66 protein-coding genes, 2 other RNA genes, 1 pseudogene and 2 riboswitches (2 of these 71 cut by a window edge) are annotated in these 57,270 nt (G+C 34.2%); of the genes and pseudogenes, 18 read left to right on the top strand and 51 right to left on the bottom strand.

Features of this window, described 5'->3' with window-relative positions:
• From CO726_RS08235 to CO726_RS08180, 12 genes are all read right to left on the bottom strand, one after another.
• Positions 1-419, bottom strand: the beginning of a protein-coding gene (locus tag CO726_RS08235; RefSeq protein ID WP_098760460.1) for a flagellar motor switch protein FliG. Its footprint begins 586 nt before the window's first position; the window shows 419 of its 1,005 coding nt (coding positions 1-419); the start codon lies at positions 417-419; its stop codon lies beyond the left edge, outside the window.
• Between the two features lie 13 nt (positions 420-432).
• Complete coding sequence (fliF, locus tag CO726_RS08230; RefSeq protein ID WP_099683919.1) at positions 433-1,998, bottom strand: flagellar basal-body MS-ring/collar protein FliF; 1,566 nt, start codon at positions 1,996-1,998, stop codon at positions 433-435.
• Between the two features lie 22 nt (positions 1,999-2,020).
• Positions 2,021-2,320, bottom strand: coding sequence for a flagellar hook-basal body complex protein FliE (fliE, locus tag CO726_RS08225; RefSeq protein WP_099683918.1), 300 nt, complete (start codon positions 2,318-2,320; stop codon positions 2,021-2,023).
• 17 nt (positions 2,321-2,337) lie between these two features.
• Positions 2,338-2,751, bottom strand: a complete 414-nt coding sequence (gene flgC, locus CO726_RS08220) for a flagellar basal body rod protein FlgC (protein WP_098760463.1) — start codon at positions 2,749-2,751, stop codon at positions 2,338-2,340.
• Between the two features lie 19 nt (positions 2,752-2,770).
• On the bottom strand, positions 2,771-3,178 hold the full coding sequence (gene flgB, locus CO726_RS08215; RefSeq protein ID WP_099683917.1) for a flagellar basal body rod protein FlgB: 408 nt from the start codon (positions 3,176-3,178) through the stop codon (positions 2,771-2,773).
• Positions 3,179-3,564: 386 nt separating this feature from the next.
• Positions 3,565-3,837 (bottom strand): flagellar biosynthesis protein FlgG, encoded by a 273-nt coding sequence (locus tag CO726_RS08210; RefSeq protein WP_098760465.1) that lies wholly within the window; start codon positions 3,835-3,837, stop codon positions 3,565-3,567.
• Complete coding sequence (locus tag CO726_RS08205) at positions 3,830-4,195, bottom strand: flagellar export chaperone FliS (RefSeq protein ID WP_099683916.1); 366 nt, start codon at positions 4,193-4,195, stop codon at positions 3,830-3,832. Before CO726_RS08205 ends, CO726_RS08210 begins: the two co-directional genes overlap by 8 nt.
• 22 nt (positions 4,196-4,217) lie before the next feature.
• Positions 4,218-5,567: a flagellar hook-associated protein 2 gene (locus CO726_RS08200; RefSeq protein WP_099683915.1), complete on the bottom strand. Its 1,350-nt coding sequence runs from the start codon at positions 5,565-5,567 to the stop codon at positions 4,218-4,220.
• Between the two features lie 22 nt (positions 5,568-5,589).
• Positions 5,590-6,453 carry a flagellar hook-associated protein 3 gene (locus CO726_RS08195; protein WP_099683914.1) on the bottom strand — a complete coding sequence of 288 codons (864 nt, stop codon included), beginning with the start codon at positions 6,451-6,453 and terminating at the stop codon, positions 5,590-5,592.
• Between the two features lie 35 nt (positions 6,454-6,488).
• On the bottom strand, positions 6,489-7,787 hold the full coding sequence (gene flgK / locus CO726_RS08190; RefSeq protein WP_099683913.1) for a flagellar hook-associated protein FlgK: 1,299 nt from the start codon (positions 7,785-7,787) through the stop codon (positions 6,489-6,491).
• Between the two features lie 17 nt (positions 7,788-7,804).
• Positions 7,805-8,257 carry a hypothetical protein gene (locus tag CO726_RS08185; protein ID WP_098760470.1) on the bottom strand — a complete coding sequence of 151 codons (453 nt, stop codon included), beginning with the start codon at positions 8,255-8,257 and terminating at the stop codon, positions 7,805-7,807.
• 16 nt (positions 8,258-8,273) lie between these two features.
• Positions 8,274-8,738 (bottom strand): YaaR family protein, encoded by a 465-nt coding sequence (locus CO726_RS08180; RefSeq protein WP_098760471.1) that lies wholly within the window; start codon positions 8,736-8,738, stop codon positions 8,274-8,276.
• Between the two features lie 145 nt (positions 8,739-8,883).
• On the opposite strand from CO726_RS08180, the gene CO726_RS08175 reads away from it, so the two are divergent.
• Positions 8,884-9,381 carry a flagellar motor switch protein FliG gene (locus CO726_RS08175; RefSeq protein WP_099683912.1) on the top strand — a complete coding sequence of 166 codons (498 nt, stop codon included), beginning with the start codon at positions 8,884-8,886 and terminating at the stop codon, positions 9,379-9,381.
• Positions 9,382-9,432: 51 nt separating this feature from the next.
• A complete protein-coding gene (locus tag CO726_RS08170; RefSeq protein ID WP_136699469.1) occupies positions 9,433-10,215 on the top strand; it encodes a CheR family methyltransferase in 783 nt (260 codons plus the stop codon).
• Between the two features lie 49 nt (positions 10,216-10,264).
• Here CO726_RS08170 and CO726_RS08165 read toward each other — a convergent pair whose 3' ends face one another.
• The 7 genes from CO726_RS08165 to CO726_RS08135 form a co-directional block, all read right to left on the bottom strand.
• Positions 10,265-10,984, bottom strand: a complete 720-nt coding sequence (locus tag CO726_RS08165; protein WP_099683911.1) for a hypothetical protein — start codon at positions 10,982-10,984, stop codon at positions 10,265-10,267.
• Between the two features lie 35 nt (positions 10,985-11,019).
• Positions 11,020-12,321 carry a transglycosylase gene (locus tag CO726_RS08160; RefSeq protein WP_099683910.1) on the bottom strand — a complete coding sequence of 434 codons (1,302 nt, stop codon included), beginning with the start codon at positions 12,319-12,321 and terminating at the stop codon, positions 11,020-11,022.
• Positions 12,322-12,350: 29 nt separating this feature from the next.
• A complete protein-coding gene (locus CO726_RS08155; RefSeq protein WP_098760476.1) occupies positions 12,351-13,979 on the bottom strand; it encodes a flagellar motor switch protein in 1,629 nt (542 codons plus the stop codon).
• A gap of 176 nt (positions 13,980-14,155) precedes the next feature.
• The gene (locus tag CO726_RS08150) at positions 14,156-16,132 is read right to left on the bottom strand and encodes a chemotaxis protein CheA (RefSeq protein ID WP_099683909.1); all 1,977 of its coding nucleotides are present in this window, start codon (positions 16,130-16,132) and stop codon (positions 14,156-14,158) included.
• Between the two features lie 132 nt (positions 16,133-16,264).
• Positions 16,265-16,633 (bottom strand): response regulator, encoded by a 369-nt coding sequence (locus tag CO726_RS08145; protein WP_098760478.1) that lies wholly within the window; start codon positions 16,631-16,633, stop codon positions 16,265-16,267.
• Between the two features lie 151 nt (positions 16,634-16,784).
• Positions 16,785-17,462, bottom strand: a complete 678-nt coding sequence (locus CO726_RS08140; RefSeq protein ID WP_099683908.1) for an OmpA family protein — start codon at positions 17,460-17,462, stop codon at positions 16,785-16,787.
• 22 nt (positions 17,463-17,484) lie between these two features.
• Positions 17,485-18,318 carry a flagellar motor protein MotP gene (locus tag CO726_RS08135; protein ID WP_098760480.1) on the bottom strand — a complete coding sequence of 278 codons (834 nt, stop codon included), beginning with the start codon at positions 18,316-18,318 and terminating at the stop codon, positions 17,485-17,487.
• 172 nt (positions 18,319-18,490) lie between these two features.
• Here CO726_RS08135 and CO726_RS08130 point away from each other — a divergent pair, with 172 nt between their 5' ends.
• A complete protein-coding gene (locus CO726_RS08130; RefSeq protein ID WP_099683907.1) occupies positions 18,491-19,096 on the top strand; it encodes an HD domain-containing protein in 606 nt (201 codons plus the stop codon).
• Positions 19,097-19,120: 24 nt separating this feature from the next.
• On the opposite strand, the gene hfq is transcribed toward CO726_RS08130, so the two are convergent.
• Both hfq and CO726_RS08120 read right to left on the bottom strand, forming a co-directional pair.
• Complete coding sequence (hfq, locus tag CO726_RS08125; RefSeq protein WP_098760482.1) at positions 19,121-19,309, bottom strand: RNA chaperone Hfq; 189 nt, start codon at positions 19,307-19,309, stop codon at positions 19,121-19,123.
• Positions 19,310-19,360: 51 nt separating this feature from the next.
• Positions 19,361-19,579 (bottom strand): aspartyl-phosphate phosphatase Spo0E family protein, encoded by a 219-nt coding sequence (locus CO726_RS08120; protein WP_098760483.1) that lies wholly within the window; start codon positions 19,577-19,579, stop codon positions 19,361-19,363.
• 239 nt (positions 19,580-19,818) lie between these two features.
• On the opposite strand from CO726_RS08120, the gene CO726_RS31435 reads away from it, so the two are divergent.
• The 5 genes and pseudogenes from CO726_RS31435 to CO726_RS08095 all read left to right on the top strand — a co-directional run bounded on the left by CO726_RS31435 (position 19,819) and on the right by CO726_RS08095 (position 23,612).
• A complete protein-coding gene (locus CO726_RS31435) occupies positions 19,819-19,938 on the top strand; it encodes a YjcZ family sporulation protein (RefSeq protein WP_000120179.1) in 120 nt (39 codons plus the stop codon).
• A 166-nt stretch (positions 19,939-20,104) separates the two neighbouring features.
• Positions 20,105-20,572 (top strand): VOC family protein, encoded by a 468-nt coding sequence (locus CO726_RS08110; protein WP_099683906.1) that lies wholly within the window; start codon positions 20,105-20,107, stop codon positions 20,570-20,572.
• Between the two features lie 7 nt (positions 20,573-20,579).
• The gene (locus tag CO726_RS08105) at positions 20,580-21,794 is read left to right on the top strand and encodes an MFS transporter (protein WP_099683905.1); all 1,215 of its coding nucleotides are present in this window, start codon (positions 20,580-20,582) and stop codon (positions 21,792-21,794) included.
• Between the two features lie 128 nt (positions 21,795-21,922).
• Positions 21,923-22,372 carry an ArsR/SmtB family transcription factor gene (locus CO726_RS08100; protein ID WP_071770099.1) on the top strand — a complete coding sequence of 150 codons (450 nt, stop codon included), beginning with the start codon at positions 21,923-21,925 and terminating at the stop codon, positions 22,370-22,372.
• 19 nt (positions 22,373-22,391) lie between these two features.
• Positions 22,392-23,612, top strand: a pseudogene (locus CO726_RS08095) (MFS transporter).
• 43 nt (positions 23,613-23,655) lie between these two features.
• Here CO726_RS08095 and CO726_RS08090 read toward each other — a convergent pair.
• The 4 genes from CO726_RS08090 to CO726_RS08075 form a co-directional block, all read right to left on the bottom strand.
• Positions 23,656-24,192 (bottom strand): DJ-1/PfpI family protein, encoded by a 537-nt coding sequence (locus CO726_RS08090; RefSeq protein WP_245916590.1) that lies wholly within the window; start codon positions 24,190-24,192, stop codon positions 23,656-23,658.
• 135 nt (positions 24,193-24,327) lie between these two features.
• Positions 24,328-25,062: an oxygen-insensitive NADPH nitroreductase gene (nfsA, locus tag CO726_RS08085; RefSeq protein WP_099683903.1), complete on the bottom strand. Its 735-nt coding sequence runs from the start codon at positions 25,060-25,062 to the stop codon at positions 24,328-24,330.
• 202 nt (positions 25,063-25,264) lie between these two features.
• On the bottom strand, positions 25,265-25,582 hold the full coding sequence (locus CO726_RS08080) for a magnetosome magnetite crystal formation protein family (RefSeq protein ID WP_099683902.1): 318 nt from the start codon (positions 25,580-25,582) through the stop codon (positions 25,265-25,267).
• Between the two features lie 145 nt (positions 25,583-25,727).
• Entirely contained in the window at positions 25,728-26,306 is a 579-nt protein-coding gene (locus CO726_RS08075; protein ID WP_099683901.1) for a YdcF family protein, read from the bottom strand.
• Positions 26,307-26,466: 160 nt separating this feature from the next.
• On the opposite strand from CO726_RS08075, the gene CO726_RS08070 reads away from it, so the two are divergent.
• Positions 26,467-27,132, top strand: coding sequence for a DUF421 domain-containing protein (locus CO726_RS08070; protein ID WP_098759448.1), 666 nt, complete (start codon positions 26,467-26,469; stop codon positions 27,130-27,132).
• Between the two features lie 35 nt (positions 27,133-27,167).
• Here the strand turns inward: CO726_RS08070 and CO726_RS08065 are convergent, their stop codons facing one another.
• The 3 genes from CO726_RS08065 to CO726_RS08055 all read right to left on the bottom strand — a co-directional run bounded on the left by CO726_RS08065 (position 27,168) and on the right by CO726_RS08055 (position 31,262).
• Positions 27,168-28,523 carry an MATE family efflux transporter gene (locus CO726_RS08065; protein ID WP_099683900.1) on the bottom strand — a complete coding sequence of 452 codons (1,356 nt, stop codon included), beginning with the start codon at positions 28,521-28,523 and terminating at the stop codon, positions 27,168-27,170.
• Positions 28,524-28,661: 138 nt separating this feature from the next.
• Positions 28,662-29,492 carry a MerR family transcriptional regulator gene (locus CO726_RS08060; protein WP_099683899.1) on the bottom strand — a complete coding sequence of 277 codons (831 nt, stop codon included), beginning with the start codon at positions 29,490-29,492 and terminating at the stop codon, positions 28,662-28,664.
• A gap of 96 nt (positions 29,493-29,588) precedes the next feature.
• A complete protein-coding gene (locus CO726_RS08055) occupies positions 29,589-31,262 on the bottom strand; it encodes a ribonuclease J (protein WP_099683898.1) in 1,674 nt (557 codons plus the stop codon).
• 322 nt (positions 31,263-31,584) lie between these two features.
• Here CO726_RS08055 and CO726_RS08050 point away from each other — a divergent pair, with 322 nt between their 5' ends.
• A complete protein-coding gene (locus CO726_RS08050; RefSeq protein WP_060630255.1) occupies positions 31,585-32,748 on the top strand; it encodes a cation:proton antiporter in 1,164 nt (387 codons plus the stop codon).
• A gap of 62 nt (positions 32,749-32,810) precedes the next feature.
• Here the strand turns inward: CO726_RS08050 and CO726_RS08045 are convergent, their stop codons facing one another.
• From CO726_RS08045 to CO726_RS08010, 8 genes are all read right to left on the bottom strand, one after another.
• Complete coding sequence (locus CO726_RS08045; protein ID WP_099683897.1) at positions 32,811-33,089, bottom strand: DUF3986 family protein; 279 nt, start codon at positions 33,087-33,089, stop codon at positions 32,811-32,813.
• 81 nt (positions 33,090-33,170) lie between these two features.
• The gene (locus tag CO726_RS08040; RefSeq protein ID WP_136699467.1) at positions 33,171-34,520 is read right to left on the bottom strand and encodes an aspartate aminotransferase family protein; all 1,350 of its coding nucleotides are present in this window, start codon (positions 34,518-34,520) and stop codon (positions 33,171-33,173) included.
• Positions 34,521-34,699: 179 nt separating this feature from the next.
• Complete coding sequence (locus CO726_RS08035; protein ID WP_220389084.1) at positions 34,700-36,250, bottom strand: solute symporter family protein; 1,551 nt, start codon at positions 36,248-36,250, stop codon at positions 34,700-34,702.
• Between the two features lie 2 nt (positions 36,251-36,252).
• A complete protein-coding gene (locus CO726_RS08030) occupies positions 36,253-36,594 on the bottom strand; it encodes a DUF485 domain-containing protein (RefSeq protein WP_099683895.1) in 342 nt (113 codons plus the stop codon).
• Positions 36,595-36,842: 248 nt separating this feature from the next.
• Positions 36,843-37,472: a sterol desaturase family protein gene (locus CO726_RS08025; RefSeq protein ID WP_098759454.1), complete on the bottom strand. Its 630-nt coding sequence runs from the start codon at positions 37,470-37,472 to the stop codon at positions 36,843-36,845.
• Between the two features lie 83 nt (positions 37,473-37,555).
• Entirely contained in the window at positions 37,556-37,849 is a 294-nt protein-coding gene (locus CO726_RS08020; protein WP_098759455.1) for a cytoplasmic protein, read from the bottom strand.
• Positions 37,850-37,868: 19 nt separating this feature from the next.
• Positions 37,869-38,501 (bottom strand): LysE family transporter, encoded by a 633-nt coding sequence (locus tag CO726_RS08015; protein ID WP_098759456.1) that lies wholly within the window; start codon positions 38,499-38,501, stop codon positions 37,869-37,871.
• A gap of 138 nt (positions 38,502-38,639) precedes the next feature.
• Positions 38,640-39,368, bottom strand: a complete 729-nt coding sequence (locus CO726_RS08010; protein ID WP_099683894.1) for a YqcI/YcgG family protein — start codon at positions 39,366-39,368, stop codon at positions 38,640-38,642.
• A 262-nt stretch (positions 39,369-39,630) separates the two neighbouring features.
• Here CO726_RS08010 and cspB point away from each other — a divergent pair, with 262 nt between their 5' ends.
• Together cspB and CO726_RS08000 are read left to right on the top strand one after the other, a co-directional pair.
• On the top strand, positions 39,631-39,828 hold the full coding sequence (gene cspB / locus CO726_RS08005) for a cold shock-like protein CspB (protein ID WP_001161731.1): 198 nt from the start codon (positions 39,631-39,633) through the stop codon (positions 39,826-39,828).
• Between the two features lie 119 nt (positions 39,829-39,947).
• Positions 39,948-40,196 carry a DUF2564 family protein gene (locus CO726_RS08000; RefSeq protein WP_098759458.1) on the top strand — a complete coding sequence of 83 codons (249 nt, stop codon included), beginning with the start codon at positions 39,948-39,950 and terminating at the stop codon, positions 40,194-40,196.
• 33 nt (positions 40,197-40,229) lie between these two features.
• Here the strand turns inward: CO726_RS08000 and CO726_RS07995 are convergent, their stop codons facing one another.
• The 3 genes from CO726_RS07995 to CO726_RS07985 form a co-directional block, all read right to left on the bottom strand.
• Positions 40,230-40,406: a zinc-finger domain-containing protein gene (locus CO726_RS07995; protein ID WP_099683893.1), complete on the bottom strand. Its 177-nt coding sequence runs from the start codon at positions 40,404-40,406 to the stop codon at positions 40,230-40,232.
• Between the two features lie 12 nt (positions 40,407-40,418).
• On the bottom strand, positions 40,419-41,078 hold the full coding sequence (locus tag CO726_RS07990; protein ID WP_099683892.1) for a ribonuclease H family protein: 660 nt from the start codon (positions 41,076-41,078) through the stop codon (positions 40,419-40,421).
• Positions 41,079-41,232: 154 nt separating this feature from the next.
• Complete coding sequence (locus tag CO726_RS07985; RefSeq protein WP_099683891.1) at positions 41,233-41,718, bottom strand: QueT transporter family protein; 486 nt, start codon at positions 41,716-41,718, stop codon at positions 41,233-41,235.
• A gap of 6 nt (positions 41,719-41,724) precedes the next feature.
• Positions 41,725-41,769, bottom strand: a riboswitch (PreQ1 riboswitch).
• A 132-nt stretch (positions 41,770-41,901) separates the two neighbouring features.
• Between CO726_RS07985 and CO726_RS07980 the strand changes: the two genes are divergently transcribed.
• From CO726_RS07980 to CO726_RS07970, 3 genes are all read left to right on the top strand, one after another.
• Positions 41,902-42,774: an aldose 1-epimerase family protein gene (locus CO726_RS07980; protein WP_099683890.1), complete on the top strand. Its 873-nt coding sequence runs from the start codon at positions 41,902-41,904 to the stop codon at positions 42,772-42,774.
• A 70-nt stretch (positions 42,775-42,844) separates the two neighbouring features.
• Positions 42,845-43,231 carry a reverse transcriptase-like protein gene (locus tag CO726_RS07975; RefSeq protein ID WP_000573873.1) on the top strand — a complete coding sequence of 129 codons (387 nt, stop codon included), beginning with the start codon at positions 42,845-42,847 and terminating at the stop codon, positions 43,229-43,231.
• A gap of 13 nt (positions 43,232-43,244) precedes the next feature.
• Positions 43,245-44,150 (top strand): DMT family transporter, encoded by a 906-nt coding sequence (locus CO726_RS07970; protein ID WP_016088572.1) that lies wholly within the window; start codon positions 43,245-43,247, stop codon positions 44,148-44,150.
• Positions 44,151-44,152: 2 nt separating this feature from the next.
• Here CO726_RS07970 and CO726_RS07965 read toward each other — a convergent pair whose 3' ends face one another.
• Positions 44,153-44,413 (bottom strand): DUF6123 family protein, encoded by a 261-nt coding sequence (locus CO726_RS07965; RefSeq protein ID WP_001195212.1) that lies wholly within the window; start codon positions 44,411-44,413, stop codon positions 44,153-44,155.
• A 182-nt stretch (positions 44,414-44,595) separates the two neighbouring features.
• Here CO726_RS07965 and CO726_RS07960 point away from each other — a divergent pair, with 182 nt between their 5' ends.
• Positions 44,596-45,156 (top strand): cysteine hydrolase family protein, encoded by a 561-nt coding sequence (locus CO726_RS07960; RefSeq protein WP_099683889.1) that lies wholly within the window; start codon positions 44,596-44,598, stop codon positions 45,154-45,156.
• A 34-nt stretch (positions 45,157-45,190) separates the two neighbouring features.
• Here CO726_RS07960 and CO726_RS07955 read toward each other — a convergent pair whose 3' ends face one another.
• The 9 genes from CO726_RS07955 to CO726_RS07915 form a co-directional block, all read right to left on the bottom strand.
• Complete coding sequence (locus CO726_RS07955; protein WP_099683888.1) at positions 45,191-46,039, bottom strand: GNAT family N-acetyltransferase; 849 nt, start codon at positions 46,037-46,039, stop codon at positions 45,191-45,193.
• Positions 46,040-46,124: 85 nt separating this feature from the next.
• Positions 46,125-46,265, bottom strand: coding sequence for an FbpB family small basic protein (locus tag CO726_RS07950; protein WP_098759467.1), 141 nt, complete (start codon positions 46,263-46,265; stop codon positions 46,125-46,127).
• 347 nt (positions 46,266-46,612) lie between these two features.
• Positions 46,613-47,479 (bottom strand): 5'-3' exonuclease, encoded by an 867-nt coding sequence (locus CO726_RS07945; protein ID WP_099683887.1) that lies wholly within the window; start codon positions 47,477-47,479, stop codon positions 46,613-46,615.
• 132 nt (positions 47,480-47,611) lie between these two features.
• Positions 47,612-48,337 (bottom strand): P-type ATPase actuator domain-containing protein, encoded by a 726-nt coding sequence (locus CO726_RS07940; RefSeq protein ID WP_099683886.1) that lies wholly within the window; start codon positions 48,335-48,337, stop codon positions 47,612-47,614.
• Between the two features lie 343 nt (positions 48,338-48,680).
• Positions 48,681-48,846: riboswitch (M-box (ykoK) riboswitch) on the bottom strand.
• Between the two features lie 299 nt (positions 48,847-49,145).
• Positions 49,146-49,329: non-coding RNA, 6S RNA (gene ssrS, locus CO726_RS07935), on the bottom strand.
• 20 nt (positions 49,330-49,349) lie between these two features.
• A non-coding RNA gene (ssrS, locus tag CO726_RS07930) (6S RNA) lies at positions 49,350-49,533 on the bottom strand.
• A 116-nt stretch (positions 49,534-49,649) separates the two neighbouring features.
• Complete coding sequence (locus CO726_RS07925; protein ID WP_099683885.1) at positions 49,650-50,483, bottom strand: sulfurtransferase; 834 nt, start codon at positions 50,481-50,483, stop codon at positions 49,650-49,652.
• Positions 50,484-50,486: 3 nt separating this feature from the next.
• Positions 50,487-50,759 carry a YpbS family protein gene (locus tag CO726_RS07920; protein ID WP_099683884.1) on the bottom strand — a complete coding sequence of 91 codons (273 nt, stop codon included), beginning with the start codon at positions 50,757-50,759 and terminating at the stop codon, positions 50,487-50,489.
• Positions 50,760-50,780: 21 nt separating this feature from the next.
• Positions 50,781-51,248 carry a GNAT family N-acetyltransferase gene (locus CO726_RS07915; protein WP_099683883.1) on the bottom strand — a complete coding sequence of 156 codons (468 nt, stop codon included), beginning with the start codon at positions 51,246-51,248 and terminating at the stop codon, positions 50,781-50,783.
• Positions 51,249-51,320: 72 nt separating this feature from the next.
• On the opposite strand from CO726_RS07915, the gene CO726_RS07910 reads away from it, so the two are divergent.
• Complete coding sequence (locus CO726_RS07910) at positions 51,321-51,575, top strand: DUF3931 domain-containing protein (RefSeq protein ID WP_000369740.1); 255 nt, start codon at positions 51,321-51,323, stop codon at positions 51,573-51,575.
• Positions 51,576-51,578: 3 nt separating this feature from the next.
• Here CO726_RS07910 and CO726_RS07905 read toward each other — a convergent pair whose 3' ends face one another.
• Positions 51,579-55,238 carry a dynamin family protein gene (locus CO726_RS07905; protein WP_099683882.1) on the bottom strand — a complete coding sequence of 1,220 codons (3,660 nt, stop codon included), beginning with the start codon at positions 55,236-55,238 and terminating at the stop codon, positions 51,579-51,581.
• Positions 55,239-55,787: 549 nt separating this feature from the next.
• On the opposite strand from CO726_RS07905, the gene CO726_RS07895 reads away from it, so the two are divergent.
• Positions 55,788-56,951: a DUF418 domain-containing protein gene (locus CO726_RS07895; RefSeq protein ID WP_099683880.1), complete on the top strand. Its 1,164-nt coding sequence runs from the start codon at positions 55,788-55,790 to the stop codon at positions 56,949-56,951.
• A 15-nt stretch (positions 56,952-56,966) separates the two neighbouring features.
• Here the strand turns inward: CO726_RS07895 and pbuX are convergent, their stop codons facing one another.
• On the bottom strand, positions 56,967-57,270 hold the end of the coding sequence (pbuX, locus tag CO726_RS07890) for a xanthine permease PbuX (RefSeq protein ID WP_058839595.1). It continues 1,019 nt past the right edge of the window; 304 of the gene's 1,323 nt are visible here — the last part of the coding sequence; its start codon lies off the right edge, out of view; it ends in the stop codon at positions 56,967-56,969.

Raw genomic sequence — 57,270 nt, 5'->3', positions numbered from 1 at the left:
TGTGGTTTAATATAAGATGCAATAATAGCGATTGTTTGTGGTGATTCATCATTTAATACCGTAAGAAGCGGTTCTAAATCGGTAAGTGAATTCAAGAACTCAAACGGATTATCTTTGTTATACCAAAGATCTTCTAATAGTTTTTCCAGCTCATCTTCCGGCATATTTTTAAATATACGTCGAATATATTCTTTATCTGGCGTCACTAAGTTAAGCTCTTTCACATTTAATTCATATAAAAATTCTCCTAATACATTCTCTAATGTTTCCGGTTTATAGACGCGAAACTTAGCAATCTCACGAAGCAATACTTCTTTTTCCTCAGCTGTCATAATTTCAATGACTTTCGTTGCCACTTCTTCTTCTAATGTACGAATAAGAATGGCAGCTTTTTCTTTGGAGGAGATTTCATCTAACATTGTTTTTCCTCCCTTACTGTCCATTTAACCATTTTTTAATAACTTTCGCAGTGCCTTCTACATGCTCTTTCGCAGCTTCTTGCACTTGGTCATCTAACGTTGGTTCTGTTGGTTCTGTTGGTTCTGGTTCTGGTTTTTCTTCTGGAATTTCCATAATAACTTCCTCAGTAGCAGCCACTTCTTCTTCCGCGAGTGAATCAAATTCTTCTAGTTCTTCTTCATTCTTTTTCTTACGTTTTGCTAAGAAGTACCATAATAGACCACCTAATGCGAGAAGCCCACCAGCAATCCCACCAATTAACCACCAGTTAAAACCACTTGCTTCTGGTTCTTTTTTTGTTTCTGATTTTGGTTGATCGAATTGAACGGTAACAACATTTACTTGACCGTTTGTAAATTGTCCATTTGGATCTATCTGTAAACCAGCAGCTGTTCCAATAGCTTCTTTGAAAGTTGTCATATCAATTTTTCGTTTTACTAATGTATCATTATCTACCCAAACAACAACATTTGTCTTTGTTAATTCAGGGTGTTTTTTTATTGTTTCAACCGTTTTATCAATTTCGTAATTCTCAATCTTATTCTCATTATTTTGATCGTAGACAACATTTCCATTTTGATTGTTATTCGTCCCATAATTTGGAACTTCACCATTCGCTGTTATCCCGGCAGCTTGTCTATTCTGAGCACCTTCTCGTGCAGTCGAACGTTCCTGCTGATCTTGTCGACTACGAAGCACACCTTTATCACCATATTTTTCTGATTGGCGTGTGATTTCATCATAATTGACGTTTACTTTTGTATTGACCTTAAACTCATTTTGTTTAAACATCGTCATTAATGTTGCGTCAATGTCTTGTTTTAACTTACCTTCAATTTGCTGCTGCATCTCTACTTCTTTCTCATATGAAGATGAGCTTGTACTATGAGATGCATCCGCTCCTTTTGAAATGATGCCTTTTTTACTATCAATAACGCTGACTTCTTCTGCCTTTACACCTGGAACTGCTGCGCTAATCATCTGCTGAATTCCTGCAACTTGATCCTCTGTCAACATTTGTCCACGTTTAACACCAATTGTAATAGCAGCCGTTCCTTTTGCTTTCTCTTCATCAAAAATTGTTTCTTTTTCAGGCAATGTAATTTGAACGTTTGCACTTTCAACTGTCGCAAAGTTTCTAACAATATCTTGCTCAAGTTGCTTCTTTGTACCGACAAGCTGTTTCATCTTCTTGTCTTGTTCGCTTGATCCAAGTGAGCTTTCTAATAAAATATCCTCTCCGCTTTTCGAGTTAAACGGTAAACCCATTCCATTCATTTCTTTTCGAATCCAAGGAGCATCTTTCTTTTGAACACGAATCGATCCATCGGTTGCTAGTTGATAATCGACACCTAGCTTTGATAATTCTGCTGTAATCTCTTGCTTATCTGTATCATTTAAATTTTGATATACAACAACGTATTTATCTGGCAAGGTGAAATATAAAAGTGCTCCTGTTGCAATCGCTAAAAGCGCGGCACCAATAACCAGCTTATGCCACGTTTTTAACGATTGGAAAACATTCTTTATCTTTTCCATTTAAACACACCCGTCCATTTTCCTAAATTTGCATATTGATTAACTGTTTGTAACTTTCAATGAGATTATCTCGTACAACAGCCGCTGTTTTCATTTGTGATTCTGCTTTCTTTTGTTGGATGAGCACGTCATGCGTCTCTCCGACACCTTTTGTAAGCAAATCATATACTGCTGTTTGCGCATTGTTTTGTGTTTGATTCATATCTTCTAATAAATCAATAAACTTTTTGCCTTCAACAGTAGCTGTTTGTGAAGTTTTCGACGCACCAATTGGTTGAATTGTTCCAAATACTTGTGTATTCATCATTGGTTCAATTTTCATACTTTCCCTCTTCTCTATTATCCTCGGCCAATTTCTAAATCTTTATCGAGCATTTTTTTATTTGCATTTAGTACACTTGTGTTCGCCTCATACATTTTTTGCGCAACCATTACATTCGTCATTTCAGCTGTCACATCAATATTCGGATAACGAACATACCCTTCTTCATTCGCATGCGGGTGCGACGGATCATAGACAAGATTTTCATTTGGATCCGATTCAATGCTTTTTATTTTAACCCCACTATTCGGAGTCCCTTCCAACATATTTGCAAAATTGTTATTTGACTCTAACACAACACTACGACGACGATATGGTTCTCCATCTGGCGCTCCTGTTGTATTAACGTTAACAATATTATCAGAAGTAACTTCCATCCACTTTCTTGCAGCTGTTAGTCCTGATCCACTTGAATTGATTGCTTGAAACATAGTTGTCTCTCCTTTATCCTTAACGTCCTCGTGCTGCTTGATTAATTGTATACTGCGTATTAATCGCATTAATTGAAATGCCATATAACTGATTTGTTTTCACTAAATCTAGCATTTCTGTTGTTACATCGACACTATTTCCATCTTTATTTGTTTGCATCGAATTCGTCTGAATCTTTGCGTATGTATTTTTCGCATTTGCTGTTGGCAAATGCATCTCATTTGTTTGATATAAGCTAGGATTTATCTGCAAATCAGCGGCATTTTTTTTGTACAACCCGTTACTCATATGCATTTGTTCTAAAAATGTAACATCCTGTGCTTTATAACCAGGTGTATTTGCATTTGCAATATTATTAGAAACTGTATTTCGTTTTGTTACTAAATAGTTCATATAGTGACCCACATCACTAACTAAATCTGGCATATTCCACACCCTTTCTTTCCCAACATTCTCTCGTATAAACGATCATCCACTGATAGAAGTTTCACTTCATGATTCATTTCCTTATATTCATTTATTTATTAAAATAAAAATTTATTTTGTACCCTTAAATATTTTATGTCATTTTTGCAATATTGTCTTTAGAAAAATAAAAAAATATAAAAAATAATACAAAAAACAAGATAAGAAAAAAGAGAAAATATACATTTTTTTAAACAAGCCATTCTACTTCTACCTATCCCCATAAAGTGAAACATCTATCATCGACATGTTGTACTTAATAATTCCAGCTTAAAAAGCTAGGGGATTCCCTTACGTTTAAATAAGTAAATCCCTACTCTCATAAGCCTACAATACATTTTAACGGATTAATATTTACCGTAGAATGAATTTGCTTTCATACGCCCCTCGTTTGACATAATCATTTCTTCTAATATTGTTTGCTTATCTCGAATATGCTGAGCAGCTTTTATAATGAATGGACTGACTTTTTCTGCAACTTTTGCACGTTCTTCATCATCTAATGTCATCATCCAGCGATTTAGCATTTCACTCTTTTCCGAAAATTCTTCCTCAGATACCTCAAGCTCACCTATTCCATTAAAACAACCAACAAATGCTTGATAAATATCATTATTCATTTTCTAACGCCCCGCGGTAACCATCTATTAAATCTTGTAGCACTTTTACAATCGTGTCAACCTCTGTTGCTGCACGTGTTATTTTCATTGATTGAATTTGCCCACTAATCCAATCATATAAACTAAATAGACTATCATATAAATCTTTTGTAATCTCGGGATTTAACTGTAACTTCAATTCTTCAAAAATACGATCTAGCTTTTCAAGAAGTGCCTCCCCTTCTTGCAACTGAAAAGTAGTAAGTAACTCTTCCAGTTTACGAAATTCAATGATACATCTTTCATAAACAAAGATTGTATTTTTAATCGGATTACTTGTCATAATGTCATTTTGCATATATCGTTGCCAAGCTTGCATGTTTTCACTTCCTTACCAATTATTAATCATCACTTTTTTGTTTTGTCATTGCTTTGATTGTTTTTAATTGATTATCGAGTAATGCTAGTGTACTTTCTAACTTAGCATACTTATCAATAATTGCTGTTTGTTTTGTTTTATTGATCGTATCAATGTTACTAATTTTTTCATCTAATTTTCCCACTTGTTCCTCAATACTTTTAGAACGTTTCCCAATAAAGCCTTGGTCACCAAATATTCCATCGAGCTTTTTCTCCATATCATGCCCTAAACCATTGAAACCGAAGAAAAAGTGTTTTGCTGTTTCTGGATTCTCTTTAAAAGCAGTTGCTAATTTCGCTTCATCAAGCGTCATAATTCCAGTTTTATCAACTTGAATACCAAAAGAGAACATGAATGTTTTATCTTGAGAATATGAAAAAATACTTGTCATAGCATTTTGAATAGAAAATGCTACACTACTTCCTTGCATAGCTCCATTCTTACCAGCAAACAAATCTAAACTTGAAACAGCTTTGTTATATTCATCTTTCATTTTTTTTATTAAATCGATAGACTCCTTCACATCAGAATCATTAATTGTTAAAGTAATTGGTTCCGTTGTTTCTTTTTCTAAATTAATGGTTACACCAGGAAGTGTAGTAACTTTATTAGATTTACTAGTTTCAGAAATTCCATTTATCGTGTATTTAGCATCAGATGCTTTCGTAACTTCATGAGCAATGGCCCCAGTATCATCTACTAAACCTATACTTTTTAAGAATCCATTACTTCCATCAGTTAATTTTATTGCACCCTCTTCTCCCTCTGTAGTCGATGCGAAAAACAGATGACCACCTAAAGAGTATACAGATACACCATAATTTCCATTATTAATTTTATTAACTACATCTTTATATGTCATATCCTTCGTAATCTCAACAGGCTTACCATTAATTTGAAATGAATCATCTTTTCCAAACTTATCATCTAAATTAATTTTTCCTGTAAGATCTGTTGGATCTTTTGGAGCAGTTGTAATTTGATGACGCTGCGCAATCTCCTCAACAGTAATCTTGTATGTACCTGCAATGGCTGAAGCATCCGCTTGAGCTGTAACAAATCCATCTTTTGACGTTGTTGTTTTCTTTTCATTCCCTTTAAATGCATTCAAATCTTTAAAAACTTGTACAAAGCTTCCAAATTCTTTTTTCATACTCGCATAAATCAGTTTTTCATTTGTTAACGTTTGTTTCTGATTGTTATAAGGTGTTTTTTTCATTTCTAACGCTTGTAGTTCTAGGCTTACTAAATTAGAAGTATCAATTATATTATTTCCTAGATTCCAAATTTGCTGTTTACCGCCTATATTAGTTATTGTAGTACCTGCCATTCTCTTTCACTCCCTATTCTATTTACATATAATCCAAAATACTAATTTTACTCATCGTACTTACTGATTTTAATGTTGCTTCATACGTTGCATTAATATAAGCTAAATCAGAAATTGCTACGGCTAAATCAACGTCTTCAATTTCTTTTCGATTTTCTTGAAGTGCTACGTTTTGCTCATTTAAAATCGTTTTAAATGAATCCAATGTATTCATTACTGATCCTAATTCTGTCGTTTGATTAAGCGTCTTATCTAAGTTTTGCTTATTTTCTTCTAATAATGGCTCTAGTGCTTTTTGATCACCTTTTTGCAATGCATCTCGCATTTTATTTAACGTTTGAATGGTTGAAGAGAATACATCATCCCCTTTGCGGAAAACCTTCACTTCATAACCATCATTCAATTTCCACTTAACGTCTTTATTTCCACCTTGGTATGTACCATCTTCTTTAAAAGGCGGTTGTTCCACACTTTCTCCCCCAAAAAGATAGCGCCCCTGTTCTTTCATATTCGCTAAATACACAACTTGTTTTAATAATTGATCAACTTCTGTACCAATCGTTTTTAATTCATTTGGACCATTTGGACCATTTAAAGCTTGAATTGTTAGTTCATTGACTCTTGATAATGCCTTAGTAACACCTTGTAATGTACTTTCTGTCTGTTTTAGTACATTCTGAGAATCTGCTACATCTTTTTTCATTTGTTCAATATTTGCTAATGAATGCTCAATTGCAAACGACTTGCTTGCTGCAAGAGGATCTTCGCTCATTAAAAGATTTTTCTTTCCTGAAGTAACTTGATTACGATGGTACTGCTGTTGAACATTTAAGCTCATCAATTGGTTTTTAGCCCAGTTTGCATTTTGAAATGTAGATACTCTCATAAAATCTCCCTCTTTACAAATTAATTAATTTCACTTTATCGAATAATTGAAAATAAACTGTCAAACACTTCATTCATCGTCGAAATTGCCTTTGAATTGGCCACGAAATATTTTTGAAAGGCCATTAAGTTGACCATTTCTTCTTCCATATTAACACCTTCTAAACTCATCTTTTCTTGTTGAATTCCATTTAGTAAATCTTCATGAATATTTTCAAATGCACCCGCTGCATTTTTATCGGATGCTATCCCAACAAGAAACTGATCTAGCGCTTGTTTATAAGTAAGACCTTCTTTATATGGTTCCTCTGATACTTTTGCCAGTTGATTTGCTGTATCAACAGACATTTTCATTTTTGTAAAGTCATCTGCAAAGTCTGGGTTGATCTGAATTTTATGTATATTTTCGCCCACAAAGAAGTCTTTTTTCATAATGTCATTTACTTGTTTTTTAATAGCACTCATTAATTCTTCTAAATCCTCTTGATAACCAGCAATTTTATCTTTTGTATGAATAGCAGCGGCAATGGAGCCACCGTTTAACGAAATATCTGATCCATAAATTTGTACAGAAATTGGTTCTTTTTTTTCTTGTAATTGAAGCGGATAGGTATCTTGTCCATTCACTGTTAACACGCCATTTATTCTAACACTTGCAATATTAGGATTCATTGATTCATATGAAACCTCGATATTAGCATATTGAGACATCTCTGTAATAATTCGCTCTCTTTCATCTAAGAGTTGATTCGGTACATGTGTGCCAGCTTCTCCTATTTTTTTATTTGCCTCTGCTAAACTATTTGCAAGGCGATTAAATTGATTAACCTGACCTTCAATATCTTGTTTTGTTTGATTGAAAGCTTCTGCAAAATTGTTCCCAAGTCGATTTAATTGATTAGTAAACTTATTTGTTTCAGCCATTAATGTATCATAATAATTTGCTTGCTCTGGATTTTTCGCCACTTCACGAAATGAATTAAAAAAACCATCCATTAAACTTGACAATGAACTTTTCCCAGTTGTTCCTATCATTGATTCTACTCGACCTAAAGTAGAATTCATGTAGCTATAATAAGAAAGCTGGGATAATTGTTCATTATATTGTTTCGTTTTCACTTCATCCGTAACACGATCTACACTTAATGTCTGGACACCGTAACCAATTTGTTGTTCTGGTCTATACCCATTACTTGGCCCAACAGACCCGTAATTTACCTTTTGACGCACATATCCTGGTGTATGAATGTTAGTAAGGTTTTGCTGGGTTGTTTGCATACCCACTTGTGCCGCTAACAAACCAGATAGCGGTGTATTATAATCAGATAGCCTCATTTTTTTTCACTTCTCCTTTACAATAACTCATTTATAAAGATTTGCGAATTATGATTCTTTTCCATATTGTATTCAGAAACAGAATCCACAATACTTTCTGTAGTTTTTAATAGTACGTTTAAATAATATTGATTTTTTAAAAGAAGCATTTTCACATTTTCTTCTAGTGTAGCTAATATGTTTTGTAGTTCTTCTATTTTTTCAATCTCTTCTTCTGAGAAATACGAAAATAGTGAACGCATACGAAATGGTTCGACCCCATTTTCTTTACAAAATTGCATAATCATTTCTTGAAAAGAAGTTGTCAGTTGTTTCACACCATCTACATAATGTAGTTGTTCTACCTGTAATTTTTGTACTTCATTCACATTTTTTTGTTTTAAATTCTCATAAATTTGTTCCCCAAGCACAATAATATTCTCATATGCTTTTTGTATGATAACAAGTTTTTCATATAATTGTATATACATAACTCTTCCTTCCTTTTTACAACACTAAGTTCACAATTAAACCGTGAATTTCTCCAATTTGATTTAACATTTCTAAATGACCTGTTTTTGTATTAATTAAATTCATAACATCCTCTAAATCATTTAAGCCCGTTTGAGCTTGTTTCACAATTGTCATTTTTTGCGAATATCCATATCTCGGATGGCGCGACATCACATCTTTGTACTGCAATACATTATCAACATAGAAATTCAAAAATGATTTCACTGTATTTTTGTATTCCATCACATTATCGAGCGTTAACTCTAATTCAATTTTCCCTTTAATCTCTCCAATATTATCGATAAGTGCTTCCATTTGTTCTAGCAATTTATCCTTTTTAGAATCTGCATGCAAATTATCCGAAAAAGCAAGACCTGCTCTTGTATTTGCTTCTTTCGGCATTTGGTTAGCAGGTGGAATATGCGTTAAAATTGGATTATGTGAAATAGAACGTAGCATATATATATCACCTATTTATTTTTTTATTTCTTTCTTAACTTAATCGTAAAATCTAGTTATTTATAATTATACTCTGAATAACGATATTTTGCAGTTATTTTTTGCAGAAGATATGTTACAATTTAGCATGAGGTGGCACAAATCTATGAATATTTTTCTTTGTGGTTCAAACCAATTAACAGCATTAGATCGAGAAGAAATAAAAAAATTTTTATCCGACTATGCTCACAAACATAAAATTTACATATTATGTTACAAATCTATCGAAAATGAAGTCCTTCGTTTCTTCGTTGAAAACGAAAGATTCTCACAAAATTTATGTCTGTATACACTGCAACCGTTGCATTTACTAACAGACGAATTCCAAGAGGTTGTCGATTATTTAAAAACATATGGGGCTCAACATATCGCTTTTGATCACTCATACGATTCAATTTATCGATCGGAATATGTGTTTTTTGTAAAACAAATTGTCGAAGATAGTAATTTAGTTTTCTGTTTTTATAATGGCGATAAGCATACATCGGTTATTCCTGTCGATGTTGCAAAAGATGCTGGAATTGATGCTGTTATTTACGATTTACCAGGTCTACATGAAAAACAAATGAATAAGAGCTTTGAACAAAAAATTCGTATAATGTAACACATCTAAAAAGGAGGAGGCACAATACACCATATTGTGCCTATTATAACTATGATAACTGAACAAAACTATAATTATTTTATAGCGAGTTTTAAACAGCAGTTTAATATGGACATTAGTTCCTATAAGCAAGACAGAATGCGCAGAAGAATTGATTCTTTCATTTTTCGAAAAGGTTTTGAAAATTATACAAACTTCCTGAATGACTTACGTAACAACCAGGAATTGTTTACAAGTTTCATTGATCACATTACGATCAATGTATCAGAATTTTTCAGAAATAAAGAACGTTGGAAAACGCTAGAAACGAAAGTTCTTCCAAAACTGTTAGAACAAAATAGCGGCAAATTAAAAACATGGAGTGCTGCATGTGCATCCGGTGAAGAACCTTACACACTCTCGTTAATCTTATCAGAGCGATTACCAGCTTTCCGCTTTGAAATTCAAGCAACAGATTTAGACTTCCATATTTTAGAAAAAGCAAAACAAGGTCAATATACAGAGCGATCGCTAAAAGAATTACCTGAAACCCTCAAAAAACGTCATTTCGCAATAGAAAGCGAGACATATACACTGAATCAAAATATTAAACAACAAGTTACATTTAAACAACACGATTTATTAACGCAGTCCTTTGATACAAATTACGATTTAATTATTTGCCGTAACGTCATGATTTATTTTACAGAAGAAGCAAGAGGAAAACTTTATGAAAAGTTTAGTCGTTCTTTACGAAAAGGCGGTGTATTATTTGTCGGTAGCACCGAGCAAATTTTAGCCCCCGAACAGTATAACCTTCAGCGTTTTGATACATTCTTTTATGAGAAAATATAATAAAAGGTCGCCTTCTTACACAGAACGGCGACCTTTTATTATATAATCACTATGACCATCGAATCAAAATAATACAAATGATCCATATAAGCGAAAAACAAATACTTATAGACCATTTATGTTGCTGCACAATTTCTTTCAATTGATGTGATAACTGCGTCATATTCATTTCAGCTAGCGCTCGCCATACACTTGCATCGCGATCTTTAGCAACAATATGTGTACCACTCATTAAAATGGTGTCATTCGACAGCTTTGTAATGTAAGCAGTAATAACTCCAACAAGTAAGTTTACATTTCCTTGCGAAGAATCCTGCTCCGCCCTAAAAACAAGACTGCTTATATCCAATAACGGGATGTGAATTTTTCTCCCAAACGACATCGGTACTTCAACAAAGTCATATGTTCCATCTAACAAAGGAATTCCTTTCACATGTGCTTGTTTGATCAGACCTTCTATACTTCTCACAATTTGTTCATAGATTTTTTCTGATTGTCGCCCTTCTTTTGTAAGAGTATGAAGTTTTAAAAACAACTGCAATACGGTGTCAAGTTCCTTAGAAAGAACTTCTTTTAATACCTTCCCATCAGCAAGACTTGTTAGTAAAATTCCTATTTCATTATTCTTCATAATGATTTGAGATTGCGTAGTCATATTCGCAACATTGCTTTGCTTTCGCTCTTTCTGTACTTCGTGTTCCGAAATAGCAGCAGGCTGTTTTAATGGTTCTAACGTCTTCTTTTCAATGGTAGTGCGTTTGATTTCCATTTAAACACCTCCCTGAAGCTTTAACTTCGTATTTCTTAGCCCCACTCTTTATTATTTTTTAAAACAAAGAATAATACGAATAACCCAGATATAATAGCAAATACATTTGATGCCCGAATACTTTTTTCACTTTCAGGTTCCTGCTCCTCTTTCTTACTCTCCGCTTTTTCTTTCTTTTTTAAAACTACTTTATCATCCTTTTCATCTGATTTCTCTTTATGGATTTTCGGTGTTTCTTTTTTGAGATTACTTATTTTTTCTTGTTCGTTCGGAATATGAACAATTTGAGGTTTCTCTTCCTCTAGCACTTGCTGCTCTACTTTTTGCTGCTCTACTTTTTGCTCATTTTGCTTTCCTTCTTCAATCGTTTCTTCTTTTTTTTGTTCTTCTATCTTTTCATTCTCTTTCGGCTTTTGCTCTACAACTGAAACGGTATACTCGCTCCCTTGAACGAGTTTATTCCCCGCCGCATCGGTAATTTCAACAACAAGACGATATGTACCAGTTAACAATGCTTCCGTTATTTCATATGTTTTTTGCCACTCCATGTCCCGCTTATTATAGTCTAGAAAAAAGGTAGTATCACTGTTTCCCTCTTTGCCTGTTAAAATAACTCGCACTTCTTTCACAGCCGACTCAACATCTGATGTTTTCACACGAATATTGAAAGAATCTCCGCTTTTACGCTCCACTATACCGTCTTTCGACTCATCAATAATGAGTTTCTCTAACTTTGGAGGTTCATTATCTAAAACTGGTGTTTCATTTTTAATATGGAAGAGAGGAGTCTTCGCTTCTGCCTCTATTAATTTTTCTTTTTCAACCTCTTTACGACTTTGAATGAACTGAAGATGCCAATCACCTTCTAAATCGTACGATTCCGCTTTATAGTAAGCAATCCATTGCTTTGTTTCTTCTTCATACTCAAAGGATAGCATTCTCTCTTGTACATACTGCTCATCATTTTTTTGTAATTGCAATATACCTTTTATACTTTGAATATTTTGCTCTTTCGGCTCTATAGCGATTCGAACCTTTTCTCCAATCGTAATATCCTGCTTGCTAAGCGTAACAAGACCTAACTCTGTTTCGATCTTTTTTTCTTGATTTTGTTCTATCTTTTGCTCATTTCCTTTTACTTCTTTACTATCTTCAATTTGTTTCTTTTCTGCTTGTTTCGCCTTCTCTTCAACTTCTTGTTTTTGCTCTTCTTGCTGCTCCACTTTACTTATATCTTGATCTTGAACGACATCTTCTTCTGCTTCACTTTGCATAGGAAACAATATAAGTAGATGTAATATCATCCAACCAATGAGAAAACGTCTCATGTTTTTCATCTATTTGTTCAAACTCCTATTTTGATGTCTTATAACGATTTTGTAACTTTCACACCGAAAAATCCATCAACATTTACAAGTTCACCATACGCAACTAATACATTATTTACATAAATTCGAATCGGTTCATCAATATCTTCATCCAGTATAACTGCGTCATTTTCATGTAAACTTAATATATCTTGAATTGTTTTAACTGTACTCCCAAACACAAACTTCACATTCACATCTACATTTTGCAGAATGGATGTATCCATACGAACGGAACCATTTGCCTTGATTTCTTGAAACTCAATTGGCTGTGCCACTGGCACTTGAATTTCTTTTTCTTCTATTACCTCTTGAGCAGTTTCTTCCTCTTCAACCGCGCCCTCCACAACTGGATAAAGAAGACGTCTTGCCATTTCCTTCGCTTCTGGAATCGGCAGAATTTGATACATTTTTGACTGAACAAGGTCCCCAATTTCAATATTGAATGTAATTTGGACGAGCTCATCCCACTCTGTCCCTTCTCCTAAATATTCCATTTCCTCTTTTAATGTAACAAATTTCACCGTTGGCGGGGTAATGTCCATCTTCTCCATAAACATTTCTGACATTGCGGTTGCCGCATGCCCCATCATTTGGTTCATAATTTCTTTGATACCACTTAATTCTAATTCGGTTAATTCTTGTTCTGGATCAACTTCGCCAGTTCCCATCATCATAAGATCTACCATTGTTAAAGCAACATCTTTCGTAAATACAAACACATTTTCATTTTTCAAACCTTCAACAAAGTCAACGTTTAAAATAACAAACGGCATTGGTACACCATCGTAATGGCGAACATCAATAGTTTCCACATTTGGTGTACTAATATTTACCGGCTGATTTAACAATGTCGAGAGTACAGTCGAAGCCGATCCTATAGAAATATTAGCAATTTCCCCAAGTACATCCTTTTCTTCTTGTGTTAACTGTTCTTTCACAGGTTGCTCTTGTACTTCTATTGTTTTTGGCTCTTCACCATTAGATAGTTGCAATAATTTATTTATCATTTGTTTCGCATGCTCAACTGATACAATCTGTACAAGTTTAGAGTTTACAAGATCATCTATTTTTAAATCAAATGACACTTTAATAATGGTAGTATTCCCGTCAATACCAGAAATCTTCTCCATCTCTTCCGTTAACTTTACAACCTTGATCGTAGGCGGAGACATATCAACTGTATCTTGGAAGAACTCTGACATAGATGTTGCCGCAAATCCCATCATCTGATTCATCGCTTCTTGCACTGCACTGAGTTCTAATTCCCCAAGCTCTTTTCCTTCTTCAACCTCACCTGTTCCCATCATCATTAAATCAGCGATGGACAAAGCAACATCTTGTTGAAGGACAAGAAGGTTCTCCATATCTAGTCCTTTTGTAAAATGAATATTTAATACAACATGTGGAATTTCAATTTCTCTCGTATCGTATAAATCTACTATCTCTACATGAGGAGCAGTGATACTCACTTGCCTATTTAAAATCGTTGATAATATAGTTGAAGCTGAACCAAATGATATGTTTGCAATCTCTCCAAGAATGTCACACTCTTGAGACGTAAGTGGCTGATTTTCTTTTTCTAACACAAGCATGTCTGTGTCCCCTTTAGTATGTTGTTCAGGCATTTTCCCCGCCTCCTCATTTCTATTTTTTCATAAAAATAATATACACTATCTATTACACTCGTTATATTTTAACAAACTTATAATATAATTTGTGAACATATATAAATAAATATATACTTTATTATTCAACCAACCAAAAACTCCCCAATTATATACACTGGGGAGTTTCATTCATATTATAAACCTTCTGGGTTTAAAATAAGGACTACCCGTCCGTCACCAAGAATTGTCGCACCAGAGAAATGATTTGCACTCTCTGCAAAGAAGTCACCTAATGATTTTAAGACAATTTCTCTTTGACCGATAATTGTGTTCACGATAAGTCCATAACTTCGATGTGTATTTCGAACGATTAACATAGGAACCATTTGGCTATCATATGATTCAAACGCCTCATCTGCTGTTTTTTCACCAAAAACAACGCTTAAATGTTTCACTTCAATAATTTGATCTCGATAATTAAGAACATCTTTACCTTGTAATGATTGTATATCTTCTTTCTTAATTCGAATCGCTTCAACAATGTTACCCAGAGGCAAGGCATAGCGCGTTTCATTCGTTTGAACAAGCATAGATTGAATAATAGAAAGTGTTAAGGGCAGCTCAATACGGAACGTACTACCCTTTCCTTCTTCGGAATCAATAATTAAATGCCCACCTAAGCTATGAATCGTATGTTTTACAACATCTAATCCAACGCCACGTCCTGAAAGATCTGAAACAACTTCAGCTGTACTGAAACCAGGTTGGAAAATAAGATCAAACACTTCACGATCTGTTAATTTATTGGCCTCTACTTCCGTTACAACACCATTTTTGATTGCTTTTTCCAACACTTTACCTTTATGGATACCATTTCCATCATCAGTAATTTGAATGACAACATGATTACCACTATGGAACGCTTCTAATTTAATCGTACCTGTTTCATTTTTTCCAGCATCACGACGTTTTTCAACTGTTTCAACGCCATGATCAATTGCGTTACGAATTAAATGAACAAGCGGATCTCCAATTTCATCGATAACGATTTTATCAACTTCAGTATCTTCACCTGTAATTTGTAAATCAATTTTTTTCCCTAAGTCTTTCGCAAGCATGCGTACCATACGTGGGAAGCGATTAAAGACCGTTTCAATCGGTACCATCCGCATATTTAATAATACATTTTGAATATCTTTGGAAATATCCCCTAATCGATTTAAATGTTCAATCAATTCTTTATTTTGAATCGTTTCCGCCAACTCATCAATACGCCCACGTTCAATTACGCTTTCCTCAAACATATTCATCAATCGCTCAATTTTTTCTAATTGGACACGAATAGAACGATTTTCTACTTTTGTATTTTTACCTTTTGCATTTCCTTTTTGGGGTGCCCCTTGACCAGCTGGCTGAGAAGAAGTTGCTGTTTGCTTACTTACCGGCTGAAAAACTTCCTCCTTCTCTTCGATAACTGCTTTTTCTTTTTCAATCCGCTTTACTTCTACTTTCTCAATTTCAGAAACATGAAGTGCAGCTTGTTTTAGTTCTTCCTCACTTCGATCTGAATTTATATAAACTATAAATTCAAATCCAAAGGCATCCGCCTCAATTTCTTCAATACTTGGAATTGTTTTTTCTATGTTCCCTAAATTTTGCAATGCCTCAACACACATAATTGCTCGTACTGCTTTTAAGATTGCTTGCTGCTCTACAGTAACACGAATTTCATGAGAAACTGTTTCATCGCTCTCTAATTCAACTTGAGTTTGATTTTCCGTGGCACCTGCTACATCACCATTTAATAATACTTCTAGTTTTTGTTTTGTAGCGGTAACATCTATGTTTCCCATACCACCCTGTTGCACATCTGCAACCATTTTCTCCAAATTGTCAATACATTCAAAAACAACATCTATAATATCCGCATTTACTACTATGTTTCCATGACGAATTTCATCAAGAACATTCTCCATCTTATGTGTTAAATCGGCCATCTCTGCAAATTCCATACTTGCAGACATACCTTTAAATGTATGGGCTGACCTGAATATTTCTCCTACAACTTCCATATCTTCAGGATTCTGTTCTAAATTTAGTACATTTTCATTTAATGATTGTAAATGCTCTTCTGCCTCTTCAAAAAATATATTCAATAGATCTGTTTGCATTTTAATCCCCTACCTGTCTCCACAAACATTTCATTTATGTATAACAATTTACTGTTTTAAAAACAATAGAAAAAGAGGTACCACATTTCTATACACTATCATTGTTCGATTCCTTGTGGCACCCCTTCTATATTAGCTGTTTGCTACCTTTGTTAAAGCTTCGATAACACGATCCGCTTGAAATGGCTTTACAATAAAGTCTTTTGCCCCGCCTTTAATTGCATCTAGTACCATACCCTGTTGTCCCATTGCAGAACAAATAACAACTTTTGCACTTGAATCAATTTTAATAATTTCTTTTAATGCTTCAAGTCCGTCCATTTCTGGCATTGTAATATCTAGTGTTACAATATCCGGCTGAAGCTCTTTATACTTTTGAATTGCCTCTACTCCATTTTCTGCTTCACCGATAATTTCAAATTCAGTACTGCTTTTCAATAAGTTTTTAATCATTGTTCTCATAAACATTGCATCATCTACAACTAAAATTTTATGTGCCATTCTTTTCAATTCTCTCCTTCTATGTATAAGCATATCTTAATATTTAAGCTTTTCATTCTCACCCATTATACAAAATAAAACAAGAAAATTTAACATTTTTTTTAAAGAATTTCTATATTTTTATTATTTTATTAATAAAATAATAAAAATATTATTCTTTAATATATATTACAACGCGACGATTTTTCTCCCAATTTTGCGGTGAATCATTTGGTACAACTGGCTTTGTGTCTGCATATCCTACCGCAGCTAGCCTTTTATCATCCACATTATACACTTCGATTAAGTGGTGAATCATATTTGCTGCTCTTGCTGAAGACAACTCCCAATTAGAAGGGAATTTGTCATTATGAATCGGTCTACTATCTGTATGCCCTTCAACAACAATCGGATTTGGTACTGATTGGAAAAATCCAACTAATTGACTTATTATCTCTTTCGCCTCCGGTTTAACATTCGCATCACCCGTATCGAATATTAAATTATCTACTATAACGACACTTACCCCTGTGTCCTCCCGATATACATTCACTTGACTAATACCGTTATTATCTACATATGCTTTTAACTTTTTATATAATTCATCCATTCTTTTTTTCGAGATCATTTTTTCATCATTTTTTTCATGTGAAATATCTGGTATTGTATTTTCCATTACTTTTGCATCTACTTGCTCCACGTCACTAAACTTTTCAAGCATCTTTGACAATTTTACTGCATCCTGCTTTGATGTAGCAACTAGTAATACAAAGAAAGTTAATAATAACATCGTTAAATCTGTAAAAGTCGTCATCCAACGAGGAGATCCTTTTTGCGGTCGTTTTATCATCACCATACCACTCCTTGCAATATTAGGCTGCTCGTTTTACTTTTTTTATCTTTGTTTCGTATACATATGTATCAAGTTTCAACTTTAATTTAGAAGGAATTTGACCGCGATATAATTCTGAAATCGCTTCAATTACAAACTTCTTCTCTGTATATAAATCCTCAATACCACGATACACTTTTTCAGCAAGAGGGATTGCAATCATATTTGCAAGTACTGATCCATACAATGTCGTTAACATCGCAACTGCCATTCCTGTACCAATTTGCGATGTGTCTTGTAAGTTTTGAAGCATAATGATAAGCCCAATTAAAGTTCCTATCATTCCCCAAGCTGGAGCGAAATCACCAATTTTATCTAATAATGTTGCTCCTTTTCTTAACTCATACACTTCTGTTTCAATATCTTTCATTAACACTTCTTTTAATTCATCTTCATCATAACCGCTTAACATTAACCGAATTCCTTTTTGAATAAAAGGATTGTCTACTTGCTCTCCATCCGCTTCTAAAGAAAGCAAACCATGTTTTTTAGACTTTTTCGAAAAATCAACAAACAAATCCGTTAACTGTTCTAAATCTTCTTCTTTTCTATGTAAAACAGTGAAAATACTTTTCGTATATTTTTTTATTTCTCCAAATCGATATGCCACAACAATTGTCGCAGTTGTTCCCCCTATAACAATTAAAATAGATGAGACATCTAAAAAGTTTTTAAAAGCTTTTATTCCGCCGCCTCCAAGCATAATCGCTGCTGTTACAATGGCGAAACCTACTATTATGCCCACTGGGCTAGAAATATCAAACTTCCTTTTTTTTCTTTCTGGTCTAGCAAACACTTGATTTTCGTCTCCCATATTCCTGCCCTTCCCTTTTCATTTTTATAAAACATTTTTTCATTTTAATAATGCGTTTTCACATATAATATGTATTATACCCTTATCATCTATTTATCGCAATATACTCATAAAATTGACACATTTCATTTCCATATTAGAATTATAGTATGGAAATATGAGGAGGATCACGATGGAACATAACATTTTACAAGTCATTGCACTGGCAGAAAAACTAAAATATGAAATGCGACATAGTTGGCTTTCTAACGGACGTCAAGAAAGCGTTGCTGAACATACGTGGCGCATGTCTCTAATGGCCATTTTAGTTGAGCCTTATTTAGATCAAAAAGTAAATATTGAAAAATTACTTAAAATGGTTATTATTCACGATCTAGTCGAGGCAGAAGCTGGTGATATTCCTGCTTTTGATACAATGAATAGTCATGAATTACAATTACAAAAACAAATAAATGAGCAAGAAGCCATTTTAAATATTAAACGCACATTAAAAGGTTCTCTCGGTGAGGAATTATATGATTTATGGATGGAGTTTGAAGCGAAAGAAACGTACGAAGCAAAAGTTGCTAACGCACTTGATAAACTTGAGGTAAAAATTCAGCATAACGAAGCTAATATTGATACGTGGCTACCGATTGAGCATAAAATGACATTCCAAGTAGCAAAGCATACAAACTTTGATTCTTTCCTATCTAAATTACAAAAACTCATCGAGCAAGATGGAGAAAAGAAATTACTAGCTGCCGGCATTGACGTTGAAGCCTGCAAAAGACAATGAAATAAGACACTCATATTGAGTGTCTTATTTCACTATTGTTGATACAGCCTGCTTGTAAATAAGTTGTTGTTTTCCATCAACTAACATTAAAACGGTAAATTTGTCTATCGCAACAACTTCTCCTACTATTCTAACGCCACTCTTTAAAAAAATTGTAACAATACCTTTTTCTTCTTTTATTTGTTTATATAGCTCTTCTTGTAAATATTCCAAATACTATTCTCTCCTTCTTGTATAAAACATCTTAATATAAAAAACTATAAATTATTTATGTACTTTATATTTTACATTCATAAACTTATTAATTAGTATATCTAAATCTCGGCTAAATAACAAAACTTTATCGTGATCCAATCCGTGTCTAGCAACAAGTTGAATTAGCTCTTTCTTTTTGTGTTCTATTTTATTGTGTAATTTTCCCATCTCCATCTCTTTACTAAAACTCCCTTTTCCCATAATATTACTTGTAAAATTATAGTACAAATCCTCTCATAAAAAAATATAAAAATGGTTTTTTTTACAATTTTTATATTTTTTTATGAACAAATCGCAAAATATGTAACGATTTCTTCACATCTTCCTAGCTAAACATACAATCAAAATGACCCTACAGGCATTTGTCTAATTACAAAAGAGACTGGCTCCTTTTCCATACAAAAAACATATTGTATACAGTAGTCCATGAATTATATAGATTAACTTACTCAAAAGGAGGAAAACATATGAGCTATGGTGGAAGTTGCGCTGGTTTCGGCGGTGGATTTGCTTTGCTTATCGTACTATTCATCCTTCTAATCATCATCGGATGTAGCTGTTGGGGTGGCGGCGGATACGGATACTAATATATCCTATCCTTAACAAATGAACGAAAAACTATACGAAAACAGCTCATATTTGAGCTGTTTTTTCATACTTTCGTATGAAGTTATGTCCCTCTTTTTTGTGATTTCAACTAATAAAAAAATGTTTACTATGAAATAAGAAACATTTTTACTTAGGAGGATTACAATGATTAAAGGTCTTTACGAAGCACATTTACCTGTCCGTAACTTAGAAGTATCAATATCTTTTTATGAATCGCTAGGACTAAAATTATATAAAAGAGGCGAAGATATTGCCTTCTTTTGGATTAAAGAAAATGAAAGTTGGCTCGGCCTTTGGGAAGGAACAGAATACAAAGTGAATTACCATCCCTCTTTACGACACATCGCCTTTCAAGTAAGCTTACATGATTTAGAAAATGCGATTCATTGGCTAAATCAAAAAGGAATTTCAGCACGAAAAGACTTTGGAATGGAACCAATTGAACCAATTGTTTTTCCTGAATTAGCACATGCAGCCGTATACTTTAACGATCCTGATGGAAATAGTTTAGAATTGATTGCACAATTACCTGTTGGACTTCCTACAGAAGAAAAAGTGTATGTAAGCGAGTGGAAAAAACAAGTTCAAACATCATCATTACATAAGGATTAAGCTTTTTATGTCAGTTTCTTATTCTACACTACTTAAAACAAATAAAAACTTCAAAAGACTATTTTATGGACAAACATTAAGTGTACTTGGAGATTGGTTTCATACAGTAGCTTTATTAACATTCGTCTATAGTATTACAGAATCTCCGTTTATAATTGCACTTACTTTTATAAGTAAAGGTTTGCCCCAACTTCTTCTTAGCCCTTTCATAGGCGGCGTTGTAGATCGTTTTTCTAAAAAGAAGATTCTAATTTTCACCGATATTTTACGAGGCATGATCGTCCTCACTTACTTATTTGCATTATATAAAATTGAAATTATTTTCATTTCTAATATATGTTTATCTGTACTTTCTTGTTTATTTGAGCCGGCTAAACAAGCAACTTTAAAAAATATCGTACACCAAAATCATTTCGTAACTACTAACTCTCTTTCTAATACAATGAATGGCTTTATGTCTATTATGGGAGCTTCTTTAGGCGGGATAATTGCACAGTCTTTCCATATTGAGTTCGCTTTTTTAGTAAATAGCCTGTCATACTTTGTTTCAGCCTATTTTATTTATAATATGAGTATCCCTGCTCATATTAATTTTAATAAGAAAAAAGCACTTTTGACTGATATAAAAGATGGATATACATACATATTACAAACAAAAATCATTTTAACATTAATTCTTGTCGGCATTTCATGGGGGATTATTGGAGGCGCTTATCAGCTACTTCTAACGATCTATGCCGAAAAAATTTTTCACACGAATATCGGAATTTTATATACGGTTCAAGGGGCTGGGCTTATGATAGGAAGCCTTTTCGTTAATCTTTATATATCCCATAATAAAGAAAAAATGAAAAAAGCATTTGGTTGGGCCTACTTACTACAAGGAATTTTCTTTCTCGCATTCATTTTATCCGATCAACTTATTATCGGTATCATTACATTGCTCTGTATGCGCATAGCAGGAGGAATCATCGTTCCACTTGATACGACATTACTTCAAACTTACACGCACGAAAATATGATTGGTAAAGTTTTTTCATTCCATTATTCCATTTACGGATCTCTTATTCAGTTATCCATGTTTTTTACAGGATGGCTTTTAGAAATTCTTTCTCCGCAAGTTATTGGTAGCCTATTAGCTATATGCTGTATTTTTGTTAGTTTTATATGGCTGTTCTTGTATTATCGCGGGAAACTTAATGAAGAATCTACTATTACTTAATAGCATGTTTATGTACATGCTATTTTTATTTATGTCGAAATTCAAAGGAAAAAGGCGATTTATTTTTCTTACGTTCTAATTTTTTAGAATGTACAATAAATTTAGATTATAAGAGAGGAGGTGCCATAATGTTTGACGATAGACTCACTATTTCAGCTGAACAGCAGAAGCTCATTTCCAATGCAACTCGTATTCAAATTCTTCACCTTTTAAAAGACGAGGCACTCACTGCTAAGCAAGTAGCTACTAAACTAAATAAAACTGCTGGTAGCGTACATTATCACGTTCAAATTTTATATGATGGAGGGTTACTTGAATTAGTAGACACGAAGGAAAAACGAGGGATTATTGAAAAATATTATAAGGCAAAAGCTGCTCATTTCTATATTGAAGAAAGCGGCACAGAGGGAACGAATACAGGTAGTCATATTGTATCTCATCTATTTTTAACTCCAGAGGAATTACAACAGCTTACTTGGGAGATTACTCAAGTTTTATTACGCTGGGAAAACAAAACCGCTCGTCAATCAAACTCTGAAGAGGAATACGCTATTTCCTGCAGGATTAAAAAACAATGAAAGAAAGGGCCATTTGTTTATGAAAAATAAATTATTATTATTGTCGGGAACAGGGATTTCTCGTTTAGGTGATTTTATGTATCTCATCGCTCTAAACTTAATGGTATTAAATAGTACAAACTCCCCTGCTGCTGTAGCAGGATTATGGATTGTTGGCCCAATTGCCACCGTTGTTACAAAAATATGGTCTGGTAGCATAGTAGATCGATTAAACAAACGCTCTATTATGCTCATCACAGATATCATTCGAGCAGCTCTCATTGGCTGTATTCCACTATTTGATTCTATTTGGGCCATTTATATGTTTATCTTTTTAACTCGCATCGCTACATCATTTTTTGATCCAGCTTCATTTACTTATAAAACAATGCTCATACGAGCTGAAGAGCGCGCTCAATTCAACGCTTGGAATAGCTTATGTACAAATGGTGCTTTTATCATCGGTCCAGCTCTTGCGGGAATACTTCTCACCACGCACTCAGCATCCTTTGTTATTTACTGCAATTCTCTTTCCTTTCTACTTTCTACTATTCTCATTTACTTCTTGCCAAACATTACATTATAAACAAAGCAAAACGAAGAGGTTGCAAATACTTTCGTACAAACATTACGAAGTGATTGGAAACAAGTTTTTTCATTCGCTCGAACGGAAACTTACATTATTCTCATATTCGTTTTATTTCAAGCGACTATGCTTGTCGCTATGGCACTCGATTCACAAGAAGTTGTTTTCACAAATCAAGTACTGTTTTTAACCGATATAGAATACAGTATGCTTGTTAGTATAACTGGAGCTGCTTACGTTTCCGGTTCATTTCTCGTCTCTCTTTTTGCAAAACGATTACCAATGCAATATTGTATCGGATTAGGGACAATTTTCACAGCAATAGGTTATGTAATTTTCGCCTTTTCAAATTCATTTATCGTCGCGGCAGGCGGTTTCATTTTACTGGGCATTTCTTCATCATTTGCTGGTACTGGCTTTATCACATTTTATCAAAATAACATCCCTGTACATATGATAGGACGTATCGATAGCGTGTTTGATTCAATAAAAAATTTCATCCAAATCTTTTTCGTTTTAGCAATTGGGGCATCCGCACAATTTCTTTCCGTTCAAATTACTGTAATAAGTAGCTCGTTACTCATTCTTTTCCTTTCCTGTTTATTAGCAATCCGGGTAATGACTCCTTCACGAGAAAAATATTTTAAAGCGACAGAATCATCATTGGAATATTAATTGCAACATAAAAAGCGGCTATTTTGCCGCTTTTTATCTTCACTTATACCAACGTTTCATCACAAAGCTCTGTTACATTTTTAAAGTATTGCAAGTTCTCCTTCGCTTCAGCTTCATTAAATAAATTGAGTTGCTTCATTATTTCAGTAGCAAATTCAACGTACGCAGACCCTACCGCTGTTATGATTTTCCCATCAACAGTTACATCTTTATTTTGTTTATATTCCCATTCATATAAATGCGCTAAGTGTTTTTCATCTGATGTTAATGATGTTGAGAATTTCTTCTTATTAAGTACTCCTGCCGCATGTAGTAAAGATGTTCCTGCACAAATACCCGCTATCCATTTATGTTGTTTATGTAATTCGTTCACGATAGATAATAATTGTTCATTTTCTAAATGATCAAAAATATGTCCTCCTGGTACAATAAACACTTCATAGTCTGCTACTTCAATATGCCCCATAGAGACATGTGGTTGACTCAAAAAACCACCTTCTCCTGTAACTGTTTTTCCGTCTACAGTTGCTGTTATTATTTCGAATTCCTTACTGACCAAAAATAAACTCGCTATATTCACTTCAAATTCTGCAAATCCATCAAATAAAAAGATTAAAGCTTTTTTTCATATTATCTCCTCCCTCTATACTTATTCGAAAACAATCACCTTTCTCCTCCAAAAAAGGCAAACCTGCACCCAGGTTTGCCTTTTTACTCATTTCTTATTAAATCCTTTTTCATTTAAAAACTCTTTCATATGCATTCTTTTTTCTTTAGACATAAACGAACTCATTGATTCCGTCCATGTTACGCTTTTCTTGTTTGATGATCTTTCTTTGTAATACGAGTTCATCGTTTCATCGTATTCATTTAATAATTCATCATATTTCTTTTCATCATATCCATTTTCATGAAGGATTGCTGCTACTGGTAAACGTGGTTTCACTCCATGATCTTCATTTGGTACGCCAACTGTCATTCCGAATACAGGATATACTTTATCTGGTAAATGAAGCAATTCACTCACTTCTCTCGGATTATTACGAATACCACCAATATAACAAATACCGTATCCTAACGATTCTGCTGCTAACGCTAAGTTTTGCGCAAAAAGTGAAGCATCTACCGTTGCTACGATAAAGTCTTCTACTCCTTCATGCTTTATTTCTGTACCATGTTTTTCACATGCCATTTCAAGTCGTTTTAAATCTGCACAACAAACAAAGAATGCTGCGCAGTCTTTCACGTGACGATTTCCGGATAGCTCTGCTAATTTAGCCTTTAGGTCTTGATCGGTTACATATATAACAGAATAGGCTTGTACAAAATGTGAGGAAGCCGCATGCTGTGCAGCTTGTACCATTCTTTCTACCACTTCTTTTGAAATTGGCTCTTCCTTATATTTACGAACTGAAACGTGTTGCTCCATTTTATGTATCATCTCATTCATGAAAATCACTCCTTTTTCTCTTCCTAATGAAAAATTAACATATCTTTTTCAATATTCACAACTTATAAGCACAAAAAGAGCAATTCTTTTTGAATTGCTCTTTTTTAAAACGTACATTATTACAGTAAATGAAATTATACCGACGATTCGACAAGGGATATCAACTTACTGACAAACTCACATCAAATTATTCCTGATCTTATTACGCTGCTTTCAAAACTTTAATACCTTTTACGATATTCCAAACGAAGTAATAAATCCCTACAAGAATGAATACTGCATATGTGATCATCATTCCAATTCCAGCACCATCAGATTGATTGAAGCTTAAACCATATATGCCGGATACTGCTAATCCACCAAATAAAATTGCATACGGGAAAATATGTGACCAAAATGCTTTTTTCGCGTGATATTTCACTTCATCTTCCGCAACGAAGTACACGATAATTGGTAGTAAAAATGGCGCAAAAAAGATACTAAAGTAACATAGTGAAGATAATATATTATTTCCTTTCATTCGATTCACCTCTAAATAGTTTTGTTATCTTCATTATGTCAGGAATCGATTCTAGAAACTATCGCTTTACCTTTCATTAAGATGACATGTTTGTAAGATTCCCCTCAAAAAATCCCGCCTAGAATGCTAGGCGGGATCACTTTCACTATATTCGATTCATAAACCAATATTGCGTAATGGCTAAATACTCTCGTATATTCGATGGAATGACAATTCGCTTCGGTGTTTCGGCCGGAAGACCTTCTAATTGTAAACCTTGTTTTGCTGCTATTTTTTTCGCTCTAAACATATGGAAATCGTTTGTTACGATCATTCCTTTTTCCATATTGTCCGGAATTAACGGTTTTGAGAATGCAATGTTCTCATCTGTACTCGTTGACTTATCTTCCATTATAATACGATCTTCTGCAATTTTTAGTTTCATTAATCCGTTTTTCATTGCTAATGCTTCTGAAATATCTTCTCCTTTTCCTTTCCCTCCAGACACAATAGCAATTGTTTTCTCATGTGATTGTAAATACTCAGCTGCTTTATCAATACGATATTGCAATGAGTACGATGGTTTCGTTCCGTTTACTTTCGATCCTAATACAATTATATAATCCGCATCGTAGATGGCATTCATATGCCCATGCTTATAAATGTTATATTGTAAAAATCCCGCATAAACGGCGCAAATCATTATAATTGCTATAATATACTTAATTATTTTCTTCTTTTTCATATCCATATACTCCTATGCCTTTTGCTTCTTTCATCATAATATCCATTTATTTGTTTGTATACAGACAAATTCCAAATCATCCTAATTTATCCTCTAAAAAGTAATATTTATATTCCTTTTGGGAACAGTAAGTACAACTTTGCACGAAGGAGTGTCCCTATTGCTTCTCTTTTTATGTAACGTATCGTTCTTTTTTATCTTATTTTTACTGTCACTTAAGATGCTCGGTAAATCTGCTTTAGCACAACTAACTCCTCATGATTTTGGTGCTATTATCTTTTTATCTTATTTAGCTTTTCAAGCCATACCAGTCTCTGGTGCTTTGCAAGCTTTTCTCGGTATGGTCGTTATTACATGTTTACATTTACTTCTTACAAAATTAAGCTTACTAAACAAACTAAATCGTTTTATTCTCGGACACCCTATTATTTTAATTAAACATGGTGATATTATTTTTGAGAACTTACAAAAAAGTAGATATCCAATTGCTGAACTACTTTCTAACCTTCGCGTTGCAGGATACCCAAGTGTTCATGAAATTGAATACGCTATTTTAGAAGCAAATGGAGCCATTAGCATTTTACCAAAGCGTGAACTTATACCATTAACTCCAAAAGATTTGAACATAGATGTTAAGTATGCCGGCTTACCAATTGCCCTTATCGTTGATTCACAAATTCAATACGATAACTTAAAGTTAATTCATAAGGACGCAAAGTGGTTATATAAAGAGTTAAAAGAAAAAGGAATTACAAATATTAAAAGCGTTGCGTTCGCGTCTGTCCAAGAAACGGATGGATCTTTTGCGATTAGTTTAAAAGAATAGAAAATCCCCTTAATTACTCAAGGGGATTTTCTTCATTATATTACTTCTTTTTCTCCTGCCATGTTTAATGGGACAGGATGTTTCATACGATTCATCGTAAATACGATAATCGCTGTCAACACTTCAGCTACTGGCATAACGAGCCAAATTCCGTTTATCCCAAATAACTTTGGCATAATCCATAACAATGGAATTATAAATAGTAATCCTCGGCTCATTATAATAAGCACTGATTTCTTCGTTTGTCGCACTGATTGGAAGTACTCTCCATACACAATATTATAGCCTAAAAATACGTATTGGATAAAGAACAAACTAATACCTGTTAATGTTAACTCCAATAATTCTGGAGATTGGACATCAAATAGATCAATAATATATTTCCCGAAGAATAATCCGACAATTATTGCAACGCCCCCAAGCACAACTGCAATTTTCACAGCAAACTGCAATCCTTCGCGCAATCTTTCTGATAAATTCGCACCGTAGTGGAAACTAGCAATTGGTTGTAACGCTGCTCCAACGCCGAAGAATAGTAGTAATGTCATCGCATGAATACTATTCACCATCGCATAGGAAGCAACTCCTACTTCTCCTGCATATTGAACGAACGCAATGTTAAAACCGATTGTTACAATTGCAACTGTACTTTCTGCTGTAAAGCTCGGGAAACCTATTATCATAATTTGTTTAATCGTATCCCATTCAAAATGAAATTTCGTCCATTTTAAAATACTATTTTTTCTAAAGAAGTGCGTTAATAATACAAGGAAACCAATCGCTGCCGAAAGAATAGTTGCTGAAGCAGCACCTGTTACGCCCCATCCAAAAATAAAAATAAAGATATAGTCAAGCACTATATTTAATACAGCTGTTACAACTAGACCTGCCATTGCTAAATTAGGATTTCCATCATTTCGTATAAATGTACTTAAAATATTTTCTAAAACGTATATCATTCCAAATGTTAATAATACGTGTAAATAATCTAACGCATACGGTAAAATTACTTCGTTTGCACCGAATACGTATGCTAAATCTTCTATTCTCCATAAGCAAATCCCCGCTAAAACACCTACGATAATGACTGCTACTGTCATGGATTGCGTAAAAATAGACCTTGCTCTTTCTAATTTATTTTCACCTAATGCAATGGAATATAACGTTGCCCCACCCATTCCAATCCATAATGAAATAGAGAAGAAAATTGAAAAGGCTGGAATAGCCACGTTTACTCCCGCTAATCCATTTGCTCCAACTCCCCGACTAATCATTACCGCATCAATTACAATATTAACTGACATTAATACCATCCCGAGAACAGCTGGTATTAAATAAGAAATAAATAAACTTTTAATTGGTTTTCCTCTTAATTTTCCTGTTACTTTCATACTATAATGCTCCTTTTTTCAACTCTCTGTTCACAGTTTAAACCTTCAAGTAACTTGAAGGTCAAGAGAGAATTAAAAAATAGGTAACTGAATTATATTAATGAATATAAATTTGTCATCAGTTCAAAGGTTTTCAGCTTATTTTTTCACTACAGGAATTTGAATTTCTGTTACTTGCTCATCTGGATTTTCTGTTACAGACCAATCAATTAATGCAATCTCAATCGCATCTCCGTCTATTTCATATCCTTCTTGATCAATGTATTTCATTAACCTCTTATATGTTTCATCCGTTTCTTCATATGGCCCGTGGTGATACACACAAGCAAATATACCTTCTTTAATTTCATCTGAACTATGTACTTGAAAAGGCATGTAATCCAAAAGAATAAACACACTGCTATATGCTTGAAACTCCTTTTGCATTAATCCTTTTTTTGCAACAGTTACACCGATATCTCCAGAAAATAAGCTATCATCCATTTGTCTCATATTTTTTTGCAACGAATGGATGTAGTACTCAAACATATCATCTGTCGTATTTGGAGCAACCGCAATTGCTGTAATTTTTCGCCGCGGGATCTCTTTAATTACCATTTGTTCAGCTTTTGCTTTTGTTGCTTCCTTAATTAAATGAATTCTATGCTCCATTTTCGCCAAAGCATACTCAATTTCTCTTTGTTTTTTCAACATCATTTCTTGTTGTTTTTCTAGTAAATTGAGTGCGTATGCTGGATTTCTTTCATCAATATATTTCTTAATTTCCTTTAATGGAATATTTAATTGGCGTAAAAACTTAATCGTATCTAATAGTGAAAATTGATCGATTGTGTAATAGCGATAATTTGTTTGTGGGTCCACAATGGACGGATGAAAAATTCCTTTTTCATCATAATAGCGTAAAGTAGATTCCGCTATATTATGCATTTTTGCCATTTCTCCAATTGTAAAACGTTTGTTTAATAACATCTTTTATTCCCTTCCATTTCTATTTATTTCATTATATGTTCATTCTGCCTTCAAAACAAAAAAGAATTCCCACAAGAGAATTCTTTTTATTCATTATTACACCTCTATAATTATAGGAAGAATCATCGGTTTTCTTTTCGTACTCGTATATATATACTTCCCTAAAGCTTCTCTTACTTCTCTTTTCAAAATACCCCAGCTATTCACTTTCTCTTTCTTTAAATTATTAATCGTAATAACAGCTAATTTATTTAATTCCTTCAAAAATTCTTCTGAATCACGAACATAGACAAATCCACGAGAGATAATATCAGGACCTGAAATTATTTCTCCATCCACTTTATTAAAAGTGATAACTATAACGAGCATTCCATCTTCTGAAAGTTGTTTTCGGTCACGTAATAAGGCATTTCCAACATCACCAATTCCTAATCCATCTACATATATATTTCCTGCCTGTATTTTTCTAGATTGAATTGCCACTTCATTACTTATATCTACAACATCCCCATTACGAACGATAAAGATATTCTCTTTTTCAACACCAATTGATTCTGCTAACAAACTGTGGTGATGTAGCATTCTGAACTCTCCATGAATGGGGATAAAATATTTTGGCTTCATTAATGTGAGCATTAATTTCAATTCTTCTTGATACGCATGACCAGATACATGGACTCCAGTAGAACTACCTGATCCATAAATTACTTTTGCTCCTAAAGCAAATAAATTATCGATAATTCTCGAAACATTACGTTCATTTCCCGGAATAGGAGTCGCAGCTATAACAACCGTATCTTCTGGTAAAACCTCTACTTGTCTATAGTTTCCACTAGCTAAACGCGCTAAAGCTGCCATTGGTTCTCCTTGACTTCCTGTACAAAGTATTGCGACCTGCTTTGAATCTAAATTATTTACCTCATTTGCTTCAATTAACATACCTTCTGGGATATGTAAATACCCTTTCTCTAGAGCAACTTCTACTACATTTACCATACTTCTCCCGAGCAAAGCCAGTTTTCGATTTGTTTTTATACAAGCTTCAACTATTTGCTGAACACGATTTACATTAGAAGCAAAAGTAGAAATAATCACTTTCCTATTTGCTTTCATAAATATTTCCTCTATCCGTTCCCCTACCGACCTTTCTGATGGGGTAAATCCAGGTCGTTCTGCATTTGTACTTTCAGATAATAAAGCCAATACACCTTCACTACCTATTTTAGCCATTTTATGAATATCAGGCTGTTGGTTATTTACTGGTGTTAAATCAAATTTAAAATCACCTGTATGTACTATAGTACCTTCTGGTGTATGAAAAACGATACCGAGACAATCTGGAATACTATGGTTCGTTTTAAAAAAAGTTGTCTTAATAGCACCAAAATCAATTTCTGATTCTGAATGAATAACGATTAATTCTGTATCATCTTGAAGGTTATGTTCCTTTAATTTAATTTCAATTAAACCTAACGTTAACTTCGTCGCATAGATTGGTACGTTTAGTTGTTTTAAAAAATATGGTATTCCGCCAATATGGTCTTCATGTCCATGCGTCACTACTAATCCGCGAATTTTTTCTTTATTTTCTTGCAAGTATGTGACGTCTGGAATTATTAAATCAATTCCTAATAAACTTTCATCTGGAAATTTAGATCCACAGTCAATAACGACAATATCATTTTCAGATTGAATAATATACATATTTTTCCCTATTTCATTTACTCCACCTAAAGCAACAATAGACACGTTGTTTTTTAATGACTTCAAATTATAAACCCTCCCTTTCACAGTTATAACTCGTGAAATAGTATTTAGGCTTTATTATTCGTAATGAAAAAGGACTTCATACTTATAAAAATTCACACGCTACCCTTATACCTATATCCCCTATAACACAGATTCTCTCTAAAAAAACTCCTATTTTTTCATTGATTTTTCATACATTTTATTATATATTAATTACAGGTTCGAATTACGAGTTCAAAAGAACTTGTAATTTGACCCTTTGTTTAATGGGTTTTACATATTTTCATTAGGCAAATTCCGAGAAATCGTATGATAAAAATAAAAATGATGAGGAGAGGATCCGATGGAATTCGAATTTTTCTTTCAAATTGCACTTATTTTATTAAGTACAAAGCTTGCTGGTGATCTTAGTGTTAGATTAGGTCAACCTTCTGTACTAGGTAAATTAATTGTCGGTATCGTTATCGGTCCAGCTGTATTAGGTTGGATTGAAAATTCAGAGCTTCTAACACAATTAAGTAATGTCGGTGTTATTCTTTTAATGTTTATGGCAGGACTTGAAACAGACTTAGAAGAATTAAACGCAAATCGTAATTCTTCTTTAGCTGTTGCACTTGGAGGTATCATTCTTCCATTCGTGGGTGGTTACGTTTCTGGTCTTGTTATGGGAATGGAACAAGGAAATGCTGTATTTTTAGGATTACTTCTATGTGCGACAAGTGTTAGTATTTCCGTACAAACACTTCGTGATTTAGGAAAGATGAAAACACGTGAAAGTACAACTATGCTGGGCGCAGCTGTATTTGATGACATTCTTGTTGTTATTTTATTAGCATTTGCAATGAGCTTCTTAGGTACAGACGATGTTAACTTAACAATGGTTATCTTGAAAAAAGTTGTATTCTTCGCTTCTATTATTTTAATCGGATGGAAAGGTGTTCCTGCGATTATGCGCTGGTTATCACCACTACGCGTATCTGAGTCTATCGTGAGCGCGGCTCTTATCATCTGTTTCTCATTCGCATATTTCGGCGAACTATTAGGAATTGCTGGTATTATCGGTGCTTTCGCAGCTGGTATCGCGATTTCTCAAACGAACTACAAACATGAAGTAGAAAAGAAAGTAGAACCAATCGCTTACGCTATGTTCGTTCCAGTGTTCTTCGTAAGTATCGGTATGAATATTACATTTGATGGTATTGGCAATCAAATTTGGTTCATCCTAGCATTAACAATAATCGCTGTATTAACGAAACTAATCGGATGTGGATTCGGTGCACGAATGACTGGATTTGACGCTAAGTCTTCTGCAATTATCGGTGCTGGAATGGTTTCTCGTGGTGAAGTTGCACTTATCATCGCTGGAACAGGACTTTCTTCAGGTCTACTAGCACAAGATTACTTTACAGCTATCGTTATTGTCGTTATTTTAACTACAATGATTACACCACCAATGTTAAAATACACTTTTGGTGCAAAAGATAAAGCAATGAAAGCAAGTAAATAAGTTTTATATAATAAAAGGAGATTGCTATCTTATAAGGTAGCAATCTCTTTTTTATTTTATCTTTAAACAATCCCGTTCTTTTTTAACCATTTTTCAAAAGTAATTCGTGCTTCTTCATCATCAATATCATTACGAAATGAATACACCATAATGCCATAACCATCTATATATTCACCTAGCTTCATTTCCTCCACTTTCTTATAAAAAGCGCCTGACTCATAGTACGGAATATAAGCATCCCAAACTGGTTCATTTATTCTTTTGTACGCTGTCACTTCCAAATCATATCTATCTTCATAATATCCGATGTGATAATGTTGACTAGAATCATATTTTGTCATAAAATTCCCCTCCCTAAAAAAAATTATCATATTTCACATAATTAATAAAAGCGAGCTGTATATTACAGCTCGCTCGATTCATTAAATGCGTTCCATCGCTGTCTTCAACGTTCCAACAACAAAGGCAATTTCTTCACTCGAAATAACAAGCGGTGGTGCTAATGTTAAGACATTATTATATCCTGCTGTTGTCATACCGTTTCGTCCTATAATTAAACCTTTTTCTTTACAAGCATTTACAACACTTGCAATTTTATCGTTATCAATTGGCTCTTTCGTCTCTTTATCATTTACTAGTTCAATTCCAACTAGTAGACCTTTTCCTCTAATATTCCCAACAAGTGGATGCTCTCCAATTTCTTCTTTTAATTGCTCTAATAAAAGCGAGCCCATTTGTGCAGATCGCTCAATTAAATTTTCATTTTCCATAATCTCTAAGTTTTTAAGTGCTAATGCACAAGCTGCAGGGTTTCCACCAAATGTATTAATATGACGGAACAATTCATATTCTCCCTTCCCTTTAAAAGCTTCATATATTTCTTTTTTCACAGCTGTCGCTGATAATGGTAAGTATGCACTCGTAATCCCTTTTGCCATCGTAATAATATCTGGCTTCACATCATAATTCATGAATCCAAATGCTTTTCCTGTGCGTCCAAAACCGCAAATTACTTCATCGCTAATGAGTAATGCACCATGTTTTTGACACGTTTCATGAATAGCTTTCATATAGTCTTGTGGCGGCATTAAAATGCCTCCGCCCGTAATAATCGGTTCCATAATAAAAGCTGCAATCGTTTCACTTAATTCCCATGTCATAACACGATCTACTTCTTTTACACATTCTACATCATAAATGTTCTCTGTTTCTATTCCAGGCATACGATAACAATCTGGCGGCGTTACATGTAAAAATCCTGAAGCAAATGGCTCATATTGATATCTACGCTGTGCTTGTCCCGTCGCTGCCATCGTTGCCATTGTATTTCCATGATACCCGCGGTAACGTGACATAAATTTATAACGATGTGGTTCACCTTTTTGCGCATAGTATTGCCTTGCTATTTTAAAAGCTGTTTCGTTCGCTTCCGAACCACTATTAGAGAAGAAGATAACATACTCTCCTCCAAGCCACTCATTTAATTTTTCTGCAAGCTTTATAGCCGGTTCATGCGATTGTGACATCGGAAAGTATGATAATGTTTGTAATTGCTTATAAGCCGCCTCTGCGAGCTCTTTTCTTCCATATCCACTATTCACACACCAAAGACCACTCATACCATCTAAATATCTTTTCCCTTGTATATCTTCAACCCAGCACCCTTCTGCTTTTGCCCCTACCATTGTACTATTTGGACTAAAGGGACGCATTCCGTGCCAAACATATTGCTCATCTTTTGCTAATAATTCATCAGTCTGTTTCGTTTTCATCATTTCTTCCACCTTCCATAACAACTTATTTTTCACAAAAGCTGCGCTGGTGCCATGATGATTTAATTTTCTCCCTGCTTATTTTCATTCCACAAAATTAAGACAAAATCCTACTTACAATACAGTAATATTTACAAGAAAAAAAGAGCTTTTCTTATATATCGAAAAGCCCCCTTTTTTTAATGGGAAGATGCCTCGCTAATACCATGACCAGTATTAGATTTCACAAGAATTTCATCAAATTTTGCTGCATCTTCTTTCTTACTAGAGAAAACAGTTCCTAAATAGGCTGCAAGGAATCCAAGCGGAATTGAAATGATTCCAGGTGTCGTATATGGGAATATCGCTTCCCCAACAAATATAGCTTTTCCAGCTACAGGGTTCCAAACATTTGGACTTAACGCTACGAGAACAATGGCTGATACAAGACCAACAATCATACCCGAAATGGCACCTGTCGTATTGAAGCGTTTCCAATATATTGTGAATAATATAACTGGTAGATTTGCACTCGCTGCAACTGCAAATGCTAATGAAACTAAAAATGCTACATTCAATGTTTGAGCAAATAACGCTAGTATAATGGATAATACCGCTACTCCAATAGACGCATAGCGAGCCATCGACACTTGCTCTTTTTCCGTTGATTTCCCCCTGCGGATAATTTCATTATAAAAATCATGTGCAAATGCTGACGCTGCTGTTAATACAAGTCCTGCCACTACAGCTAAAATCGTTGCAAATGCAATAGCTGATACGAAAGCAAATAAGAAATCTCCACCTAACGCTTTAGCTAATAAAGGTGCTGCCATATTACCAGCAGGGTTTGCTTTAATAATTGCCTCATTTCCTACAAACGCCGCTGCTCCAAACCCTAAGAAAATCGTCATAATATAAAATGCACCAATTAACCACGTAGCGTATACAACAGATTGACGTGCTGTTTTTGCATCACGCACTGTAAAAAAGCGAACAAGAATATGTGGTAATCCTGCAGTACCAAGGACTAGTCCTAAATTTAAAGAAAGCGTATCAAGACCATCTTTGTACTTTACTCCTGGATTTAAAAATGAATCTTTTAATGGTGTAGCTGTTTTCATTTGAGCGAACATTTCAGTCACACTAAAATTAAATTTGGAGAAAACGATAACAGAAATAATAAATGTACCAGCCATAAGTAAAACAGCCTTAACAATTTGTACCCAGCTCGTTGCAGTCATTCCGCCAAAAATAACGTACACTGTCATTAATGTACCAACGATTAAAACTGATGTCGTATATTCGATCCCTAATAACAATTTAATAAGTGCACCCGCCCCAACTAATTGTGCAATCATATAAAAGATCGAAATTGTCATTGTATTAAGCGCTGCAACTCCGCGAACTTTTTTCGCATCAAAACGTGCTGCAATCATATCCGCTAACGTGTACTTCCCTAAATTTCTAAGCGGCTCCGCAACTAAGTATAATACAACTAAATAAGCAACTAAAAAACCTATACTATAAAAGAACCCATCAAACCCAGTTAACGCTATTGCTCCGGCTATACCAAGAAAAGACGCAGCAGACATATAATCTCCCGCAATGGCCAGACCATTTTGCCAACCAGTTAATCCCCCTCCAGCCGTATAAAACTCACTCGCATTTTTCGTTTTTTTCGATGCAAAATAAGTTATGACGAGTGTACCAAGAACGATAATTAAAAATAGTGCAAAAGCGGTTGTATTCAAAGTCAGCCCCTCCCTTTTTGCATGTCTTGCAGAATGTTTTGTGAGATTTTATCAAAGGATTCAGCTTTTTTGCTGTAGATCATACATAATGACCACGTCATGATAAATTGCGCAAAAGCAAATATCCACGCCCACGTAACATCACCAAATGCCGGTGTATTGAGTACCTTTGAATACGATGTTAAAATAGGCAGTGCAATAAAAAAGCTTAAAAAGAAAATACTCATCGGAACAATAAAATTCTTTTTCGTATTTAATAGCAATTGAAATTCTTCTGACTGAACAACCTCTGTATAATTCACCTCATTTTGTAACTTACGTGCTGAAGTATCATCTCGTTTCATTCTCTAATCCCCTCTCTTACTAGAAGTACAATTCCCCCTTGTATACACGAAGACTAAATTTTATAAATATTCAGAAACTTATTTTTTATTTTAGACAATCCATACATTCCTGCAAAGATTTTTCGATAGACATTTTTCGGCATTTTCTCCTAAATTTTTAATATACTTTTTCAACATAAAATTTACGTACTTCCATCCCGTACCAGTCAAACTTTGATGCTCGTTAAAGCAGAATAAAAAAGTAGTGCTTATCGCACCACTTCTGTTTTTTTCTCTTTTTCTAAATTACGAGCTGTTTCGCTTAATTCAACGTCTTTTCCATCTTTAAGCGTTCCAAATATGAAATCAAATACTGGATTTGAGACACCGAACCAAAACTTTTCATTTTTATAATGGTGTAATATGTGCTGTTTTTTGAGCCATCTCCCAAACTTAGTGACGGGACGAATTGGCTTATGTGCAATATAATGTTTCCATTCATAAACGAGAAGCATGATAATCATTCCTATTCCGAATGAAAGCGTCACAGTAATATTTTTTGTTATACCGTATGATATAAGTAAATATATAGTAAAGCTAGGTATGCTAAACCATACAGGTAAAAATAAAAGTTTTAAATCATCTGGATATACGTGATGATCATAATGTAATCTTCTTAACATTTTTAATAAAAATGCATTTTTAGGTGGCTTTAAGTGGAATAAAAATCGATGTGTCATATATTCATTAAGCGTATAAAAAACAATCCCAAACAAACACGCTAACATACCAATCCATGTAAATAATTGCATTTTTAAAATAATGATGAAAATAAATAGAATACTATACATAATAACGATATCATGTTGTAAAAAGAACTCTTTCCCCACTCTCTTCATCTTCCTTCCTCCTTTTCCAAAAAAACAGCCGCAACATATCGTTACGACTATTTCTTTTATTTTCTATTCTTATTCTATTCACTTTACAAATTTGCCTGTTGCTCTATTGCCGAGAAAAAATTGTTCGGTCCAAATATATTTTGCTTTGGAATAATATGTTCCACCGCAAATACGGTTACTTCTCCTCTTTGTACTTCTCCAATAATGAGCCCAAATGCTTCATGATTTACCGCAAACGTCGGTTGCTTTGTTTGTAGTAATCTTGCTGCATTATGAAATACCGCTTCATATAGTGGATTCCTATCAGTAATTTCTTTTCGGATTTTTGGCGCTAACGTAATAATAATTTCTTTTCCATCAATAGTGGTTCGATACATAAAAATCTCCCCTTCAATCTTATGTGAACAACTGTAAAGCTTTGTATGCAAAATGGATAGAATATCCTACTAAAATAATTCCTGCTCCGGCTGTTATATAGCCCAGTGTTTTTTGCTTTAATAAAGTTCTGCCAAAATGGACAGAAAAAGCAATATTTAAATTCCATAAAATAATACCAACGATAATACAAAGACTGTACAAAAAAGCTTCTTGTTTCGTTACCTTCGTAAGCAATGAGCTAAGTGTACTTCCATATATACCAAACCAAAAAACAAGATTTAATGGATTGGATATCGCAATTAAAAAACCTGCCATAAACGATTGTTTAAGGCCACCTACCTCTTCTTTTTTATATTCCATATTCGAGTGGGAAATTCCTTGTTTTACACTTTGAAATCCTAAATAAAATAATAAGAAAAACCCTGTGCAATACATAAAAGCTTGTACATATGTATACATAAAAACAGACGATAAACCGAAATAGATGAGAAGCATAAACAAAATATCTGCAGTCATTCCACCAATTCCAACAACCCACGCATGCCAAAAACCTCGTTCAATTCCTCGTTTTAACATTTCAATATTAATCGGACCTACTGGCGCAGCTAATGAAATACCTAATACAATTTGTTGTATAATCGCTCCAAACATCACTCTATCCTTTCTACTTCCTTTACTATTAAGTAATGATGTAATGATTAAAAATAGACTAGCTTTCATGAAAATATGTACTACTAAAATACCCTTTTTTATCCAAAATATGCAAAAGAGCCATCCAAATGATGACTCTTACTTTTCTATCTTATGAAGAAAAGGACATTTTCCTTTTAGGGGTTCTACATCGTCTCCTATAAAATATTGTTTCCATTCCCGATGATCCGAGTCACCATAATGACTAATGTTAGGGTGTTTCGGCAGCTGATCCCACTTTTCAACTCGTTCACGAACCGTTTGTCTTGAATATGCTCCTTTAGGGCGATCCCCTTCTAATCCATCAAAGATAGTGCGTGGCTGAAATCCAATAACGAGAGAATTTCCTAAATGTCTAGTTTTTCGTTGTTTATAAGCTGGAGCATTTCCAAATGCGAATATCGGTTCACCGCCAAATGAAAATTCCCATAAGTAGTGGTCTGGGTCTTCAGGAATTTGCTTCGGCCATGTTTGATCATCGTTTTCGTGTAAATATTGTAGTACTTTCCAAAAGTAATCACGATAATATTCCAGTGATTGTTCCTCACATTCCGGTTCTACAAAAAGAAAAAAGCCTCTTCTTACAATTGGACGCTCTTTCATTAACTCTAAAAAAGATAACATTGTATGCGGCAAATGACTCCAATCATTATGAGAAAGAAACGAATAACGAAGTTCATTCTTTTTCAAAGCTGTTAAACCGAAATAACACGGGAAAGTTGGTTCTAGTACGACACTCGAAAAATTTTGAAATTCTTTTGCAACCCAATTTGGTATGTCAGTTCTCGTTTTCATTCCTTCATTATCTAATAAATAAGATTCATTCATTCTTTCACCTCATTATGTATAGCATTCAATTAAGAATATTACATACTCGGCCTGTCCTATACCTATATAAAAATTCGGCTGAAAAATTATTTAAAAATACAAAAAAATAAAATCGCTTACTTGACTAATTTCTACCAATTCGTGTATATTTAAATTAATCATTTAGCAGAATATTCAAGAATATAGCATTTTTAGTTTATATTGTTTTTTAAATGAATTTCACTAAATGAAAATAGTAAACGTTTTTAGGAGGAATTGTAACATGCAAGGAAAAGTAAAATGGTTTAACAACGAAAAAGGTTTTGGATTTATCGAAATGGAAGGCGCTGACGATGTATTCGTACACTTCTCTGCTATTCAAGGTGACGGCTACAAAGCTTTAGAAGAAGGTCAAGAAGTATCTTTCGATATCACTGAAGGAAACCGCGGACCTCAAGCTGCTAACGTAGTAAAACTTTAATCCAACATATAACAGGAGGTTACCTTACTTGGTAACCTCCTTTGTTATTCCTTTGTATATTTCCGTTTTACAGAGCAAAAACTATGTGAAATGTGCAATATACAAAGGAGGCAATAACAATGGGATCAGAAGTAAATGATTTTGAAGAAGTGAAATTCCGTGTAGAAACGGCACAAAAGATGGTGGGTTCAGCAACAATCTCAATGGATCCAGACACTTTAGAGCATGCCGCAACTGCTGTAGAAGCAGCTCGTTCTCAGCTTGAAATTATGAAATCTGTTGCGGTAGATTTAGATGAGCCATTTCTAATGAATGAAGAAAAGAAATTAAGCAAATGCGAGCAGCAATTAAACGAAGCAAAACACTAAAAAACATCCAGAGAATTTTCTCTGGATGTTTTTTCATGACAACTGTTCCCCATACTTTTTCAATGTTTCTCCAACTGTACATTGCCTAATACAAAAAGAATGCGCATAATACTTACTATTTGTCTTTCGATTATGTTCTCGCAAAAAACATCCTTCGCAATATGTTTCTAATAACTCATTTACCTCTGTAATGAGTTGCTTTTTATCCATCTTTGCACCTCTCTATTCGGTTATTTCTTTATGACTATCAATGGCTGTCCCTTCTAATGCCTGCGCGGCTAATTGATGCGCTTCTTTATTTTGTTTTCTAGATATCGGCTCACATACAAGTTTTAATTTCATTTGCTTTGCTTTTTGTTCAATTTGATCTAAATAATGATTTAAATGCTCATCATAGCAAGGCCATTCTCCAGCCAATTGCTGCAGTACAACTTGAGAATCACCACGAAGTGTAACAGCTTCATACTTAATCCCTAATTCCTCGAGTATATTCATACCGTATAATAATGATGCATATTCCGCTTCATTATTATCATATATACCTTCTATATATGCATTACGGCGAATTCGGTAGTTTGTATTTCCTTTTTTATAGTACACACATATACCAACGCCAGCCTCTTTCGTTTGCACATCATATCCCCCATCAAAATAAACGAGTATTTCTTGGGGTTCTTCCTCTACTTGCTTACTTAACTTTTTCATCTCTTTTAATGACCATTCTGTATCCATTTCATCATAAAATGAAAATTCTTTTACTCTTCCTGTTTTCTCAAAATCCTCTGCAAATTGCAGTACTTCTTCTATGTTCATATAATCTGTCGTTAATTCTGTCTGCAATCCGCGCTTCGTTTTATACAACCAATGAATTTTATATTTCATACTAGATTCCCCTTATATAAGAATTCTTATATGTATCCGGCTAATTGAAGCCTCATTTTATTTTATTATATTTTATCAAGAGTCACAGTATTATATTCAATATAATCACATACAAAAAGAGCCATCCTAATATAAGGAATGGCTCTTTCATCTATTACATAAATCTTTCAAATTGTACTCGTTTATTAATCCAATACATTACAGGCATACCAATTGCCATGACAACAAATTCACCGACTGCACATGTTAACCAAGACAACATAAATGGTAAATCCAATGCAAGATGAAGTTCAATTGCAATCATAAACATTGTAATTGTAAAAATAACTGTATTAAAAATCATACGAGCCCAAACACCTTTAATAAACCGCATAGAAATAATCGTTGCAACTAATGCAAAGATAGATTGCCCTACTCCAAATACTAAATCGTAAGCGATCATAGGTGAGAAAAAGAGATTTGTTAAAAATACACCTAATACAATTCCGTAAATTGCTTTCTTATTAAATACAACAAGATGATTAAACATCTCTGAAATACGAAACTGTACATTCGTAAAGCCAAATGGCTGAATAAGCATAGAAACAGCAATATATAATGCCGCTAAAATACCATTACCGACTAATGTTCTAATATTCATGACAAAATCTCCTTAGTTTTTTTACGTGGGATGGTTTCGAACCACGTTATTCGTTTTTTAAGCAACAAGATTATATTGTACGCAATAGACACTCTTTCGTCAATAGATTTCTATCATGAACTACCTTTTTTCTTTTGGACAACGTATAATAAAACATATGAAAGTTTTAGGAGGTTTCACTTCATGACAGCAACAATTCAAAATGAAAAAGTGATCGTTTCCATTTCTGACAAAGGTGCGGAATTACAAAGCGTTCGCTTAAAAGAAAATAACACTGAATACTTATGGCAAGGCGATTCTACTTATTGGGGGCGCCGCGCACCAATTTTATTCCCAATTGTCGGCCGATTAGTAGATAATACATACTACGTAGATGGTAAACCATATTCATTAACACAACATGGTTTCGCTCGTGATCTTACATTCTCTGTAAAAGAACAAAGTGAAACGAAAATCACTTATATTGTAACTAGTAATGAAGAAACATTAAAAAAATACCCATACGAATTTGAATTACTCGTTTCTTATGAGCTAGACGGACAAATCGTCCATGTAACATATGAAGTACATAACCCTGCTTCAAAAGAGATGTTCTTCTCAATCGGAGCACATCCTGGTTTCAACTTCCCCTTATTAGAGGGCGAATCATTTACAGATTATCATTTAGCATTTAATGGTTCTGAACGCTTAGAAACAAGCGTATTAGAAGGACCTTATCTTTCAAGTAAAAAACAATTAATCGCTGAAAATACGAATGAATTACCACTTACATACGATTTATTTAAAAATGATGCGCTTATTTTTGAAAATATGAATACGGATGAAATCTCTATTCGTTCTCATAAACATGATAAATTTGTAAAAGTAGAATTTGACGGATTCCCATTTGTCGGCGTATGGACACCAGGTGAGAACGCACCTTTCTTATGTATTGAACCTTGGTACGGAATTGCTGATGAAATAAATCCAGCAAAAGATTTTAAGGAAAAAAAAGGAATTCAATCTTTACAAGCGAATGAAACATTTACATGTCGTTATAGTATTACAATCGGCTAAGTTACTCTATCCCCTACTTCAAAGAAACATATAAGTAGGGGATCATCTTATCATTTGGAGGTTTCACATTTTGATTGAAGTATATATTGATGGTGCATCAAAAGGAAATCCTGGTCCTTCTGGTGCAGGGGTGTTTATTAAAGGGGTGCAACCAGCTGTACAATTATCATTGCCCCTTGGGACAATGTCCAATCATGAAGCAGAGTACCACGCTTTACTGGCGGCATTAAAATATTGCACGGAGCATAATTATAACATTGTCTCATTTCGTACAGATTCGCAACTTGTTGAGCGAGCTGTTGAAAAAGAATACGCAAAAAATAAAATGTTTGCACCACTATTAGAGGAAGCACTGCAGTACATAAAAAGTTTCGATCTCTTTTTTATTAAGTGGATTCCAAGTAGTCAAAATAAAGTCGCTGATGAATTAGCTAGAAAAGCTATCTTACAAAATTAACGGGGGTATGGGTGTGAAAAAAGATTGGATTGCTCCTCTTGCTTTATTATTTGTCTCTTTTATTTGGGGGGCTACGTTTGTTGTCGTTCAAAATGCAATGTCTTTCGTTGGTCCATTTACTTTTAATGGTATTCGCTTTTTATTCGCCGGAATTATTTTATTATTCGTTCAACTGATTTTCTCAAAAAAAACTTCAAAACAAGATATAAAACAGAGTAGCCTCGCTGGATTAATCGTTGGATTCTTTTTATGTGTTGGCTATGTATTACAAACATTCGGCTTACTTTATACAACTTCTTCAAAAGCTGGTTTCTTAACAGGGCTTAGTATCGTTATGGTACCAATTTTGTCTTTTATCTTTTTAAAACAAAAAGCTACCCTTTTTATCGTAATTGGCATTGCTGTAGCAACAGCAGGATTATACTTATTAACGGCGGGTGATTCTTTTCAATTAAACATTGGAGATATACTCGTTCTCGGCTGTGCAGTAGCTTTTGCTGCCCATATTCTTGTTAACGGCTTCTTCTCTAAGAAAATATCACCTTTATTACTAAGCACATCACAAGTATTAGCTGTCGGTATGTTTTCTTCTATTTGCGCCTTTTTGTTTGAAGATTGGGAAAAATTATTTTCAGTAGCACTATGGACGAATTCTTCCTTTTTATTCGCCCTATTTCTAACTTCCTTATTCGCGACATCCATTGCTTTTTTCATTCAAACATCAGCACAAAAACATACGTCTCCAACGAGAGTAGCAATTATTTTCGCAATGGAGCCCGTATTTGCTGCATTAACAGGCGTTCTCGTTGCAAACGAACAACTTTCTATTTCCGCTATTATCGGATGCCTATGTATTTTCCTAGGCATGGTTTTTGTTGAATTACCTTCCAAAACAAAAAAAGAAGCGCAGGCTGCGTGAAGTTACGCTTGTAACTTCCGCATAAAAGCCTTTGCGCTTTTTTTATCTGTAATTTCTTCTTCTTTCAATCGTTCTAATAACGCAACAAAATAACTCCCATCAAACTGTAATTGATGTTTAATTGTCGCTTCTATTGCTGCGTTTACAATTCCATCAGATGCACCAGTATATCCTTGTCCGAACATAATAAATCCTTGTGCTTCCTCTGATAATTTAAATCCTTTCGTATGTAAGAATGAAAGATAATCTTCTACTGTTTGCATGTTATTCCCACCTACTCAAAAATTCTCCATCTCCTATCATACATGTTTTTACACGCTATGAGAATGAAATTTCTTTGACAACTTTGTAAATCTATCGTCTACTGCATAGACAATAGAGGATTTCCTTGTAATATGAATGAATATGTATAGTGGAACTTATTTCATATTAAAGGGGAGACACGATGAAACAAGCACTATTAATTATCGATGCGCAGCAAGAATTAATGGATGGAAATGAACAAGAAAAAGAAGTTTTTCGTAAAACCGAGTTATTATCTACACTAAATACAGCCGTACAGAAAGCGATAGATGCAAATGCCCTTATTGTTTTCGTAAGAGATATCGATGTTGCTTCTGGTAGCGGAGAAGGATTTGAAGTACATAATGAAATTAAAGTACCTCAGTCTGCAATCCTTATTAATAAAGCAGCAACAAACTCATTCTATGGCACTTCTCTACTTGAACTTTTAAAAGAAGAAAAAATTAATCATATCGTTATCGGTGGATGTAAAACAGAACATTGCATCGACACCGCAGTTAGAACAGCTACTGTACAAGGATTTGATGTTACATTAATTAAAAACGGTCATTCCACAACTGATTCTAACGTATTATCTGCAGAGCAAATTATTGGTCATCACAATAAAATTTTACATGGGCATTATAACGTCGATCATTTTTCAGTGGTTAGAGATGTCGAAGAAGACCTCTTTCAGCCAAATCACGACCAGTATCGTGATTAATGAAAAAGGATCCTTCATTCAGAAGGATTCTTTTTTATCCAAAAATTTGCGCCGCAATACTATATAGCTCATTATTTCTTTTTAATAATTGATCGCTATTTTTCATCATTATTGGTGGTGTATGAACTTTCTTAAAACCAGTAACCTCTAATTTTTTCATAAAATCTTTCTTTCCTTCTGGTACATCCATTCTTAATTTTCCGTTATGCCCTTTTGCTAAATAATGTACAATTCTCATTGCCATCGCATCATTTCTTGCAACGACTGGTCCTATTATTTTATTTTCTGGTGTTTGTATACTTAAACCGTAACCTAATACATTTTGTTTGTTGTCCTTTACAACGATGCATTGTTCACTTTGTATAATTCTTTTCTTTAAAAATACTTTTCTATTTGTTCCAAACGCATATTCATCTAATTTCATTATTTCTTCTAAATCACACTCTTCATAATTCATCATATACTCTTCATTTCCTATACAATAATCATTCATATTGTACGAGTTACATATGTATTTAGAAACATAGCTTACTGCCCTAAATCCTAGTTTTTCATATAAAGGCTTCCCCTCATCCGTAGCAATAAGCATAATGGGAGTTTGAGCCGATACGCTCTTAATGCATAAATTCGTTATCGCCTTTCCAATTCCTCTCCCCTTATAATCTGGATGTACAATCACCATTCCAATAGATGCTAATTTCTCTCCATATAATATAATTGCAGCACTAGCAATTATTTCTCCCTTTTCATTCCGTATTCCATATACGATACCTGAACTTAGAACAGTGTGAATTTCTTCCAAACTATAATCCCAGCCTATCCTTTCTGATAGACTAATAAGACATGATATATCATTTTCTCCAAGCCTCTCCACTACATTCACATAGTATCTCCCCTTCTTTGTTCCCTTCTCACTATACTACACCCCCCCTTCACTTTGTGAAGGGGGGGTGTAAAACATTCTCCATTCAATTATTAGAACCACTATATGCTACATGTCGTTTTTCAATTCGTTCTTCAATTTCTTTCATATTCTCTTTATTAGTTAATAATGATTGTTTATTTTCTATTAATAACTGTTTAAAAGATTTTCTCATTGTTTTTCGCATTTTCATTTTCCTCCTTGGGGGATGGTTTATATAAAAGATAAAGAATTATCTGGTTGTTCTTATAATAATTGATTGTTGTGAATTCCATTTGAACTTCATATGAAAATTCTATTTATTTTCTGACAACTTTGTGAACAAATAAGGTTATCTCAAACATTTTGAAATTTCCTCACTTAATTATATACTTTGCTATTTTCGTCATCCTATATCGATTTATCTTGTCGAAATATTTATATATTTCACGCTAAATTCCATATACTTTCTCTTACTAAACGTTTTCCAAAATAAAAAAGAAGATGTCACCTAGTCAAAGTTCGACTCATGCAACATCCTTCTTTCCAAACGATTTACAGCATATTTATTAAAATTTCAGGTCTTCCCCAATTCATTTCTTCGCAAACGAATCGCAGTTTTTCTTCATCCATTGTGTGTAACCCTTCTTCAAGCGAACACGAAATTGGAACTTCACAATGAATTTGTGCTAATTGTAACGAAATATTTAAGTTCTCTAAATCACTTTCAACCTTCGTACGTTGCGCTTTCGTTAATGATTCTACATTTTCTAGTACAGCTGATACTGTTCCATGCTCTTGAATAAGCTTATACGCTGTTTTTTCACCTATACCTTTTACACCTGGATAATTATCGCTCGTATCTCCCATGAAAGCTTTCGCATGCACGATTTGCCACGGCTCTACACCTTTTTCTTCCATGATTTTTTCTGGTGTGTAATATTCATAATTTCCAATTCCTTTACGCAGAAGCATAACTGTAACGTTCTTATCAACAAGCTGAAGTAAATCTGTATCACCTGTTAAAATATAAACTTCCGCTTCATTGCAGTATTGTTTTGCAAGTGTACCGATACAATCATCCGCTTCATACCCTTTCATACCGATAACTGGAATGGATAATTTCGCAGTCATTTCTTGCACTAAATCAAATTGGGGAATTAATTCTTCTGGTGGCGCTGCACGATTCGCTTTATAATTCGAGAACGATTCTGTTCTAAATGTCGTACTTCCCATATCCCAGCACGTTACGATATGTGTCGGTTCAATTGCTTGCGTAGCTGTTAATAAGTGTTTCATATAACCATGAATCCCGTTCGTAGGGGTACCATCTTGTCGTTTCATAAATTGTCCATAGACACTTGTTGCATAAAAAGCACGAAATAATAGTGCCATACCATCAACTAATAATACTTTTTTCATATTTCCTCTCCTACTAACAAAAAATAATAACCCCACGTCATCACGTAAGGTTATATAAATAGATTACCATTCTACGTTTTTTCAACTTTGTCTATTATACATTGTTTTTGTATATTTAGCATCATTTACACATTAAGACGTTCTACCACAAAAAGTATGAAGAATTCCTGAATACGTATTTTTCCCAGTCGAAACAACTACAGCCTTTGCATTTCCACCAACAATATACGTCCCTTTGAAACATACATTTTCAAGTTCAAGTGGATTATAGTCTTTCATTCGTTTTAAAGGAATAAATCGTTTGCGCTCAAGATGATAGCAGCTTTCAAATTTCTCAATACTTACATCTTTTCCTGTTAGCACAGATTCATTTACTAATAAATCATTCGCGTAAATGATACGTACATCTGCTGGTACTGTATCGCCTTCTGAAAGAAAAATCATATCACCAGGAACAAGTTCTTGTACTGGTAAATTCATCATTTTTAATTCACCGTTTAAACCTGTTACACTAGAACACGCTACTCGAGACACAGTAATTTTCTCACATTGTAATCTATCACGCACATGTTGTTTTGAAAAACCTGGGATCATTCCACTTAGCTTCATCATTACTTCTGCAATACGCGCTCTTTTTGAAGTTAATTCATTTCGGCCGTATACTTGAATGCGTTTTTGTGCCTCTTTCATAGATAATCCGTCTCTTGTTGTTTTTAAATACGCAAATACAGATTTTACATCTCTCGTTGCGATTTCAATTAATAAATCTTTATTTTTTTGAAGCATTGTTTGTTCTTTCATTGATTTTTTACTTAATTTATATGACGTGTTACCCACAGTTTTGTTTGCATATAACATATTATCGTCTCCTCCTGTACAACATAGGAAGAAACGCTTTGTTTCTCAATTTTTCCACTTTACCGCGAAAGTGTCTAGCGCTTAAACGTGCATATAAACGCTACATTACGATAAATATAGAGGGAGGAACAAGTCGTTTCCTGCCTACATCATATATTTTTGATTTGAAGTATATGGGTAACGGAACCGAGTCAGAATTTGACATGCTCCTCACCTCCTCGTTTAATCTTATAGTTTATACTATGAAACTACTCATAGCTTGGTAACAAAAAGACCCTTACTCCGAAAAGAGTAAAGGTCATGACATACACAAATAAACGATTCCTAATACAATTAGAAATCTACGGACCTCTCCCTCGCCGAGTTTTAGCACTGTATAGCATAGGTACATTACCAGCTACGTTAAGAAAAACCTTAATTCGATCATTCCTGTTGACCCATTGGCGTCTCTCGACATTTTTGGGCAGTAGCATTTCTCTATACAGGAGCCTCACCTAACAGAGACTTATTTTTATTACATAGAAAATGTTACTCTTATTTAAAATAGATGTCAACAGGTGCCTACAATTTTTTCGAAAGGTATGGCAAACTAACGCATATAAAGTGAAACTTTAATCAGTGGGGGTTTTCTTCATCCTCCACTGATTATTAGTTGAACCAATCGGACTTTTATGGGCAGTTAATCCCCCACCTAAATTCTTTGCTTTCGCTGAATTTTGAGGTGGGGGTCTTACTGCCCATTAAAGTGGGATAACATGAATATATGTATACAACAAAAAAACCTTACGTATAAAACGTAAGGTTTTTATTTAGCCCCACATATGCCGTTCTCTCTAGATGTCCATAAACCTGCTCTCACAGGTGGATGCTCTCACAAATGTTTGTAACTTCCTTCTTAAAAAGATGGCATGTTAGCTACATTTAAATATTGAACTTCCATATTAAACTTATTGGTTTAAGACATGCATAAGCTACGTACACCGTAGGAATTTTATATAATGTTAGTTGAAATAAGCCCCCCGCACGTGCCGCTCCTCGTAAATGTCCAAAAACCCGCTACTCGCAGGTGGATGCCCTCACAGTTACCGTACATCTTCCTCCACAAGGAAGGCTTGATGATGGTCGCTAAATATTGAGCTTCCGTATAACTAACATCGGTTTTAGACATAAATAAGTTACGTACACCGCAGGATGTATTATTTACTTGTCGTTATATTATCACATTGTTTCCAATGTGTAAAATACAAAGTTTTTCGAGCAATTTCTTGCTTGTGACCTTATTTTAATACAAATTATTTTTGCATGCAAGTGATTAATCTTCTTCTTTAGCAATTTGATTTTCTGGATAAGAAATCCAATCACTCCAGCTACCTGCATACAATTTAACATTTTGGAATCCAGCTAATTTTAATGCAAGGATATTTGGACATGCTGTAACACCAGAACCACAATATACAATTGTTTCCTTATCTTTCGAAAGGTTTTGGAATCGTTCTTGTTGCTGTGCTTCATTCTTAAATTGTCCTGATTGCAGCATTCCATCCTTCCAAAAATAGTTTACTGCTGTTGGAATATGTCCTGCTTTTGGATCAACTAGTTCCTCTACACCAGCATAACGTTTTGGCTCTCTAGAATCAATTAACGTAACATCTGCACCTGCATAAATATTCTCTCTGACCGTTTCCATCGTTACAAGCATACGATCTTGTATATTGGCTTTGAATGTTTTTCGTATAGCAACAGGCATTTCTGTTGTTACCGGTAGTCCATTCTCTTTCCACGCTGGAAATCCGCCATCTAATATATATACTTTCTCATGTCCTACATAGTTTAGTAACCACCAGAAACGGGAAGCATTTGCACTCGCCTGACTGTCATATGCAACTACTGTCGTATGTTCATCAATACCAGCTCGCGAAAGCTTGTCTGCAAACTCCTCAATATTTGGCAACGGATGACGACCACCATGTTCTGTTACAGGACTTGATAAATCTACATTCAAATCAAAATATAACGCATGAAGAATATGTTCTTCCTCATACTTTTCTCTACCCCAATTAGAATTCGCTAAATCAAAACGACAATCGATTATACGGACGTTCTCATCTTCTATATGCTCACGTAACCATTCGACTGTAACTATCATCTTTTAACGACCTTCTTTCTCTTGCAAACGACCTACATACTCCATAACCATTTCTTCTGTAACAAATTTACGTTGCAGTGCAACACCGTTTTTTGCAAGATCATTAATTTGCTTTGTTACAACATTAATGACATCAACCGAAAATTCTTTCCCATTTGACGCAAGAGATACGGCTGCTTCAATAGCTGCTTCACGCTGCGCATCTAATTGTAAAAATGCTTTTACAATTTCATTTTGTTTACGAGAATGTGCTGTAATTGCTTTATGTACTTCCATCTTCTCTTCCCCCTAAATAAGTTATACGTTCTTATTCAATTCCATTGCAAGCCGAATCATATCACGACATACAATCCCATTTTCAATAATCTCTTCTTCATAATGCGTCGAAAAGTAATCAAAATCAATAGAAAAAATACGAAATCCACATTTTTGATATAAAGCAAGTTGTGAAACACTAGAATTGCCTGTACCAACTTCAAGTTTTGACATACCATATCCTTTAGCAGTTTCTATGGCATGACTTAATAGCTTCTTTCCAATCCCTTTTCCTTGCAAATGCTCTACAACCGCAATATTCATAATTTCCATCGTCTTCGGCCTTGTTTCCAAAAGAACATATGCACCGATAACACTCTCCTCTTGCTTAGCTACATATGTTAACCCTCTTTGTACATATGCATCAATTTGCTGCTCACTTGGATCAGCAAGCAGCAATAAAGGTTTCGGTATAGCTTCTTTCGAAATAGGTTCTATTACAACAGACATAAAAAATTCCCCCTTCTCTATTGTTCTAAACCCTCCTTGTCTACCATAAATAATAAAAAGGAGGGATTCACCATGGACAACAATGAGAAAAAGTGCAACGTCATCTCTATTGATGGAAAGAAGAAAAAAAGCGACACGTATTCCTATCCAAAATTAGTAGTAGAAAACAAAACATATGAATTTTCTTCATTCGTCTTATGCGGTGAAACACCAGACGGCAGACGACTTGTTCTTACTCATATGATTTCTACTGATGAATTTGCAGGGTTTGTAAAATCTTTAGATACAGTACTGCAAAAGAAAATCGAACGAATCTTTTTCTCATAATGATTATATAACATAAATTTCTCTTTCAATCTCTACTAACTGCTTTTGCAATTGTTCTTTACTTTGTTCATATAGTGATACATCGATTGTTTCAGCCAATGCAAATAATATACTTTCATAATAGTTCATCACATCTTGCTGCATCACTTTTTGGAATAAGTTCCATTTCATATCCCACTCTTGCTTATAATGATGAACAAATAAATCTTTTTCATCAGCTACATAATTTGATACAAGCGGTTCTAATACCGCTTTAGCATCTTCTTGCATGAAAGCTTTATCATTTTTTTCAAAAAAGCTTTTTTCATTTTTAAAATGTGCTAGTGCTTTTTTAAAATCTTTTACTTCAACTGACGGGAACGGTTCTTTATGTGTAATATCTTTATATTCATAATCCACTGTTCCACTCATAGAAATTGATTTATTCTCTGCTTTACAGTTCACTACAATTTCATTCTTTGCACGCTTCATCGCTTCATCTATCCATTTTTCAAGGCGTAATGACGTCGCACGCATTTCTTGTAATAAATCATGCTGAATAAATGCTACTAATTCCATAACGCACTGTTGCAACTGCACTTTCACATTTCCATCCGTTCGAAGCGATGCTGGATTAATAAATTCAGTAAACACATCGTTATAGCGTAGGAATAGACGTTGTTGCACGTAATACAGCAATTCTTTCACTTCATTTTGCATTGCCTGTTCTTCAGCAAGCACACTATATGATGAAATAATATGAAGTAGTTGATCACGCTCTGCTTCATATTTTTTCGTTTGCTTCTCTTTCTCTTCATTTCCCTGCTTTGCACCATTTATCATATTTACTAAAAGCTGATCTGCCCCTTGCAATGCACCATATAAAGCATGGACAGATACGAGCATTAAATCTCTCATCATAAAGGATGTAAATGATTCCTCGAACTTAGCAATCCCAGAGTTTTGTAAAATACCGTACTTCTCTTTTTCAATATTTTTTCCTTGTTTCTCTTCAAGCGCACATAAACTTGAAATTGCAAATAAACGTGGATTTCTAATACCGTATTGCAGTAGCTGGTCTGCGATATAACCTTTTACCATTTCAAGTTCTTCTTCAGACTCTGCTAAATCGGCCGCATTAATTAAGAAGAACATTTTATCAAGAGCAAATGTATCCTTTACACGACCAAGCTGAATTAAAAATTCACGGTCAGCACGAGAGAACACATGATTATAATACGTTACAAATAAAATAGCATCTGCGTTTTTAATATACTGGAACGCAACGTCCGTATGACGGGCGTTAATAGAATCCGCTCCAGGTGTGTCTACAAGCGCTACTCCTTGCCTTGTTAAGGCACAATCATAATACAGCTCCATGTACTCAACAAAACACGATTTTTCTTCATTCGCTACATAATCAGAAAACTCTTCTAATGTAACTTGTACTTGCTCCCCTAAATGAGCAGAAACCGTATCATACCCTTTCTGTACCGCTCGTAAAAAGCTAAATGTTGTTTTTTGCTTCCCAGTTGGTGAAGGATATTTCATAACTTTATCAATTTGTGCTAACGCTTCATCTAACGTAGTAATCTCATAATGAAACAGCTTATAAACAGCTTTCATATCTTCTAATAGAGCTTGCTTTGATTTAAATTGAACCATTACTGTTCCGTGTGGTTTTTCCTCTGTAACCGGCAAAATTTGATTAATTGTTGCTGTCGTCGGATTTGGTGATACAGGAAGTACTTTCTCACCAAGCAACGCATTGGCAAATGATGATTTCCCAGCACTAAAAGCTCCGAATAACGCTACTGTAAATTGTTTCGTTTCCACACGACGCCTTTTTTCTATTACCTCTTGCTGTACATGTTTCAGCGCTGGCAATGGCTCTAATATCGTTTCCGCTTTCTTCACTTTCTCTAATATACGCTGAATATTTAAAGCTGCTGTTCCTTTTATTTCTTCTTCATGAGCCGCTACGTTATCAGTTACAATTTCCTGCTCTTGTAGTGTGAATTTCTCACTAACAATTTGTTTTTTACTTTGCAATATCTCTTCTATTTGCAACCCTTCTGGTGTAGCAACACGCTCATGCCAAACATTTTGTAAATAACTTTCATATGTCTCCAAATTGTTACTATATTGCAATTTTGTTTCTTTTGCCGTTTGCAACATCGTATATGTTTCAATCTCTTCTTCAATACGAGCAACTGCTTCTTTCACCTTTTTCTTTAAAACGACTGCACTTTTATCAAAAATTTGCTGTGCTTTTGTAAAATAACGTTTCTTTAGTTCATTCGCTACATCCGCTGTATAAAGAAGTAAGTAATCACCTGTGAAACCTGCACCTTGTTTAATTACTTCAGTCAACATTTCTGGCCCAAAAGCGATTTCTAAAGCATATATGTCTTTCCCAATCTCCTCTGTAAACAACCCTTCTTCTTTTAAGAAGGCAACAATAAATTCTTTCACATGAAAATCAAGTTGCGTTTCAACAGTCTTTTGCAAAGCAGTATAAAAAGCGGCCAAACGTCTCTGTTTTTCTTGATCAGTCTTTCCTTTCGCAAATAGCAAACCAACTTTAAATTTTGTTAATTTCGTTTCTAAGTACGCATTTGCCAATTCTCTCATTTCAAATGGCATTAAATACGCGTTATCTAATATAGCTTGTAAGCTTTTTATAAATTCATTTCTCACATGAGACTCTTTACTAGCCTCGCGATGTTTCGTTTCCGTTAGCTCTTCTTTCTTTTCAACTATTTCTGAAATGGAAAGCGGTGATGCTAACTCTTCCTCATATTTCAAAAGAGCTTTTTCATTTTCAGAAAGAATAAACGAGAAATGTTCCCCCATTAAATATTCTGTTTCTCGCTCCATTCCATCTCTTACATACTGCTCTTTTTCCTTCATAATAGAAGTAATTAATGTTTCTAAGCTTCCAATTTCATTATGTGGATGGTTTATCATTCGTAACGAAGTATAATAAACTCCATCTACTTCAATATCCCAGTTAGAGAACGATTGTTTTACACTATCTTTATAATCCTCAAACGATAATTCATTTTCTTTATGTTTATCTATTTGATTTACAACGAGATAAACCGTTTTATTACGTTGTTTCAATTCTTTAACAAATTGCAAATTCACTTCCGATTGGACGTGATTATAATCCATCATATAAAAAATTACGTCTGCTAGATGCAGCGTTGATTCTGTCGCTAATTGATGGGCATCATCTGTTGAATCAATCCCTGGTGTATCAACTAACATAACACCCTCAGGAATTGGCGCATCATTCCGATAAATATGAACACCAATTACCTCATCGCCATCCTTACAAATTTGCTTTAATTCTTCTACTGAATATGCACCGTCATATTCGTACTGCTCTCCAGATTTAATCGTTACAACAACACGATCAAATCCCTTTTCAATTTTAACGACGTTAGCGCTTGTCGGAATTGGACTTGTTGGTAACAACTGCGCTTTATATAGATGATTCATCATCGTTGATTTTCCTGCTGAGAAGTGACCGCAGAATGCTATCATAAGTTGGTCTCGTTTATATTTTTGAATTACTTCAAACAACTTTAAGCTATTCTCTGCATCGCCGTGTTTTTGCCACTCTTCATAAAAACAAACAAGTTTTTTCATACCGTTTGTCTGTACTATGTTTGTCATCCCCTTGTTCCCCTTTATCCAAGATGTATATACTTTTCCTCGCTATTTGCGAGCTCATTATCAACAGGAGATACATCCCCTCATTGATTACAGTTTCACTTTACTATCATACTAAATTTTCAGCATATTCTCATTAAAAATAAAAAATCCCTTTCATTCTTTTTACAAATGAAAGGGATTTTATGTAATATCACTCATTTTGCTGTTCCTACTCCATTTAAAACATACTTTGCAATAACTGCATATACAGCGACTGTACCTGCTACTAATGCATATACCATACTCATGCACCAACCTTTTTTGATAATGATTATCACTTTTAAATATATTTTATCATTAAAGAGAATCATTATCAACACTTTTCATAAAGAAAGCCCCTTATAAGAAGGAGCTTTACTGCCTGTTTTGAAGAAGGTTAAAACTTGTTGTGCACTCTTATTATATCTCATAATGCACATCTTAACAGTTTTAAAAATTGGAAATTACCTATATACCCTCCCGTTTACATTTTGTATAATAAAAGGGAATTACTTAACAAGGAGGAAAATAATGACACAAAATCTCACACAAAGCGAGAGGATACATTCCATCGATATTATTAGAGGAATAGCTGTACTAGGTATTTTTCTTGTAAACTGGCCTGTTATAGCCGGGATTGACTCACGTGATATTTCAGGAATTTACGAAGGGATAGACAGCTACATTCGCCTATTTTACGATATGTTTATTCAAACAAAGTTTTATACTATCTTTTCGTTTTTATTTGGCCTAGGCTTTTACATTTTTATGACTCGTGCTGAAGCGAAAACAGATCGTCCAAAAACTTTATTTGTTCGTCGCTTACTTATTTTATTATTATTTGGTTTCTTACATTACGTTCTTTTATGGGACGGAGACATTTTACATACTTATGCGATTGCTGGATTTTTCTTATTTTTATTTTATAAGAGAGAACCGCGTACTATTTTAATATGGGCTATCGTTTTATTGAGTATTTTTCAATTCATTATGCTAATGGCTGGTATTACGGTTGCATTGGTACCAAAGGAAGAGCTAGGTTTTTCCTTACCTATCATGCCATTAGAAGACTGGCTGTCACAAGTACAAAATCGTTTCCGTGCATTTTACGCTGATGGAATTGGATTAAATTTATTTATGCTTCCAGAAACAGTTGGGCTATTTTTACTTGGTTTATACGCCGGCAAAAAGGATATTTTCCGCCGCACGAAAGAGTTAGATCCAAAGCTTAAAAAATGGCAAATTATTATGTTCCTTTTAACATTGCCAATGTGGTTCTTCATGGTCCGTTATTTCTTATCCAAACCATTTTATGAACCAATTTATATGCAGGTCTTTACAATGTTTAGCGGAAAAACTTTATTCATATTCTACATTTTCACGCTCATGCGTTTATTACAAAAAGAAAGATGGCAAACATTATTACGTCCATTCCAATACGTTGGACGAATGGCATTAACAAATTACATCTCGCATACAATTGTTACATTACTTGTATTCGGGCTATTGTTCAAAAATGATTATCTTGCTCCATTATGGGTTGGACCACTATTCTGCATTAGTTTCTACACGTTACAAATCTTTATTAGCCGCTGGTGGCTTTCACATTACCAATACGGGCCACTTGAGTACATTTGGCGCCTTGGTACGTACGGGAAAATGATGCCACTTAAAAAGAAAAGCAAGGTCTCATAACGAGACCTTGCTTTTTTACGCTTCTCTTACTGCACTTTGCATAGACACTGGCTCTTCTTCTACTTTCACTTTGCGCTGCGGCACCATATTAAATACGATATTTAACAGTACTGCTGACGCACTTCCAAGTACAATTCCGTTATCTGTTAAAATACGAATGTTTTCAGGAAGTTGTGAGAATAAAGTAGGAACGACTGTAACTCCAAGTCCAATTCCAACAGAACATGCAACGATTAATAAGTTTTCTTGTTTACCAAAATCAACGCTACTTAACATTTTAATACCATATGCCATTACCATACCGAACATCGCTAACATC

The organism is Bacillus fungorum (assembly GCF_002746455.1).
GTDB classification, from domain to species: domain Bacteria; phylum Bacillota; class Bacilli; order Bacillales; family Bacillaceae_G; genus Bacillus_A; species Bacillus_A fungorum.
Note: the sequence above shows the minus strand (reverse complement) of the source record. Positions and strands in the feature narration are given on the sequence as shown.

Bases quoted from the DNA above. Each gene is read 5' to 3' on its own strand.
- fliF (WP_099683919.1), bottom strand. From the start codon at position 1,998: ATGGAAAAGATAAAGAATGTTTTCCAATCGTTAAAAACGTGGCATAAG.
- fliE (WP_099683918.1), bottom strand. From the start codon at position 2,320: ATGAAAATTGAACCAATGATGAATACACAAGTATTTGGAACAATTCAA.
- flgC (WP_098760463.1), bottom strand. From the start codon at position 2,751: ATGTTTCAAGCAATCAATTCAAGTGGATCAGGACTAACAGCTGCAAGA.
- flgB (WP_099683917.1), bottom strand. From the start codon at position 3,178: ATGCCAGATTTAGTTAGTGATGTGGGTCACTATATGAACTATTTAGTA.
- CO726_RS08210 (WP_098760465.1), bottom strand. From the start codon at position 3,837: ATGAATAATGATATTTATCAAGCATTTGTTGGTTGTTTTAATGGAATA.
- CO726_RS08205 (WP_099683916.1), bottom strand. From the start codon at position 4,195: ATGCAAGCTTGGCAACGATATATGCAAAATGACATTATGACAAGTAAT.
- CO726_RS08200 (WP_099683915.1), bottom strand. From the start codon at position 5,567: ATGGCAGGTACTACAATAACTAATATAGGCGGTAAACAGCAAATTTGG.
- CO726_RS08195 (WP_099683914.1), bottom strand. From the start codon at position 6,453: ATGAGAGTATCTACATTTCAAAATGCAAACTGGGCTAAAAACCAATTG.
- flgK (WP_099683913.1), bottom strand. From the start codon at position 7,787: ATGAGGCTATCTGATTATAATACACCGCTATCTGGTTTGTTAGCGGCA.
- CO726_RS08185 (WP_098760470.1), bottom strand. From the start codon at position 8,257: ATGTATATACAATTATATGAAAAACTTGTTATCATACAAAAAGCATAT.
- CO726_RS08180 (WP_098760471.1), bottom strand. From the start codon at position 8,738: ATGCTACGTTCTATTTCACATAATCCAATTTTAACGCATATTCCACCT.
- CO726_RS08175 (WP_099683912.1), top strand. From the start codon at position 8,884: ATGAATATTTTTCTTTGTGGTTCAAACCAATTAACAGCATTAGATCGA.
- CO726_RS08170 (WP_136699469.1), top strand. From the start codon at position 9,433: ATGATAACTGAACAAAACTATAATTATTTTATAGCGAGTTTTAAACAG.
- CO726_RS08165 (WP_099683911.1), bottom strand. From the start codon at position 10,984: ATGGAAATCAAACGCACTACCATTGAAAAGAAGACGTTAGAACCATTA.
- CO726_RS08160 (WP_099683910.1), bottom strand. From the start codon at position 12,321: ATGAAAAACATGAGACGTTTTCTCATTGGTTGGATGATATTACATCTA.
- CO726_RS08155 (WP_098760476.1), bottom strand. From the start codon at position 13,979: ATGCCTGAACAACATACTAAAGGGGACACAGACATGCTTGTGTTAGAA.
- CO726_RS08150 (WP_099683909.1), bottom strand. From the start codon at position 16,132: ATGCAAACAGATCTATTGAATATATTTTTTGAAGAGGCAGAAGAGCAT.
- CO726_RS08145 (WP_098760478.1), bottom strand. From the start codon at position 16,633: ATGGCACATAAAATTTTAGTTGTAGATGATGCAATGTTTATGAGAACA.
- CO726_RS08140 (WP_099683908.1), bottom strand. From the start codon at position 17,462: ATGATAAAACGACCGCAAAAAGGATCTCCTCGTTGGATGACGACTTTT.
- CO726_RS08135 (WP_098760480.1), bottom strand. From the start codon at position 18,318: ATGGGAGACGAAAATCAAGTGTTTGCTAGACCAGAAAGAAAAAAAAGG.
- CO726_RS08130 (WP_099683907.1), top strand. From the start codon at position 18,491: ATGGAACATAACATTTTACAAGTCATTGCACTGGCAGAAAAACTAAAA.
- CO726_RS31435 (WP_000120179.1), top strand. From the start codon at position 19,819: ATGAGCTATGGTGGAAGTTGCGCTGGTTTCGGCGGTGGATTTGCTTTG.
- CO726_RS08110 (WP_099683906.1), top strand. From the start codon at position 20,105: ATGATTAAAGGTCTTTACGAAGCACATTTACCTGTCCGTAACTTAGAA.
- CO726_RS08105 (WP_099683905.1), top strand. From the start codon at position 20,580: ATGTCAGTTTCTTATTCTACACTACTTAAAACAAATAAAAACTTCAAA.
- CO726_RS08100 (WP_071770099.1), top strand. From the start codon at position 21,923: ATGTTTGACGATAGACTCACTATTTCAGCTGAACAGCAGAAGCTCATT.
- nfsA (WP_099683903.1), bottom strand. From the start codon at position 25,062: ATGAATGAGATGATACATAAAATGGAGCAACACGTTTCAGTTCGTAAA.
- CO726_RS08080 (WP_099683902.1), bottom strand. From the start codon at position 25,582: ATGAAAGGAAATAATATATTATCTTCACTATGTTACTTTAGTATCTTT.
- CO726_RS08075 (WP_099683901.1), bottom strand. From the start codon at position 26,306: ATGAAAAAGAAGAAAATAATTAAGTATATTATAGCAATTATAATGATT.
- CO726_RS08065 (WP_099683900.1), bottom strand. From the start codon at position 28,523: ATGAAAGTAACAGGAAAATTAAGAGGAAAACCAATTAAAAGTTTATTT.
- CO726_RS08060 (WP_099683899.1), bottom strand. From the start codon at position 29,492: ATGTTATTAAACAAACGTTTTACAATTGGAGAAATGGCAAAAATGCAT.
- CO726_RS08050 (WP_060630255.1), top strand. From the start codon at position 31,585: ATGGAATTCGAATTTTTCTTTCAAATTGCACTTATTTTATTAAGTACA.
- CO726_RS08045 (WP_099683897.1), bottom strand. From the start codon at position 33,089: ATGACAAAATATGATTCTAGTCAACATTATCACATCGGATATTATGAA.
- CO726_RS08040 (WP_136699467.1), bottom strand. From the start codon at position 34,520: ATGAAAACGAAACAGACTGATGAATTATTAGCAAAAGATGAGCAATAT.
- CO726_RS08030 (WP_099683895.1), bottom strand. From the start codon at position 36,594: ATGAAACGAGATGATACTTCAGCACGTAAGTTACAAAATGAGGTGAAT.
- CO726_RS08025 (WP_098759454.1), bottom strand. From the start codon at position 37,472: ATGAAGAGAGTGGGGAAAGAGTTCTTTTTACAACATGATATCGTTATT.
- CO726_RS08020 (WP_098759455.1), bottom strand. From the start codon at position 37,849: ATGTATCGAACCACTATTGATGGAAAAGAAATTATTATTACGTTAGCG.
- CO726_RS08015 (WP_098759456.1), bottom strand. From the start codon at position 38,501: ATGTTTGGAGCGATTATACAACAAATTGTATTAGGTATTTCATTAGCT.
- CO726_RS08010 (WP_099683894.1), bottom strand. From the start codon at position 39,368: ATGAATGAATCTTATTTATTAGATAATGAAGGAATGAAAACGAGAACT.
- cspB (WP_001161731.1), top strand. From the start codon at position 39,631: ATGCAAGGAAAAGTAAAATGGTTTAACAACGAAAAAGGTTTTGGATTT.
- CO726_RS08000 (WP_098759458.1), top strand. From the start codon at position 39,948: ATGGGATCAGAAGTAAATGATTTTGAAGAAGTGAAATTCCGTGTAGAA.
- CO726_RS07995 (WP_099683893.1), bottom strand. From the start codon at position 40,406: ATGGATAAAAAGCAACTCATTACAGAGGTAAATGAGTTATTAGAAACA.
- CO726_RS07990 (WP_099683892.1), bottom strand. From the start codon at position 41,078: ATGAAATATAAAATTCATTGGTTGTATAAAACGAAGCGCGGATTGCAG.
- CO726_RS07985 (WP_099683891.1), bottom strand. From the start codon at position 41,718: ATGAATATTAGAACATTAGTCGGTAATGGTATTTTAGCGGCATTATAT.
- CO726_RS07980 (WP_099683890.1), top strand. From the start codon at position 41,902: ATGACAGCAACAATTCAAAATGAAAAAGTGATCGTTTCCATTTCTGAC.
- CO726_RS07965 (WP_001195212.1), bottom strand. From the start codon at position 44,413: ATGCAAACAGTAGAAGATTATCTTTCATTCTTACATACGAAAGGATTT.
- CO726_RS07960 (WP_099683889.1), top strand. From the start codon at position 44,596: ATGAAACAAGCACTATTAATTATCGATGCGCAGCAAGAATTAATGGAT.
- CO726_RS07950 (WP_098759467.1), bottom strand. From the start codon at position 46,265: ATGCGAAAAACAATGAGAAAATCTTTTAAACAGTTATTAATAGAAAAT.
- CO726_RS07945 (WP_099683887.1), bottom strand. From the start codon at position 47,479: ATGAAAAAAGTATTATTAGTTGATGGTATGGCACTATTATTTCGTGCT.
- CO726_RS07940 (WP_099683886.1), bottom strand. From the start codon at position 48,337: ATGTTATATGCAAACAAAACTGTGGGTAACACGTCATATAAATTAAGT.
- CO726_RS07925 (WP_099683885.1), bottom strand. From the start codon at position 50,483: ATGATAGTTACAGTCGAATGGTTACGTGAGCATATAGAAGATGAGAAC.
- CO726_RS07920 (WP_099683884.1), bottom strand. From the start codon at position 50,759: ATGGAAGTACATAAAGCAATTACAGCACATTCTCGTAAACAAAATGAA.
- CO726_RS07915 (WP_099683883.1), bottom strand. From the start codon at position 51,248: ATGTCTGTTGTAATAGAACCTATTTCGAAAGAAGCTATACCGAAACCT.
- CO726_RS07910 (WP_000369740.1), top strand. From the start codon at position 51,321: ATGGACAACAATGAGAAAAAGTGCAACGTCATCTCTATTGATGGAAAG.
- CO726_RS07905 (WP_099683882.1), bottom strand. From the start codon at position 55,238: ATGACAAACATAGTACAGACAAACGGTATGAAAAAACTTGTTTGTTTT.
- CO726_RS07895 (WP_099683880.1), top strand. From the start codon at position 55,788: ATGACACAAAATCTCACACAAAGCGAGAGGATACATTCCATCGATATT.